The sequence below is a fragment of the Anaerorhabdus sp. genome (genome assembly GCF_036657415.1).
Lineage (GTDB): Bacteria > Bacillota_I > Bacilli_A > Erysipelotrichales > Erysipelotrichaceae > Anaerorhabdus.
In genome coordinates, this window is record NZ_JAVXGL010000002.1 from 18519 (window position 1) to 73594 (window position 55076).

Annotated in this window: 46 protein-coding genes and 1 tRNA gene; 41 read left to right on the forward strand and 6 right to left on the reverse strand. The window is 32.4% G+C overall.

The genetic code is table 11. The features are described from left to right. The 5 genes from rsmA to RSB60_RS00520 all read left to right on the forward strand — a co-directional run. Nucleotides 1-846: 16S rRNA (adenine(1518)-N(6)/adenine(1519)-N(6))-dimethyltransferase RsmA (rsmA, locus tag RSB60_RS00500; protein ID WP_442879650.1), on the forward strand; the 846-nt coding region annotated here is incomplete at its 5' end. Further along, nucleotides 843-1691: a 4-(cytidine 5'-diphospho)-2-C-methyl-D-erythritol kinase gene (locus RSB60_RS00505; RefSeq protein WP_332613844.1), complete on the forward strand. Its 849-nt coding sequence runs from the start codon at nt 843-845 to the stop codon at nt 1689-1691. The genes rsmA and RSB60_RS00505, both read left to right, overlap by 4 nt. An 84-nt stretch (nt 1692-1775) precedes the next feature. Continuing rightward, on the forward strand, nt 1776-3131 hold the full coding sequence (glmU, locus tag RSB60_RS00510) for a bifunctional UDP-N-acetylglucosamine diphosphorylase/glucosamine-1-phosphate N-acetyltransferase GlmU (RefSeq protein WP_332613846.1): 1356 nt from the start codon (nt 1776-1778) through the stop codon (nt 3129-3131). Nucleotides 3132-3148: 17 nt separating this feature from the next. Further along, a complete protein-coding gene (locus tag RSB60_RS00515; RefSeq protein ID WP_323380951.1) occupies nt 3149-4111 on the forward strand; it encodes a ribose-phosphate diphosphokinase in 963 nt (320 codons plus the stop codon). 88 nt (nt 4112-4199) lie between these two features. Next, nucleotides 4200-4931, forward strand: coding sequence for a nitroreductase family protein (locus tag RSB60_RS00520; RefSeq protein WP_323380952.1), 732 nt, complete (start codon nt 4200-4202; stop codon nt 4929-4931). A 61-nt stretch (nt 4932-4992) separates the two neighbouring features. Here the strand turns inward: RSB60_RS00520 and RSB60_RS00525 are convergent, their stop codons facing one another. Further along, nucleotides 4993-5751, reverse strand: coding sequence for a sulfite exporter TauE/SafE family protein (locus RSB60_RS00525; protein WP_332613849.1), 759 nt, complete (start codon nt 5749-5751; stop codon nt 4993-4995). Between the two features lie 164 nt (nt 5752-5915). Between RSB60_RS00525 and RSB60_RS00530 the strand changes: the two genes are divergently transcribed. From RSB60_RS00530 to RSB60_RS00585, 12 genes are all read left to right on the forward strand, one after another. Next, nucleotides 5916-6614 (forward strand): TVP38/TMEM64 family protein, encoded by a 699-nt coding sequence (locus RSB60_RS00530; protein ID WP_323380954.1) that lies wholly within the window; start codon nt 5916-5918, stop codon nt 6612-6614. 1 nt (nt 6615) lies between these two features. Then, nucleotides 6616-7476: a glycosyltransferase family 2 protein gene (locus tag RSB60_RS00535; protein WP_332613852.1), complete on the forward strand. Its 861-nt coding sequence runs from the start codon at nt 6616-6618 to the stop codon at nt 7474-7476. 13 nt (nt 7477-7489) lie between these two features. Then, complete coding sequence (locus tag RSB60_RS00540) at nt 7490-8188, forward strand: response regulator transcription factor (RefSeq protein ID WP_323380956.1); 699 nt, start codon at nt 7490-7492, stop codon at nt 8186-8188. Between the two features lie 3 nt (nt 8189-8191). Further along, on the forward strand, nt 8192-10375 hold the full coding sequence (locus RSB60_RS00545; protein ID WP_332613854.1) for a sensor histidine kinase: 2184 nt from the start codon (nt 8192-8194) through the stop codon (nt 10373-10375). 215 nt (nt 10376-10590) lie between these two features. Further along, nucleotides 10591-11289, forward strand: coding sequence for a pirin family protein (locus RSB60_RS00550; RefSeq protein ID WP_332613856.1), 699 nt, complete (start codon nt 10591-10593; stop codon nt 11287-11289). Nucleotides 11290-11373: 84 nt separating this feature from the next. Next, nucleotides 11374-12981, forward strand: a complete 1608-nt coding sequence (locus RSB60_RS00555) for a potassium/proton antiporter (protein WP_323380959.1) — start codon at nt 11374-11376, stop codon at nt 12979-12981. A 72-nt stretch (nt 12982-13053) separates the two neighbouring features. Further along, the gene (locus RSB60_RS00560) at nt 13054-13884 is read left to right on the forward strand and encodes a PHP domain-containing protein (RefSeq protein ID WP_332613859.1); all 831 of its coding nucleotides are present in this window, start codon (nt 13054-13056) and stop codon (nt 13882-13884) included. A 30-nt stretch (nt 13885-13914) separates the two neighbouring features. Continuing rightward, nucleotides 13915-13988, forward strand: a tRNA-Glu gene (locus RSB60_RS00565). 142 nt (nt 13989-14130) lie between these two features. Next, a complete protein-coding gene (locus tag RSB60_RS00570) occupies nt 14131-14430 on the forward strand; it encodes a YciI family protein (protein WP_323380961.1) in 300 nt (99 codons plus the stop codon). 162 nt (nt 14431-14592) lie between these two features. After that, nucleotides 14593-15087, forward strand: a complete 495-nt coding sequence (locus RSB60_RS00575; protein ID WP_332613862.1) for a pyridoxamine 5'-phosphate oxidase family protein — start codon at nt 14593-14595, stop codon at nt 15085-15087. Between the two features lie 26 nt (nt 15088-15113). Then, nucleotides 15114-16496: a sensor domain-containing diguanylate cyclase gene (locus RSB60_RS00580; RefSeq protein ID WP_332613864.1), complete on the forward strand. Its 1383-nt coding sequence runs from the start codon at nt 15114-15116 to the stop codon at nt 16494-16496. Nucleotides 16497-16552: 56 nt separating this feature from the next. After that, the gene (locus tag RSB60_RS00585; protein WP_323380964.1) at nt 16553-16747 is read left to right on the forward strand and encodes a hypothetical protein; all 195 of its coding nucleotides are present in this window, start codon (nt 16553-16555) and stop codon (nt 16745-16747) included. A gap of 12 nt (nt 16748-16759) precedes the next feature. On the opposite strand, the gene RSB60_RS00590 is transcribed toward RSB60_RS00585, so the two are convergent. Together RSB60_RS00590 and RSB60_RS00595 are read right to left on the reverse strand one after the other, a co-directional pair. Continuing rightward, on the reverse strand, nt 16760-19906 hold the full coding sequence (locus tag RSB60_RS00590; RefSeq protein WP_332613866.1) for a UvrD-helicase domain-containing protein: 3147 nt from the start codon (nt 19904-19906) through the stop codon (nt 16760-16762). Then, complete coding sequence (locus RSB60_RS00595) at nt 19890-22514, reverse strand: PD-(D/E)XK nuclease family protein (RefSeq protein WP_332613868.1); 2625 nt, start codon at nt 22512-22514, stop codon at nt 19890-19892. The genes RSB60_RS00590 and RSB60_RS00595 overlap by 17 nt, the downstream gene beginning before the upstream one ends. Nucleotides 22515-22622: 108 nt before the next feature. Here RSB60_RS00595 and RSB60_RS00600 point away from each other — a divergent pair, with 108 nt between their 5' ends. Together RSB60_RS00600 and glmS are read left to right on the forward strand one after the other, a co-directional pair. Beyond that, nucleotides 22623-23465 (forward strand): hypothetical protein, encoded by an 843-nt coding sequence (locus RSB60_RS00600; protein ID WP_323380967.1) that lies wholly within the window; start codon nt 22623-22625, stop codon nt 23463-23465. Nucleotides 23466-23781: 316 nt separating this feature from the next. Continuing rightward, on the forward strand, nt 23782-25593 hold the full coding sequence (gene glmS / locus RSB60_RS00605) for a glutamine--fructose-6-phosphate transaminase (isomerizing) (protein ID WP_332613870.1): 1812 nt from the start codon (nt 23782-23784) through the stop codon (nt 25591-25593). Here glmS and RSB60_RS00610 read toward each other — a convergent pair whose 3' ends face one another. Then, on the reverse strand, nt 25594-26202 hold the full coding sequence (locus tag RSB60_RS00610; protein WP_332613872.1) for a YigZ family protein: 609 nt from the start codon (nt 26200-26202) through the stop codon (nt 25594-25596). It abuts the gene before it with no gap. Between the two features lie 252 nt (nt 26203-26454). Here RSB60_RS00610 and uvrA point away from each other — a divergent pair, with 252 nt between their 5' ends. The 14 genes from uvrA (at nt 26455) to proC (ending at nt 42904) form a co-directional block, all read left to right on the forward strand. Beyond that, a complete protein-coding gene (gene uvrA, locus RSB60_RS00615) occupies nt 26455-29280 on the forward strand; it encodes an excinuclease ABC subunit UvrA (protein ID WP_332613874.1) in 2826 nt (941 codons plus the stop codon). Nucleotides 29281-29283: 3 nt separating this feature from the next. Beyond that, nucleotides 29284-30243: an HPr(Ser) kinase/phosphatase gene (gene hprK, locus RSB60_RS00620; RefSeq protein WP_332613876.1), complete on the forward strand. Its 960-nt coding sequence runs from the start codon at nt 29284-29286 to the stop codon at nt 30241-30243. Nucleotides 30244-30245: 2 nt separating this feature from the next. Then, entirely contained in the window at nt 30246-31712 is a 1467-nt protein-coding gene (gene lgt, locus RSB60_RS00625) for a prolipoprotein diacylglyceryl transferase (RefSeq protein WP_332613878.1), read from the forward strand. Continuing rightward, nucleotides 31691-32608, forward strand: coding sequence for a thioredoxin-disulfide reductase (gene trxB, locus RSB60_RS00630; RefSeq protein ID WP_332613880.1), 918 nt, complete (start codon nt 31691-31693; stop codon nt 32606-32608). Before lgt ends, trxB begins: the two co-directional genes overlap by 22 nt. A gap of 72 nt (nt 32609-32680) precedes the next feature. Further along, nucleotides 32681-33133, forward strand: a complete 453-nt coding sequence (locus RSB60_RS00635; protein ID WP_332613882.1) for a GNAT family N-acetyltransferase — start codon at nt 32681-32683, stop codon at nt 33131-33133. Between the two features lie 166 nt (nt 33134-33299). Beyond that, a complete protein-coding gene (locus tag RSB60_RS00640; protein ID WP_332613884.1) occupies nt 33300-35525 on the forward strand; it encodes an InlB B-repeat-containing protein in 2226 nt (741 codons plus the stop codon). A 155-nt stretch (nt 35526-35680) separates the two neighbouring features. After that, nucleotides 35681-36085, forward strand: coding sequence for a cupin domain-containing protein (locus RSB60_RS00645; RefSeq protein ID WP_332613886.1), 405 nt, complete (start codon nt 35681-35683; stop codon nt 36083-36085). A gap of 55 nt (nt 36086-36140) precedes the next feature. Continuing rightward, a complete protein-coding gene (locus tag RSB60_RS00650) occupies nt 36141-37307 on the forward strand; it encodes an iron-containing alcohol dehydrogenase (protein ID WP_332613888.1) in 1167 nt (388 codons plus the stop codon). A 152-nt stretch (nt 37308-37459) separates the two neighbouring features. After that, nucleotides 37460-37891 carry a DUF1307 domain-containing protein gene (locus RSB60_RS00655; RefSeq protein ID WP_332613890.1) on the forward strand — a complete coding sequence of 144 codons (432 nt, stop codon included), beginning with the start codon at nt 37460-37462 and terminating at the stop codon, nt 37889-37891. A 141-nt stretch (nt 37892-38032) separates the two neighbouring features. After that, nucleotides 38033-38413: a DUF6483 family protein gene (locus RSB60_RS00660; RefSeq protein WP_332613892.1), complete on the forward strand. Its 381-nt coding sequence runs from the start codon at nt 38033-38035 to the stop codon at nt 38411-38413. 14 nt (nt 38414-38427) lie between these two features. After that, the gene (locus RSB60_RS00665) at nt 38428-38772 is read left to right on the forward strand and encodes a hypothetical protein (RefSeq protein WP_332613894.1); all 345 of its coding nucleotides are present in this window, start codon (nt 38428-38430) and stop codon (nt 38770-38772) included. A 91-nt stretch (nt 38773-38863) separates the two neighbouring features. Beyond that, nucleotides 38864-41380 (forward strand): DNA mismatch repair protein MutS, encoded by a 2517-nt coding sequence (gene mutS / locus RSB60_RS00670; RefSeq protein WP_332613896.1) that lies wholly within the window; start codon nt 38864-38866, stop codon nt 41378-41380. A 365-nt stretch (nt 41381-41745) separates the two neighbouring features. Beyond that, nucleotides 41746-41988 carry a hypothetical protein gene (locus RSB60_RS00675; RefSeq protein ID WP_332613898.1) on the forward strand — a complete coding sequence of 81 codons (243 nt, stop codon included), beginning with the start codon at nt 41746-41748 and terminating at the stop codon, nt 41986-41988. Between the two features lie 106 nt (nt 41989-42094). Next, nucleotides 42095-42904 (forward strand): pyrroline-5-carboxylate reductase, encoded by an 810-nt coding sequence (proC, locus tag RSB60_RS00680; RefSeq protein ID WP_332613900.1) that lies wholly within the window; start codon nt 42095-42097, stop codon nt 42902-42904. 46 nt (nt 42905-42950) lie between these two features. Here proC and RSB60_RS00685 read toward each other — a convergent pair whose 3' ends face one another. Further along, nucleotides 42951-45179 (reverse strand): EAL domain-containing protein, encoded by a 2229-nt coding sequence (locus tag RSB60_RS00685; RefSeq protein WP_332613903.1) that lies wholly within the window; start codon nt 45177-45179, stop codon nt 42951-42953. A 174-nt stretch (nt 45180-45353) separates the two neighbouring features. Then, nucleotides 45354-46550 carry an RNA polymerase factor sigma-54 gene (locus RSB60_RS00690; RefSeq protein ID WP_332613906.1) on the reverse strand — a complete coding sequence of 399 codons (1197 nt, stop codon included), beginning with the start codon at nt 46548-46550 and terminating at the stop codon, nt 45354-45356. Nucleotides 46551-46634: 84 nt separating this feature from the next. Between RSB60_RS00690 and RSB60_RS00695 the strand changes: the two genes are divergently transcribed. The 8 genes from RSB60_RS00695 to RSB60_RS00730 all read left to right on the forward strand — a co-directional run. Continuing rightward, nucleotides 46635-49466, forward strand: a complete 2832-nt coding sequence (locus RSB60_RS00695) for a sigma 54-interacting transcriptional regulator (RefSeq protein ID WP_332613909.1) — start codon at nt 46635-46637, stop codon at nt 49464-49466. 86 nt (nt 49467-49552) lie between these two features. Continuing rightward, nucleotides 49553-49984 (forward strand): PTS sugar transporter subunit IIA, encoded by a 432-nt coding sequence (locus tag RSB60_RS00700; RefSeq protein WP_323380986.1) that lies wholly within the window; start codon nt 49553-49555, stop codon nt 49982-49984. Next, nucleotides 49978-50454: a PTS sugar transporter subunit IIB gene (locus RSB60_RS00705; protein ID WP_323380987.1), complete on the forward strand. Its 477-nt coding sequence runs from the start codon at nt 49978-49980 to the stop codon at nt 50452-50454. Before RSB60_RS00700 ends, RSB60_RS00705 begins: the two co-directional genes overlap by 7 nt. A gap of 13 nt (nt 50455-50467) precedes the next feature. Then, on the forward strand, nt 50468-51247 hold the full coding sequence (locus tag RSB60_RS00710; protein WP_323380988.1) for a PTS mannose/fructose/sorbose/N-acetylgalactosamine transporter subunit IIC: 780 nt from the start codon (nt 50468-50470) through the stop codon (nt 51245-51247). Beyond that, a complete protein-coding gene (locus RSB60_RS00715) occupies nt 51240-52061 on the forward strand; it encodes a PTS system mannose/fructose/sorbose family transporter subunit IID (protein WP_323380989.1) in 822 nt (273 codons plus the stop codon). Before RSB60_RS00710 ends, RSB60_RS00715 begins: the two co-directional genes overlap by 8 nt. A gap of 9 nt (nt 52062-52070) precedes the next feature. Continuing rightward, entirely contained in the window at nt 52071-53144 is a 1074-nt protein-coding gene (locus tag RSB60_RS00720; RefSeq protein WP_332613913.1) for an SIS domain-containing protein, read from the forward strand. A 56-nt stretch (nt 53145-53200) separates the two neighbouring features. Next, nucleotides 53201-53848: an HAD family hydrolase gene (locus RSB60_RS00725; RefSeq protein WP_332613915.1), complete on the forward strand. Its 648-nt coding sequence runs from the start codon at nt 53201-53203 to the stop codon at nt 53846-53848. Next, nucleotides 53845-55076 (forward strand): MATE family efflux transporter (locus RSB60_RS00730; RefSeq protein WP_332613917.1); only part of this gene is annotated, 1232 nt, incomplete at its 3' end. The genes RSB60_RS00725 and RSB60_RS00730, both read left to right, overlap by 4 nt.

Genomic DNA, 55076 nt, shown 5'->3' on the forward strand with positions numbered 1-55076 from the left:
GCAATCGCAACAGTTGCAACACCAAATGAAATATTAAAAAAATTTGACCTATATGCAAAAAAAGGCTATGGTCAAAATTTTATCATTGAACCAGGTATTGTAGAAAAGATTGCAGATTTTGCGAAATGCGATAATGAATGTGTAATTGAAATTGGACCAGGTATTGGCGCATTGACAGAACAATTATGTAAACGTGCTAAAAAAGTAATTGCGTACGAAATCGATACACGACTATTAGAGGTATTACCCTATTCGCTTAGTGAATATAATAACTATGAAATAAGACATCAAGATTTTTTAGAGGTTGATTTTGAAGAAGTTGTTAAAGAATGCAGAAAAGAATTTAATAAAGTAGTAGTGTGTGCAAATTTGCCTTATTATATTACAACACCTATTTTATTTAAAATATTTGAAAGTAAATGTGAAGTAGATAGTATTACAGTTATGGTTCAAAGAGAAGTAGCGGATCGCTTTTGTGCAAATATATCAACAAAGGATTATAATGCCCTAAGTGTAATTACCCAATATTTATATAATGTAAAAATGGTGATGAAGATCCCTAAGACAATATTTAACCCGCGTCCTAATGTGGATTCTGCCGTTATTCAATTCACAAAAAAAGAACATAAGATTACAGTGGACAATGAGCAAGTATATTTTGATTTTGTGAAAGCTTGTTTTAAACAAAGAAGAAAAACATTATTTAACAACTTAAAAGAAATCATTCAAGATAATAACAAAATAAGAGAAATACTAACGCAATGTAATTTATCAGAAACTGTTCGGGCAGAAGCAATCGATGGCGCGAAGTTTATCGAACTATATACAATGTGGAGTAACTTATGAAAGAAAGAGCTTATGCAAAGATTAATTTGAGTCTAGATGTTGTAAAGCGTCGTGATGATGGCTATCATGAACTCAATATGATTATGGTGCCACTTGAATTCTATGATGTTTTAAGTATGGAAATCAGCGATGAAATGTCAATGGAGAGTAATGCCGGCTATTTGCCAAAGACAGAGAAAAATACAATTATTAAGGCGATAGAAGTATTGAGAAAAGAATATGGATTTAAAGAAAATTTCAAAATAGTTCTACAAAAACATATTCCTACGCAGGCAGGACTTGCTGGAGGTAGTGCTGATGCTGCAGCTGCAATACGTCTCATCAAACGATTGTTGAAAATCAGTATGAGCAAGGAAAAAATGATTGAACTCGCTAAGAAAGTTGGCGCAGATGTTCCGTTTTGTTGTATTAATAAACCAGCATTAGTTTCAGGAATTGGTGAGAAAATTATTCCTTTTGAAGCAATCACAGATTTCTATGTATTATTAGTAAAACCATATAAAGGGGTTTCAACAAAAACTGCATTTGAAATGCTCGATTTTGAGACTGCTTATCATCCCGATTGTCTACAGATGAAACAAGCATTAGAAATGGGTGATTATGAAGAAATAATACACGCTTTGGGAAATACGCTTGAGCAACCATCATTTAAGCTTGTTCCTGAAATTGCCAAGATTAAAGAGCGATTAATCGAGTTAGGGATGGATGGAGTACTTATGTCGGGAAGTGGTTCAACGGTGTTTGGACTAACACAAAGCGAAGAATGTTTAGATAATGCTGCAAAAGAGATTAAAAAAATAGCAAGTTTTATCCGAAAAACAAAAATTCGAGATAAAAATAGATAAAAAGTGAAAAAAGAAAATAAAAAGCCCATTTGGGCTTTTTTTATGATCAAAATTTGAGTAGAATAGTAGGGTGGAGGGACAATTATGAAATCTGCAATACTGATGGCTGCAGGCAAGGGAACAAGAATGCAGTCAGATTTACCAAAAGTTATGCATAAAGTATGTCAAAAAACGATGGTTGAACACTTAATCGACACTGTTAAGCAAGCAGGTGCTGAAAAAGTAGTTACTGTTGTAGGATATGGTCATGAAGTGATTGAAAAGGCAATGGAAGGAAAAACTGAATTTGCTTTACAAGAACCTCAATTAGGAACAGGACATGCAGTAATGCAAGCGAAACAATGTGAACATGCTCAAGGAGAAACGCTTGTAGTGAATGGAGATTGTCCGTGTCTAACCGCAGACACATTTGAAGAACTTTACCAAGAAGTAAAAGATGCAAAAATGGTAGTCTTAACTGCAATCTTAGATGATCCAAGTGCGTATGGAAGAATCATTCGTGATGAAAATGGATTCATTCAACGTATTATTGAATTTAAAGATTGTACTGAAGATGAAAAAAAGATAAATGAAATTAATACTGGAATCTATGCGTTTGATAATGAAACTCTATTTTCAAACTTAAAAGATATTCAAAATAATAATGCTCAAAGTGAATACTATATTACAGATTTAGTTGAGATATTAAATAAAAAAGGATTAAAAGTGAAAGCAGTTGTCGCAAAAGACAATGAAGAAGTTGCAGGTGTTAATGATAAATATGAACTAGCTCGTGCAAATCAAGAAATGCAAAAACGCATCAATAAAGAATGGATGAAAAAAGGTGTTACAATGATTAATCCAGACGCAACTTATATTGGTGCAGATGTAAAACTAGAAGCAGAAGTGATACTATATCCAAATGTATATTTGGAAGGAAATACAACAGTTCAAAGAGGAACAACGATTCTTCCACAAAGTTTTCTAGATAATGCAATAATTGGAAAAGATTGTGTTATTGATAGTTCTAGAATTACAGATAGTGAAGTTAAAGATAACTGTACAGTTGGACCATTTGCACATTTGCGTATGCACTCAGTTGTAGAAAGTAAAAATAGAATCGGTAATTTTGTCGAGTTTAAGAATACAAACTTTGGGTTTGATAGCCGTTGTGCGCACTTGACGTATATTGGCGATAGTGACATCGGAAGTAAAGTTAATATTGGTTGTGGGGTCGTAACAGTAAATTACGATGGTAAAAATAAATTCCGTACAGTTGTAAAAGATGGAGCGTTTATTGGCAGTAACGTTAATTTAATTGCACCATTAACTGTAGGAGAAAATGCTGTAGTAGCTGCTGGATCAACCGCAACAGAAGACGTTCCAGATGGGGATATGGCCATTGGGCGTTGTCGTCAAGAGAACAAACCAGGTTATGGAACTAAATACAAAAACAAATAAGGAGAGTAAAACTGAAAATGAATGAGACGATTGTATTTGCATTAACATCAAGTGTTGATCTCGCTAATGAAATAGTGGACCACTTGAACTTGCCGTTGGGTAAAATTAGTGTTAAACATTTTGCGGATGGAGAAATTTTAGTAGAGCCAGAAGAAACTGTACGTGGACGTTCAGTTTATATTGTTCAATCAACATGTGCACCAGTAACTGAGCGATTAATGGAAGTGTTAATTTGTATTGATGCTTGTAAACGTGCAAGTGCAGGCGAAATCAATGTTGTAATGCCTTATTATGGGTATGCACGTCAAGACAGAAAAGCAAGAGCTCGTCAACCAATCACTGCAAAACTTGTAGCAGATTTATTACAAGTTGCAGGAGCTAATCGACTAATCACAATTGATTTACATGCATCTCAAATCCAAGGATTCTTCAATGTACCTATTGATGATTTAACAGCTGTTCCTATGATTGGACAATACTTTAAATCAAAGGCATTAGAAGATATAGTTGTAGTATCACCAGATCATGGTGGAACAACACGTGCACGTAAACTTGCCGATGCCATTGGTGCACCATTGGCTATCGTTGATAAACGTCGTCCTAAACCTAATGTAGCGGAAGCTATGAATGTAATTGGGGAAGTTGAAGGCAAAACAGTTATCGTAATCGATGACATTGTTGATACAGCTGGAAGCTTAGTAGCAAGTATAAACATTTTAAAAGATAAAGGTGCTAAAGAGATTTATTGTGCTTGTACTCATGGTGTCCTTTCTGGACCAGCAATTGAAAGAATTGAAAATTCTCCAATTAAAGAAATGGTTATCACAAATACAATCCCTCTCCCTCAAGAAAGCAAAGAAAGAACTACAAAGATTACTTCATTATCAGTTGCATATATGATTTCAAAAACAATTGAAGCAATTCAAACACATTGTCCAGTATCGGATGTATATGATTTGTTTGCTCCAAAAAACGATTAATTTAAAGAGACTTTGTCTCTTTTTCTTTTCTCACTAGCAAACCAGTATAACAATTGTTAAACTATAGTAAATATATTGGAGGATTAGTATGAACAAAACAATCGATTTATTATTGAAAAGGACTTCACTTCGTAAGTTTTCATCAAAATCTATTTCAAAAGAAGAAATGGATTGCATTATTACATGTGCTAAACAAGCACCAAGCGCAGGTAATATGCAAATGTATACAATTATAAATATTACAGATCAAAATCTTAAAGATCGTTTAAGTGTTACATGTGATAATCAACAGTTCATAAAAGAAGCAAGTCATATATTAATTTTCTGCAATGATATGAGCAAATGGAACCGGGCCTTTAAATTATTTAATGCAAAGAAGGAAGAAGACAAGTGTATTGATGAAGCTGACTTTATCTTAAGTATGCAAGACGCAGTAATTGCGGCACAAAATGCCGTAGTTGCAGCGGAAAGTCTAGGAATCGGAACTTGTTATATTGGTGACATTATGGAAAATTTAGAAATACATCAAGAACTTTTGCATTTGCCAGAATATGTGTTTCCATGTTGTATGCTAGTACTTGGATATCCTCAAAATGAAACAGAAGTACAACCAAGAAGACGATATGAAAATAAATATGTAGTATGTGAAAACACGTACCAAGAGTTGAGTGATAATGAAATCAAAGAAATGTTCTCAATTGGAACAATGGAAGAAACGGAAGATTGGATTAAACGATTTTATAATCGAAAGATTAATTCTGATTTCTTTAAAGAAATGGGAAGATCCTTACATAAAGCGATTCAAGAGTGGAAAAAATAAAAATGTGTTCTCTATTCAAGTGCTAAAGATGAATAGGGGACACATTTTATTTCTATATCAATTAAAATAAATTAATTGCAGTAGTTATAATGACAAAACATAATACAATATTGAACAAATTATGAATTTGTTTTTCAGTGAATTGGTGGTTTAACTTTGACCCAATGAGTCCACCAACAATTCCGGCAGGTATCATATAAAGTAGTGCTACTAAATCAAGACCCACATAACTTTGGGTTAATAAAACTTGTGATAATTTAGATGCTTGAGAGAAGAAAATCATAAATACAGAAATAACAGAAGCTGATTTTGTATTCATTGAGAAAAATAAAGTAAGAGCAACTAAGTTAATTGGGCCGCCACCTATTCCTAGGAATGCGGAAAGAAAACCAAAGAAGATCCCTACTAGAATCGGAGCAAGGGGATTTTTTAAATGCCAATGATATTTTTCTTTGAATTTGTTCATGTAAATCAAAACAATAATTAGTAGAATCATTAATACAAAATTTTGAATCTGTTTAATTGGAATATTATCAAACTTCAATAGGCTGGATAATAAGGATTGCCCTAATAATCCACCAATCATAGAACTTATGGCAATATAGGTCGCAAATTTCATATCAAACTTAGTATGTAAGCGATAATGTTTAAATAATGCTGCGGCAGACATTGAGAATACAGTAGCAGAAGACAATATACTAATAACAGCAGTAGAATAATTGCCAGATAAATCAAGTAATGGCTTAATAATAACGCCTCCACCTATTCCAGAAATTGCACCGACAATGGATGCACATAATGCGACAAGTAATGCAATCATAAATTCACCTCATACAAACAGTATAAAGATGAATGAAGTAGGATACAACAATTTAAATACTCAAATCTACATCAATAAACATAAATCTTAAGAAAGTCTTTAGAAATACCTAACAAGTTTCTTTATATCTATCCCATATGATTAATAACATAAAGAGGTTAGTTATGAATAAACAAGAGAAGATATATCAAATATTAAAAATAGTATCTATTATTGGAGGATTATTCTTTGTAATAGCCCTTGGAGCAGCCATATTTGTATTCTTTACAAGCATCGCATCAAATCCAGAAAACTTTAAAATATGGCTAGATAAGTTTGGGGTATTTGGAAGATTAGCACTGGTACTCATGATGTTTCTACAAGTCTTAGTGGCATTTCTACCAGGAGAAATCATTGAGGTAGGTGCAGGAGTTGCGTTTGGCACATGGGAAGGAATGTTTCTTTGTTTATTAGGGTCAGGACTTGCAACATATTGTATTTTGACGCTAGTAAAAAAATATGGCAATAACATGGTTGAACATTTTATGCCTAAAGAAAAAATAGAAGGGCTTTCTTTCTTAAAGAACGAACAAAAGTTTTATCCTCTTGTATTTATGATTTTCTTCATTCCAGGAACACCTAAAGACTTTATTACATATTTTGCTGGCTTAATTACAAAAATAAATACAATGAAATTTGTGGTAATCACAACATTCGCAAGAATTCCATCTGTGATTACATCTACAATAGCCGGTGAAAAATTAATGGGACAAGACTTTACATCAGCGTTTATTATCTATGGCATTACATTTCTAATTAGTATAGTGGGAATTCTAGTTTATAGAAAAATTACTACAATGAATAAATTAAAGGGAGAAATTTAATATGAAAGTTAGTGTATTAGTACCAGTTTATAATTCAGAAGATACAATTTATAATTGTATTCGTTCAATCATGAAACAAACATACCAAGATTTTGAGATTATTGTGGCTAATGATGGCTCAACAGATTTAACAAAAAGTCGGCTAGAAAAATATAAAAAACACTTTGCGAATAAACTCCACGTTTATCATTGTGATCATCAAGGGGTTGCCGCTACACGCAATACTTTACTAAAACATGCAACAGGTGACTATATTATGTTTGTGGATGCTGATGACATGATAAGTGAGAATATACTAGAAGTTATGGTGAATAAACTTGAACATTATCAAAGTGATGTTGTAATTTGTGGTAATGATTTTAACGGAGTGTTCGGGTTAAAAAATACAGTCGAAAAGGAAATGATTCCCAGTCGAAGAGAAGTGATGAAATACTTATTAAAAGATACTAAAATACGTAATTTCTCATGGGGAAAACTATATCGCAGATCAATATGGGAAGGAATTTCTTTTCCTTTAGGAGAGCTTTTTGAAGATGTTTCAACAGTGCATAAAGTATTAATCAAAAGCAAAAAGACAGTGATTATACCGGATGTTTTATATCACTATAATATACAATCAAAAGGCAGTATCACACACTCATTGCGTACAGAAATTCTTCCATATATGATACAATCATTTGAGAGTCAAGCAAGAAATATTCTAGAGTTTGACCCAACATTAGAAAAAGAAGTTAAGCGAATGTTGACTAGAAATAAACTTATAGCATTATTGAGCTTAGTAAGACATATGGATTTTGATGGCAAAGTTCTACATACGATTATGAGAAAAGAAAATATACAGTTAACAGTAAATAAGAATTAGTGGGGGAGCAATTATGGGAGATAGAATACTTGTAGTAGAGGATGACATAGAAATTGGTAATGCGATAGAAATATATCTCAAAAATCAAAACTATGAAGTTTTACGTGCATACAATGGAAAAGAAGGATTAGAGGTTATTTCTAACAACGAAATTCATCTAGCGATTGTTGATATGATGATGCCGGAAATGGATGGATTAACGATGATTATGAAGCTAAGAGAGGAACATGATTTTCCAGTGCTGATATTATCCGCGAAATCAGAAGAATTAGATAAAATTACAGGTTTAAACATGGGTGCTGATGATTATGTAACAAAACCATTCACGCCAATGGAACTTTTAGCGAGAGTTAATTCACAATTAAGAAGATACAATCGTTTTCGCAATAAAGTTATCGAACAAGAATCTGCATGCAATCATGTAGTGGGTGGATTAGAAGTAAATGAGGATACAAAAGATGTAAAAGTAGATGGTGAACTAGTAAAGTGTACACCCATCGAATTTAAGATCTTGTTATTACTGATAAAAAATCCAGGACGTGTTTATAGTTTAGAGTCGATTTATGAACAGGTATGGAATGAAGATGCAATCGCAACAGATACTGTTATGGTACATATAAGAAACATTCGAGAAAAGATAGAAATAGACCCAAGAAACCCTAGATATTTAAAAGTAGTATGGGGTGTTGGTTATAAAATAGATAAGGGGTAGAAGATGAAAAAAATAGATAAAACATTTAAACAGCTCTTTATTTTCTTGTCTATTATTGCGGTTATTTCGTTAGGTATATTATCGATATCTGCAGATGAGGCGAATAGTCAAAACAACAATGTGTATAAGACGGCATTTAGAAATAATCAACAATTAGAAAGCCTATTAAATGATGCAACATTTGAACTTTATTGTTCAGACCAAATGAAACTAAATAGTTTCCTATACTACACTGATGTCTTTAAGATTGAATTTAAAGAAGAAAATGGAAATATGATTCAAGGAATAGATCGCTCTAATTATAAGAACCGAATGAATGAATATATCCTGAATAATGTAGTAGAACAGCTTGGGGACATTCGTGGATTACAAGCGTTATATATTAATAACGATACAAACCAAAAAACGTATTTAGAACGTTCATCAAATTTACCGATGACTACGCTAGAAGCAAACGAAAAAAACTATCAATTTTGGTATCGAGTAAACTTTGACGAGAATGGTAATCAAACAGTTCAAAAACTAGATGATGGTGTCAACATCTATATTGATCCGTTTATAACAGTTTTTAATGAAGCATCAAAATGGTTTCTACAAGAAGAAGATGTAACAGGTGAGTACGCAACATATAATGGTATAGAAATTGATTATCAAATTCCAAAGCTTACAAATTGCACAGTGATATTTGGAATACCAGATTCACTGGATATGAATGATAACATCATGAATTATATTGATTATACGATTGCATCGCAACAAAGTATTTATTATCTAGGAGAAGTTAATATTTTATATACAATTATTGCCATGGCATTATTGGGGTTAATTTATCCACTTAAAAAAATTCGTGAGTCTTTTGCGGGTCGTTGGTTAGATAATGCTTGCTGGGAATTAAGAGCATTAATTGTATTTACAGGAATAATGATTATTAATATACCACTAAGTTTATATAATAACTTATCATATAGCGTAACAGAAAGCATGATGAATGAGGCAAGTATGCTTAATTATATCCTAGCACTTATTCTAGCTTTCGTTGCTGCAATAGTCATGGGATATGGAGTGATAATATCTATCTATTGGATAAAGACAATTTTTACGGATGGTCTTAAAGAAAACTTGAAAAAGATAAAAACAAAAGAAATCGTTAAAGGTGTTTATAGAACGCTTAAACAATGGTTCTATGATTGTTTAACAATACAACTATCGAAAGAATCTTATATAAAATTAATTGGTATTCTTGCAGCGAATGTATTTATTCTATGTAGTATTTTCTGGATTTTTAATGATGAATTTTTAGGCGCACTCATTTATTCAATTGCATTATTTGTACTCATTCTTAAAATCTTTAAGGAGATACAAAAAAACTATACACAATTACTCACATGTACTAGACGTTTATCGCAAGGTGATTTAGAAACTGACATCACTGAAGAGTTAGGTGTATTTGACCCTATTAAAAATGAGTTAGAAGATATTCGAATTGGTTTCAAAATTGCGATTGATGAAGAAACTAAGAGTCAAAAAATGAAAACTGAACTAATCTCGAATGTATCACATGACTTAAAAACACCACTTACATCTTTAATCTCTTATGTCGATTTATTGAAGAAGGAAACGGATGAAGAAAAGAAAAAAGATTACTTAGAAACAGTTGAGAGAAGTTCATTACGACTAAAACATTTAATTGAAGATTTGTTTGAGGTAAGTAAAGCGAATAGTGGGGATATACGATTAGATATTGTCGATGTAGATATTGTGTCTTTAATCAATCAGACATTATTTGAGTTAGCTCCACAAATAGAAAAGTCTGGATTAACATTTAAAACAGATTTTGAAAAAGAAAAGATGATTATGCGGTTAGATGCACATAAAACATACCGTATTATTGAAAATCTATTTAATAACGCAATTAAATATTCTATTCCTAATACAAGAGTATATGTGAAAGTCACAGAGGATGAAAGAACAATGGAGTTTTCAGTTCGCAATATATCTAGCGAAGAAATTACATTTGATCCTAATGATTTAGTAGAACGATTTGTACGTGGCGATAAATCTAGAAATTCAGAAGGTTCAGGGCTAGGACTAGCAATTTCAAAAGGATTCACTGAGGCGCAAGATGGTAAATTATCAATTGAAACCGATGGTGATTACTTCAAAGTAACAGTTAAATTTAAGAAATAAAGACTAAGTGAAAACTTAGTTTTTATTTTAGTAGAGCATATTTATAGAAGTATTGTAAATTAGTGATATATTGTAGATAAAGACAACTAACAACGAGAAATCATGATTACCTTAAATAGTATCTTATAATTAATATTCAATTTTTCATTTACTAAAAAGGTGGAATATACTCGTTGATATTCAAGATTTAAAAAAATTGGAAAAGAGGGAGTATTATGATAAAAATAATAAATCATGAAAAAATGGGAAAGAGTGAAATGGGTTGGTTACACAGCATCTTTCATTTTTCATTCGCCGAATACTATAATCCTAATAATATTCATTTTGGAGCATTAAGAGTAATCAATGATGATATTTTTGATGCAGGGAAAGGATTCGGCACACATCCCCATGAAAATATGGAGATTATAAGTTATGTTGTTGAGGGTACCCTAACACATAAAGACAGCATGGGTAATAAACGTGATTTAGTTCGTGGTCAGGTTCAATATATGAGTGCTGGTACAGGTGTAACACATAGTGAATTTAATCTTACAGAAAATCCTTTGAGATTTCTTCAAATTTGGATAATTCCAGATAAAAAAGAATATCCACCAAACTATGGTGACTATCAATTTGAATGGAAGGATAGAGAAGGAAAATGGTTACAAATAGTTTCAGGACCTGAAGGTAATGGACCTATTCATATTCATCAAGATATGAATATATCAGTCATAAGTTTAAAAGCAGATGAAGATATAAATTATGATATTCAAGCTGATCGCCAAGTTTATCTTGTTCAAATTGAAGGCAATGGCATGATTAATGGTGAATTGATAAATGAGAAAGATGGAGCGGAGATTTTTGATGAATCAAAAATTAAACTGAGCGCTAAAACAGATTCACATTATATTTTATTTGATATGAGTAAATAAAGGTTATCGAAAGATAACCTTTATTGTATAAAAAGAAGAATAGAATTTTTATGGTAAAATAAAAACAAGTGGGGGAGTGATAATTTGACTATAGGTATATTGTTAGCAGGAATTATTGTTGTGGCGTGTGTATTCTTAAATCGTGCAACACAAAAGGCGGGACTTCCTGTTTTGGTGGCATTTATTGGACTGGGATTACTTTTTGGAACAGATGGAATTCTAGGAATATATTATGAAGATTATGAAACAGTAGAAAAAATATGTACAGTAGCTTTAATATTTATAATTTTTTATGGTGGATTTGGAACCAACTGGAAACATGCAAAACCAGTAGTATCAAAAGCTATCTTATTATCAACTTTGGGTGTTCTATTCACAGCATTATTAACAGGACTATTCTGTCATTATGTTTTGCATTTTGGACTACTAGAAAGTTTTTTGATTGGCTCAGTAATCAGTTCAACAGATGCAGCATCAGTATTTTCTATCCTACGTTCTAAACGCTTGGGATTAAAATATAATACAGACTCCTTGTTAGAAATTGAGAGTGGTAGTAATGATCCAACATCATATACGCTAACTATTTTAGTATTAACAATGATGACAAGTGGAATACAACTCCAAAGCACATTGCAATTTATAATATTACAATTTGCGATGGGTATATTCTTTGGTTTTATCGTTGCATATGGAGCAACATATATCTTAAAAAAAATAAAACTCACAGCAGATGGATTTGACTTAGTGTTTCTTGTGGGGATAGCATTAGTGTCATATGCTGTAGCAACATACTTTAATGGGAATGGTTACTTAAGTGTTTATATAACAGGAATAATATTAGGAAATCAAAAAATGACGAATCAAAAAGCATTTGTACATTTCTTTGATGGAATTACAGGATTAATGCAAATGGTAATTTTCTTCCTTTTAGGGTTTCTTGCGACACCTTCGCGAATTCCAGATATTTTTATACCAGCGATTTTAATTATGATTTTTTTAACGGTAGTAGCAAGACCTTTTGCGACATTCTTATTATTAAAACCCTATGGATGTAAATTCAAACAATTATTGCTTGTTTCGTTTGCTGGATTAAGAGGAGCAGCTTCAATTGTATTCGCAATACTTGCGACAGTTCGTTTAAATGATTTATCTATTGATTTATATCACATTGTATTTTTCATAGTTTTATTATCAATTTTAATTCAAGGTACATTCTTACCCAAGGTTTCCAAATGGCTTGACATGACAGATAAGAATATTGATGTATTGAAATCATTTAGTGATTATTCAGATGAAGTAGATTTACGATTTATAAAAGTTAACTTAAATTCATCGCATAATTGGATTAATCAAGAAATCAAAAATATAACGTTACCACCAGATACATTAATAATATTAATTTTGCGGAATAAAGAAAAAATAATTCCAAGTGGAAAGACTATACTTCAAGAAGGTGATCAGCTTATTTTGAGCGCATATAAATATCGAGGAGAAAATCAAATTTGTCTACAAGAATATATTATTGAAAAAGGTAGTGAGTGGATACAAAAAACAATTAAGGATTTCTCTCCAAAAGCAAATGAACTTGTCATTATGATTATTAGAGATAGCAAAACAATTCTTCCTAGTGGTGATACAAAAATTGAGGAAGAGGATATATTAGTTTTATATACGAATGAACTTGTTCGATAGAAGATCATATGATTTTTATTTACAGTTTATAAAGAACAACGTATAATTTATAAAATTAGTTAGGAGTATTCTATGAGTTATATAGATTTACACAACCATTCCTTCTATTCAGATGGAACATACAGTCCAAAAGAAATCCTTCAAATGGCACAAGAGGAACAAGTGAGTGTGCTTGCAATCACCGACCATAATGAATTAAAAGGAACTGAAATATTAATGGAACTTGCAAAGAATACAGATATTCAATGTGTAACAGGGGTTGAAATAGATTGTACTGAATTTGGTAGAAATATTCATATGCTTGGCTATAACTTTGATTTGGAAAATGAACAGTTTAGAGAATTTGTGACCGCGAATAGAGTGTTACTCGATGTCGCAAATCGTGATTTTGTAGAAATGATTGCCAAACAAGACACTAGAGTATCACTAGAAGATTATGATAATTATGAGTATGATCGACGATTAGGTGGATGGAGAGCAATCCATTATTTTGTAGAACGTGGTGTTGCAGGTGATTTAGATGAGTCATTTGATTTGTTTTTTAAAGGGGACTTTTCCTATGAAGATATTTCATTTTTTGGAGTGAAGCGCGTCATTGATGAAATTCATCAAGCACATGGTAAAGCAATAATTGCCCATCCAGGTCGAGTTTTTAAAGATTTAAATGATGCAGAATTTGAAGAAATATTAAGAAAATTAGTGATGTTAGGAATAGACGGAATTGAATGTTATTATCCAAAGCATACAGAAAAACAAGCGGAAATTTGTTTGAAAATTTGCGAAATATTCAATTTATTTGTTACATCAGGTTCAGATTGTCATGGAACATTTGAGACTACTAAAATTGGGCAGATGAAAACCGTACCATCACAAGTAAAAATAAATTTTGATATTGAAAGATAGTGAGAAAGGAATATACTAAAAGTATATTCTGCTCCCATCTTCTAATCGGTTAGGAAACACGGTTCTCATCCGTGCAACGAGGGGTTCGAATCCCCCTGGGAGTAGAAATAAAATAAAACTAGAAATGCGAAAGCATTTTTTATTTTGATTTCAAGTAGTTTTAAAAAAATACTCATGATATACTAGCGATACATGAAATAAAAAATTGATAGATTATATTTTAAATGATAATAATGAGGATAAAACATGGATAAATCACTTTATGTAATGATAATTGAAAAAGGAAAAACATATAATAAATTAACAAAAGCAGTAATAGAAAGACATGTTGCAAATATCAAGAGATTAGATGATAGCGAGATACTAGAAATATGTGGCGTTTTTAAAAGCTATCCAGGAGTTGCTGGGATGTATATAATTAGAGCAAATAGTTATGAAGATGCTGAAGAAATATGCAAAAAAGAACCACTTGTTTTAGAAGGATATGCAACTTATAAGCTAAAGGAGTTTATAGTAGCGAATCGAGATAATAATTATTTACTATAAGGTTATATGATAGTCATAATTGAAAAGTGGAATAATTCTCATTCAAATGGATATTTTACACTTATAAATGAAGTGTTTATTTGCTATAGTGTTTGTAAGAGAATAGAACAAAATCTTTGAAACAAAAGATTTTGTTAAAGATTAAATATAGGGGGCTGAAATATGTTTAGAGAAATGCGTAGATTTAAACAAGTTTTATCTAAGGAAGAATGCATTCAGGTATTAAATCGAGGTACAAATGGTGTATTGGCTGTGATAGGCGATGATGGATATCCTTATACTATTCCACTAAGTTATTGTTATTGTGATTCAAAGATTTATTTTCACAGTGCAAAAGCAGGGCACAAAATCGATGCATTAGAAAAAAATGATAAGGTATCCTTTTGTGTTGTTGATGCGGATAATATCGTACCTGAAAAATTCACTACCTATTTTAGAAGTGTTATCGTATTTGGGAAAGCCCGTGTATTAAGAGATGAAGAAAAACGATTTGCGTTAGAACTTTTGATAGATAAATATTCAAAAGAATTCAGTAATAATAAAGAAGCAGAAATCAGTGGAAGTTTTAATGCGGTTAGCTGTATTGAATTAACAATAGAACATATGTCAGGTAAAGAAGCAATAGAATATATTCGAGAAAAAGAAAGTAATAACTAGGAAAGTTGTAAACTTGAGGTGAAAGTATGAATCTACAAGATGAATTAATACTAAGACTAGCAACTTTGTTTGCTGACCAACAAGTACAACTAGATAATGTAAGACAAGGACAACAGCTGATTACAAATTATTTTGGTTTTGATATATCTCTTGTATATGAACCAGGATTAAATAATCAATTGAATGAAATGTCACGATATTCAAATACCAAAAAAGAATATCCCAAAATATTGGATTTAAATAATCTTGAAGAAGAATTCAACAATCGTTTAATATACGAAAGTTTTTTAATGTTGAATAAAAATGATGAATTATCAGAATATGAATTGAAATTATTAAATATGTTTGATGCTAAAACGTTATATGTCGAATCAGTGCTTGATGATAATGATCGAATATTTGGTATTGTGATAAATGCTGGTAAAAGGCTGGAATATAGTAATGAAGAATTCAATTTGTTACATATTACAAATGCAATGTTGATTAAATATACATCGTTTAATTTATATAAGAAACGTTTGCGATTCGCTCAAAAATCATTAGAGAAGATTTTAGATAATACAGGTATAGACATTTATGTAAATGATTTCAATACACATGATATTTTATATGTAAACGAATCAATGGCATCCCCTTATGGTGGTAAAGATAAATTTATGGGAAACAAATGCTGGCAAGTGCTTTTTCCTGGGCAAACAGGTCCTTGTGAGTTTTGTCCACAAAAGAAGATTATTGATGAAAAAGGAAATCCAACAAAAGTATATATTTGGGACTATCAACGGGCATTTGATGGTTCGTGGTTTAGAGTCTTTAGCTCAGCGTTTACGTGGGTTGATGGAAGACTTGCGCATATTGTAAGTAGTGCAGATATCACTGACAACAAGAAAAATGAAGAACTCATAAAATATATGGCCCATTATGATTCGTTGACTAAACTACCAAATCGAAGAATGTTACTTGAAAAATGCAAAGCGAAAATTGATAATGCGAGTGAGAATGAGCAGGGATATTTATTGTTCTTTGATATTGATGGATTCAAATTGATTAATGATAATTTTGGTCATGATGCAGGAGATGAATTTTTGATTAATTTAGGAGAATTCTTTAGCAATATTCCTATGCTGAAAGATTCGATATATCGCAATGGTGGCGATGAATTTGTCGCTCTCATTGGCAAAGTCGAAAAAGAAAGCATTCGTAGTTTGTGTCACTTTATTCTAGAAAGATTTAAAAAACCTTGGGAACTTAAAAAAGGCACAGTTTTTTGTGGTGTAAGTATTGGTGTTGCGTGTTATCCAGAAGATGGTAATAGTGCTAGCCAACTTCTTCAAGTAGCTGACCGTGCTATGTATAATGTCAAGAAAACAGGTGGTGGAAACATGCTGTTTGGATATGAAATTGAAGATTAAAAGGTTTGATTTAAAGATTAAGTTGGTTTATAGTAATATCCACAGAGGTGTTGCGAATGAATTATATAGATGGACTTATTTTAGGAATACTTGCAATTGTAATTGGCGTGACAATGATGCTGATGAGTAAAACAAAAAAGACAAATTGTTCTGGCACCTGTTTAGGTTGCTCAAAAGAAACAACATGTCGGATTAAAAACTTAAAAGAAGATTATGATAAAGATAAAAAATCAAGTTGTGGTTGCCACTAACTTGATTTTTCTTTATTTAATATGAATAAATGTTTCTAAGTCGAAACTGCAGATATATGCTTCAATAACTCTTTGTGGGAATAAAATAGATAAAGCTATTTTATAAGTGTTGATTTGTTGACTATATCGTTGCAATAAAATTTCTTGTGTTACATTTCTATCGGTCTTAAAGTCAATTAAGATGATAGCTTGATCATCTACTGCAATGAAATCGACAGATCCTTGTATCAATTTATTATCATTACGTACGGCAAATGGAAACTCTTTATGAATATCCATAGACAAACATTGTTTGTAAATTTTTGATTCACTAAAACGTATTAATTTTTCTCTATCCTCTAAACTCAATTCACTATCATTGAAATCAGCGTTGGTCCATACACGATTAGGTAGAATTTCAATCCATTTATGAACAAGATTACCACGACTTGATGAAGAAATAGCATCGAAAGTAAGTTGTGGGACAAAATAATTTTCAGTTGAACTTGGAGACAGTGATTCAATAGAAGCATCAGTTAATTGATACTTAGGTAATTCAATTTGAGTAGTCTCGTGGCGATAATTCTTTGGTTGAACTTTTAATTCATTAACCGTATAAATAGTGAAATTATCATTATTGCCAAGAGAATTTAAAATTGTGTATGTCATACCTTTGCGTTTATTCAAGTGCTGAAGTGTTAACTTTGTTGGGTTAATCTCTTTGTCAATATTATCGACAATGATTAATTTGCTTTCGGCACGCGTTAAGGCAACATAAAGAACACGAATACCTTCTTCTAAGTCATCAAGATTAATTTTATATTCTAAAGCAATTCGTTGAAAAGTTGGTCGGCGGAAACGATAAGGTAATTTTAATGAATGAAAAGCAACTCCAAGTTCGCTGTCCACAAGAAGTGCATTCGCCTTGTCTTTAAGTTTATTTTCAGATGTACTCCAATAAAATACAACTTTATATTGAAGTCCTTTAGAATGATGGATAGTAACAGAACGAACAACATCTTCTTCTGGTCCTAAAGCAACAGCTTCATTTGATTTTTCTTGAATGTTTAAATCAATTTGTTGAATGAATTGACGTAAACTGATAGAAGTTTTTTCGAATTGCGTTGCTTTCTCGAAAAGTAAATCAAAGTTTGTACGTTGTTGTTGATCCAATCCTTGGTCAACAAAGTTATTAATTGTAGCGATTTTATTTAATAGCGAACATAAGCCGTGAGATTTTAGAATCTCTCTACACGCATAAATATCATTTACAAGAGGGTGATTAAATTTCAAACATCCTTCCCAAAGAGAAGATGAACTTAGCTTTAGGTTTGCACATTCATCATCGCTTGTAAAGTAAAGTGGTGATGTTAAAACGGATAACAAAGATATCTCATCAATATCTTCTACAAGTCTAAGCATACTTAACACAATGGCACAACAGTAGGATTGATAGAATCCTTCTTTTGCATCAATACTATAAGGAATATTATATTCGTCAAAAACCTGCTTAATTAAATTTTTATCACCATGGGTGCGAGTTATGATTACGAAATCACTCCATTTATTATAGGAAGTAGAATTTTTCATTTCAACAATTTTTTGTGCGATGAAATGAGCTTTAATTTGTTTGTTTTCCAATGAGTCATGATCTTCTTTTATGGATGCAGTATTAATTTTATAAAACTCTACAGGATTACTTGTTTCCATTTGTGATGGAGTACCAGGCTGTACAAAATCACGTTCAAGATAAACATCACGACATCCTTCAACGTTCATACAATTACGGAACAAATCATTTGTGAATTGTACGATGGATTGATTAGAACGATAGTTATAGGCAAGTGTAATATTTTCAACGCTTTCATCATTCATAAGGGTACGCATGATTTCGGGTTTTGCTTTTCTAAATTTATAGATAGATTGTTTAACATCACCAACACGGAAAACATTGTTCCCATTAGAAACCATAGTTAACAATTCATTTTGAATTTCATTTGTATCTTGGAATTCATCGATTAGTATCTCTTTGAATAGTAATTGATATATTTTTGCTATTCTTTGATTATCAGCTTTCAATACTTGATAAGCTAATTGTTCCATATCATCAAAATCGATTCCGCGTAATTCCAATTTGTTTTGTTTGAAAGCTATGCTTACTTTTCTTGCGAAAGTGAGACATGTCTCAACGAGTGAACTCATTTCATTGGAATCATTTTTCATTGTTTCAAAATCAACATATTTACTAATGCAATTTTCACGATGGGTTTTAAGGTTCTTGCATAGAGTATCTTTGAAATATTCATCTTTTGTTATTGTTTTGATATCCTTTGACAAGGCACTTCTAAATGAACGGATGAAGCCATCAATATCTTTGTTATCAATGTATTGATAAACATCACGAGTAAAGTCTAATTTTAAATTGATAGACTGAATAACTTTTTCATTTTCTGGTGCATGCAATAAACAATACTTTAAACACTCTTCAATTCCTTGAAGTTGAATATCTACATCAAGACGACATGCTGCAAAGAATAGTTGTGCAAGTGCAGGAGTAATATCTGCGGGTGTTTTAATATGTTGATAATTCATTTGAGCATTTTTGTACCAAGCATCTTCATCCAAAGAAGCAGCGGCAGTTTTCATAATAGTTAGAATTGCGTCTTTGAAATCTTCAAAGTCTTCTGAACGAGGAGAAAAATAGTGAGCACATTGTAATGTTTCATCAAATTGTGTTGTAAGCATTTCTTGAAGTACAGATTCAAATGCATTTTGTTTTGCAAGTTCTACTTGCCCATCTTCAAGAATAGTATTAGCGATGGCAGGGTCAAGACCTAAAGCATCGGCATGTTTTTTTATTAAGTCTAAACAAAAAGAATGGATTGTTGATATGCGCGCATTTTGAAGGAGAACAAGTTGTTTTTGAATATATTCTTTATCAGCGTTAGGTGAAGTATATTCTTCATTTAATCGCTTTGATAAACGCTTCTTCATTTCATTTGCGGCAGCATCAGTAAAAGTAACCGCAAGAATCTCGTCCATACCAATACGGTCAACGAGGCAGCGTTTTGTTAGTCGTTCAACAAGGACAGCCGTTTTACCAGCGCCTGCAGAAGCAGATACAAGAATATTTCGTCCTGTTGTATTAATCGCTAAGCTTTGTTCAGGATTCCATTTCATCAGTATCACTTCCTTTCTTCAAAGAACAATCAGCATAAACAAGTGCTTTCTCTTTTCTTTGTTCTCCTTTGAATCGACATATTGTTTGATATTTACAATAGGTACAAGCTCCTTCAACAGGATCAACAGGAATAAGACCTTGTTGAAGTTTATCTACAAGAAGTTGGTAGAGTTCTTTAAGTACTTGATCAATTAAGTTGAAATCATAAATTGTAAAGGATAATCCTTTCGATGAAGTACGAATACCAACACAATGGCGACCATCATAGTCAAGTAATTCACTTTCATTAAAAGTCCATCCAGATAAACGATGATTTTTCATAAAGTTTTGATGATAATCTTCCTCTGTAAATTCCACAAGATTACCACGTGTTACTTTTGCAGCAGCAATATCAATATTGTCATTTTTTAATGAATAATAATAAGCACCACAAGGTTCTCTATCAAATTCTTTTGTCGCAAGAATTAAATAGGTGAGTAATTGAAGTTTAAGCCCAGCCTTGAAGGAAGTTTCAGTAATTGATTTTGAACTGCTCTTGTAGTCAATAATACGTAATAAATTGGATGCGAAATCTATTCTATCGATGTATCCATTAATTTTGATATGTTCAAAATAAGTAGAAGTAAATTTGTATTCAAAATGAGATGGAACAAAGGATGTATTTAATTCCATATCTGCAAGAAATTCAAAAGATATTTGTAGATTATCAATCATTTTAGTGATGATACAGTTAATTTTTAATACTTCTTTAGGAAGCAATGTTTTAAGTAATGAAATTTGACCTTGAGCGATTGCCAACATTTCTTCTCTTGTGATTTTGGCGTAATCTTTACCATAAGTTCGACAAGCATGTTCAAGAATTGCATGTTGAATACTTCCAATGGTATTTGCGGCTAACTCTGTACGTGATTGTTCATTAACACGTAATCCATAGTTAACGAAATAGGCATATGGGCATTCAAAATATTTTTCAAAGGAAGAAATACTACCATGCAATAAATCATCTTTGAAGAAAAGAGACTGTGCAATTTCAGGACTTAACGTATGCTTTTCAATAAATCGATAATTATTGGAGTTACAGTTTAGTTCACCTATTGAAGAGAATTTTGATTCAATTTCAAAAGCACTTTCTGATTTTTTCCCTTGGTAATCAAGTACAGAATAAGTGTAATATAATTCATCAGTAGCACTGTGCTCAATCCATTTAAGTTGATTCATATAAGCGTCAAAGCGATCTTGCATAGAAGGGAAAGGCGTTTTAGCACGATAAGATTCATCAAAAATTCCACTATAAGAAGAAAAAGCAGGGAAGTTTCTTTGGCTTGCACCAACAACATAGCTACGTTTTCTTGAAGGTAAAGGATGAGTGCAATCGGTAATACCAACACGACCTAATACACTTGATTCTTCATTAACCATTGTTTGATTCAAACAATCAACAAGATAAAGTAAGTCGTCCATTGTTTCAAGATAAGTAGATAATTCTTCAATGGTATTTTTAACTGTGTAAACTTCTTTGAAATATTCGGTATTCTTGAAATGTTCTACACATTGATTGAAAACAATATGTAAGATTTCTTTTGGATTATTTTGAGTAAGGATTAAGTTGATAATATCAGCATTTTTTTGAATAAATAGATTGAATTCCTTTTCCTCCTCAAGTAATAGAGATAACTCATTTCTATTTAATAACTCCTGATTTAATTCATTTGAGATTGTATGATGTTCATAAGTACAATCCTCAAGTTTAAAAATGAATTGATTTATATAATTTAAACATGGATTATTAATCGATGTAGAGAAACAATTTTGTTCAAATGCATGGATAAGTGAAGCAACATCTTTTTTAATAAAACAATTTAAGTAAGCTGTTGCGGCAACAGCTACGCGAGATAGATGACTTTTATGGGCAAATCCATGAGGTATTTTATAGCGGTCAAAAATTTGTTTTATTACATCATAATAAGAAGAGTCAGCACAAATAATTAAAATATCTTGTGCACTTATCTGATCACGAATGATTTCCTGTGCAATACTTTCTATTTCTATGCGAGGGTTTAAAGCATGACGATAACTTTCACTTTTAGGAGTTACATCAAATAAATTGATAGATTCTATACCCTGTTCAACGAATTTTTTATGTAAAGAATAATCAAAATAATCTGTTAAAAATGGATGTGTTGTGACAATATTTGTTAAATCAAAGTCTTTTTCAATTAAATCTGCTAAATTTTTTTCGGATAGGTTTTCTTTAAGACATAGTTGTAATAACGACTTTAACTCTTTATCACTACTGGTTTCACTAGGTAGATCAGCGATAGAAATTTTATATAAAGCCATCTCTTTCGCAAAAGAAATAAGCTGTCTAGAAAAGTTATAAAAGCTAAACATTTTTCCATAAATAGGATAGTTTTCGCCTTTATTTATAAGCTTTTTGTAATAACTGTAGATTAATACATGTGTGGGTATTTCGGTTGGAAGTGACGCAGTTAACCAACTTCGAAAAGGAGTCCATTTGAACTCGGTTAATACAGATTCTTCATAATTATCAAGTAGTTTAAGAATGATTGCATCTTTACTTGATGAATTTACCCAGGTTGTTTTCAAATTTATCACCGCCTTAATTTTATCACAACCAAAACTTTTATTGTCACATTTGTGATAAATAGGCTATAATAAATGCGTATAAACATATAGTTGACAGGAGGATAAGCTGTGATTTATGAAATACTAACAGCCTTCGTCGACACTCGAAAAAATGGAAATGATTGCGTCTTCAATGGGTACCTAGAAGACTATTTACATTATCTAGAAAGTCACGAAGAAAATCTCCCAGCTTTTTTCCAACAAATCTTAGAGCTTCACCCGAATGCACGAATTTGTGCAGGACTAAACTTAGGTATAAATAAAGATGTAGTATCAAATCAAATTATTGGATATAAGGATGCATTTAAACTGGAGGGGAAACCACTCATTTGTCCATATTTGCTTTATCTTCAACAAAATGATGATGAAAGATTGTTTATACTTACAGGGCAAGGTAAATCAAGTTACCTATATGCTAAGTCACTGTATTTTTGTTTTACTGAACCAACTGGATTGTTTGAAGCATTTAAAAACAACATCGTGACTATGGATACTAGAAATGGCGATCGTGTTGTACTAGCAGCACGTGAAGCTTTTGAAAAACGTGCGGGAATTATTCAAAAAGAAATTGACCACGAAGTATATCCAAATTATGAAGAGTTGAAAGATGCGGCAATGGAAGAAGCTAATGCGATTAAAGAAACAGCTTTTGATAGAATTCGTCCATTGGAAGATAAAACAGAAGAAATTAAGCGAACAGTAGCACGCTGGTTCTTATTAAAGAAACTAGTATATGTGCAATACATGGTTAATAAAGCAATTCTGCAAACACGCTACGAAGGTGATGTAAAGAAACAAAGAGCTCAAGCAAGAGAATATAGTAAAGCAATACCATTTGTCGCATTTAGCGAATTATGGCGTTGTAGTGGAGAGAACCTTCCTTCAGAAAAAAAGGAAGAAGAATTAGATTAGTTAATACAGCATAAGACATCATTGGTTTATTCGCGATGAATAAATAAAATGGTGTTTTTGTTTGGGTTGCATTAAAAAAGATGAGTTGTTATAATGTGCAAAGGTAGAATTTTATCGAGGAGGATCGATAGATAAGTTCTATTGAGCGCCAGGACACATTGTGTTGACGAGGATAACAGATTATCGAAAGATTCGGCGGGTACTGTTACGGTGAATGTGCACCGAGATAATGACGAACAAAAAGTAGAATTAATACTACAACAAAACGTCGTTAACCACATTAGTGTTTTTTTGCTAATGGAGGAGCGACGTTTTTATGTGTGGAATAATAGGATTTGTAAGCAGTGAAAATACTAAAGCTGCTGTTTTAATTGAGGGTTTAAAAAAACTAGAATATCGTGGATATGATAGTTGTGGTATTGCCTTAGTACATAATCAGGAGATGGCACTTTATAAGACAAAAGGAAAAGTCAAAGTACTAGAAGATAAATTAGATAAATCACTTGAAGGAACGAGTGGATTAGCGCATACAAGATGGGCAACGCATGGTGAACCCAATGATGTAAATGCTCATCCTCATCAAATTGAAAGAGTTACATTAGTACATAATGGTATTATTGAAAATAGTCATGAACTAAGAAAATTTTATGAAATGCAAGGGGTGACTTTTAAAACAGAAACGGACACAGAAGTTGCGTGTGCGGTACTTAATGACTGCATGAATAAAACAAACAATAAAATAGAAGCTATTCAAAAAGCATGTACGATTTTAAAAGGAAGTTATGCTTTTGGCATATTTTTTGATGATGAGTTAGATAAGATTTATGCAATAAGAAAAGACAGTCCATTATTACTTGGTGAAGGAAAAAATATTGTTTTTCTTGCGAGTGATTGTAGTGCATTCCTCGAAACTACAAACCGTGTTTTAGAATTGAATGAGAATGAAATAGCAATTCTTGATGTCACTGGAATTACGATTATTGATGAAGAAGGAAACGAAGTTAAAAGGAAATCAAAAGAGGCAACACTATCGCTTGAAGAGATTCAGAAGGATGGATATGATACATTCTTGATGAAAGAAATACATGAAGAACCAATGGTAATCAAAAAGACATTTCATCATTATATGAAAAAGTCATTAAACGATTTGAATGAGACTATGCCAAGTCTTAAAAAGTATAAACGCTTCGTATTTGTAGGATGTGGTTCAGCATATCATGCAGGAATGATTGCGAAAACATTAATGGAACAGAAAGCAAGAGTCATCTCTTCGACAGAACTGGCAAGTGAATTCCGCTATAGTAATCCAATTTTAGATGATGATACTGCAGTAGTATTTATTTCGCAATCAGGTGAAACAGCTGATACACTTGCGGCACTTCGAATGTGTAATGAGAAAGGTATTGATACCTTTGCGATTGTGAATGTTTTAGGATCAAGTCTTGCGAAAGAGGCAAAAGTATTTTTACCAACACTTGCAGGAAAAGAAATATCTGTAGCAACAACGAAAGCATATTGTAGTCAAGTTGCGGTATTGAGTTTATTGTGTCTTAAAAAAGCGATGGAAGAAAATAAATTGTCTAGTGAAGAAAAATTGGCAATTGAGAATGAGATAGAACGATTACCACTTTTAATGAAAAAATATATTGATCAAACAAGTGTCGAAAAAATTGCTGATACAATTCAACACCATAATCATGTATTTTTCTTAGGGCGAGGGTTGGATTATGCATTATCATTAGAAGGTTCATTAAAGCTAAAAGAAATATCATATATTCATTCAGAAGCATATGCAGCAGGGGAATTAAAACATGGAACAATTTCTTTAATAGAAAAAGATACACCAGTGATTACATGTATTACAAATCCTGATCTAGTACTAAAAAGCATTTCTAACACAAAAGAAGTAGAAACACGTGGTGCAAAAGTGTTCCTACTAATTCGTGAAGATTTATATTCAAATTTAATGGATGCTAGTGCCGTAATTTTTCTGCCTAAAGTGCATGATGTACTACAGGGAATTGTATCAATTCTCCCTTATCAACTTCTAGCTTACACTGTTGCAAAGAAACTTGGCTGTGATATTGATCAACCAAAAAATCTTGCGAAATCAGTTACGGTGGAATAATTAATCACAATTTCTTTCAATGAGGCTTTGTTCAATACACAAGGGATGAAGTTGCCCATTGGAGTATTCAATTAATTTATCATGATAGTTTAAATCTTTTGTTAAGAATGTATAAGTAACATCTACATCATATGTCTTATCAAGGATGTCACAATTATCTTTCATGAAGAAGTCTAGTTTATTGACCCAATCATAACTAAACGTACAAGTGTATCGATTCATAAGGACTGTTTCTACTTTAGGAGCAAGATGTATGGCCTCGGATACACTTTTTGAATAGGCACGAATCAAACCACCTGCACCAAGTTTAATGCCACCAAAATAACGAACAACACAAGCACAACAATTTGTAAGACCACTCTTACAAAGAGCATCTAACATAGGAGAACCAGCAGTGCCGGTGGGTTCACCATCATCATTTGAACGCATGATTTCATTTCTTTCGCCAAGGACAAAAGCAGTACAACAATGAGTTGCATCTCGGTGTTCTTTGCGAATCTTTTGGATAAATTCACGTGCTTCTATTTCTGTGAAAGCACGTCCTAAATAACAGATAAATTCAGATTTTTCAATGATGATTGTATGTGAGAATTCTTCTTTTAAACGCATACGAGCTCCTTTCATTTTCAAATATTATAACATTCTTCACCAAAAGAGGTAAAATTGGTGTAAAATAACTTGAAATTAATTCAAGCGCATGTAAAAATATGATAGTGTACAGAGACATAAAAATGAAGGAAAGAGCCTATTTAAAGGCTAAAGTAGACATTTATGTATGTCAACTTATGGAAAAGTAGCTGGTCCTTTCAATTGTGAAATGATGTCTGAAATAGTATAATAGAACAGGAATTGGGTGAAATTATGGAACAAAATAAAATTGTAATAAAAGGTGCAAAAGAAAATAACTTAAAAAATATAGACTTAGAGATACCGCGTAATCAGCTTGTCATTATGACAGGATTATCAGGATCAGGAAAAACGTCATTAGCATTTGACACGATTTATGCCGAAGGACAACGCCGCTATGTTGAATCTTTAAGTGCGTATGCGCGTCAATTTTTAGGTGGTGTGGAAAAACCAGATGTAGAGTTAATTGAAGGATTATCACCTTCGATTTCAATTGACCAAAAGACCACAAGTAATAATCCGCGTTCAACAGTTGGAACAGTAACAGAGATTTATGATTACTTACGTTTATTGTATGCACGTGTAGGGATACCCTATTGTCCAACACACAATGAACCAATTACATCTCAAACAATTCAACAAATGGTTGAAAGAGTGATGCAACTACCAGATAAAACACGTTTAGAAATTTTAGCTCCAGTTGTCAAAGAACAAAAGGGAACACAAAAAGATCTTTTTGCGAAACTGCAAAAAGACGGTTATGTGCGTGTACGCGTAGATGGCGAAGTAAAATTATTAGAAGACGAGATAGTTCTAGAAAAGAATAAAAAACATACAGTTGAAATTGTTGTGGATCGTATTGTAAAAAGTAGTGATTCAAAATCAAGATTACATGATTCGCTTGAAAATGCTTTACGACAATCTGATGGCACGGTAATTGTGAAAACACCAGAAGAAGAACTTTTATTTTCTAGCAATTATGCATGTAAAATATGTGGATTTTCAGTACCACATCTTGAGCCGCGTTTATTCTCATTTAATGCACCATTAGGTGCTTGTCCAACATGTAATGGGCTAGGTGTGACACAAGAAGTAGATGTGGATTACTTAATACCAGATCGTAGTAAATCTATTCGTAAAGGTGGAATTGTATATTATAAAAATATTGTAGATTCGACAAATATTGAATGGCAAACATTTGCGATTTTATGTAAAACATATGGTATTGATTTAGATAAGCCTATTGAAAAATTAACAAAGAAACAAATAGAAATGATTCTTTATGGTTCTGATCAACCAATCGAGTATTCAATTACATCAAGCAGTGGAAATAAATTTTCACGTAATGATTATATTGAAGGCGTGAAGACATTAATTGAAAGAAGATATGTTGAAACAACTTCTTCAATGTCAAAAGAATGGTATCAAACATTCATGATGGAAAGTACTTGTCCAACATGTAAAGGTCGTCGTTTAAATGAGATGGCACTATGCGTTCGTGTCGGTGATAAAAACATTGTGGAATTTACAGAAATGAGTGTTCGAGTAGCTCTTGAATGGGTTAATCAATTAAAACTAAATACAATGCAAGCTAAGATTGCAGATCTTGTCTTAAAAGAAATTCGCAATCGTCTAACTTTTTTATTGGATGTTGGTTTAGAGTATTTAACACTAGATCGTTTGGCAGGAACTCTTTCTGGAGGAGAAGCTCAGCGTATACGTCTTGCGACACAAATTGGTTCAAGACTAACGGGAGTACTCTATGTTTTAGATGAACCATCAATTGGATTACATCAAAGAGATAATGCAAAATTAATTCAAACGCTTAAAAATATGCGTGACTTAGGAAACTCGTTAATTGTTGTTGAACATGATGAAGAGACAATGATGGAAAGTGACTGGATTGTCGACATTGGTCCAGGTGCGGGAGTTCATGGTGGAGAAGTAATTGCTTCTGGAACACCAGCACAAGTTATGAAAAATAAGAAATCAATTACTGGACAATATTTATCAGGAGCCCTCAAAATAGAAGTTCCTGAAAAACGTCGAAAAGGAAATGGAAAATTTATTGAAATTATTAAGGCATCAGAAAATAATTTGAAAAACATTTCTGTCAAGATTCCGCTTGGAACAATGACAGTAGTGACAGGAGTAAGTGGAAGTGGTAAGAGTACCCTTGTTAATGAAATCTTATGCAAAGCTGTACAACATTCACTTGGTCGCGTACGTATAAAACCAGGTAAACATAAAGAGATTAAAGGACTTGATGAAATTGATAAGATTATTGAGATTGGTCAAGATCCAATTGGAAGAACACCACGTTCTAATCCAGTAACATATACAGGTGTATTTGATGATGTACGTGACTTATTCGCTATGACACCAGAGGCTAAACTACGTGGATATGACAAAGGTCGTTTTTCTTTCAATGTTAAAGGTGGACGTTGTGAAGCATGCCAAGGAGATGGTGTAAGAAGGATTTCAATGAACTTTTTACCAGATGTTTATGTACCTTGTGAAGAATGTCATGGTAAACGATATAATGATGAAACACTACAAGTAACATATAAAGATAAAAATATCTTTGATATATTAGATATGACGGTTGAAGACTCAATTCTTTTCTTTAATAATATTCACAAGATTAGAGATAAGATGCAAACACTCCATGATGTTGGGCTAGACTATATTAAATTAGGTCAATCAAGTACAACATTATCAGGAGGAGAAGCTCAACGTGTAAAACTTGCGAGTGAACTTCAAAAGAAAGCAACAGGTAAAACGGTCTTCATTCTTGATGAGCCAACAACCGGATTACATAGTCATGATGTGAGAAAGTTACTGACAGTACTACAAAGAATAGTAGATAATGGAGATACAGTACTTATTATCGAACATAATTTGGATGTGATTAAATGTGCTGACTACTTAATAGATTTAGGTCCTGAAGGAGGCGATGGTGGTGGAACTATTGTCGCAACTGGAACGCCAGAACAAGTCGCAAAAGTAGAAAAGAGTTATACAGGTCAGTATTTAAAACGAGTACTGAAGAAAGGATAAGATATGGAAGAATTAGAAGGAAAAGTAATGATACGAGAACTTGTCGATTATTTTAAATTCGAACAAGTAACTGGAAATGAAGAGTCATTAAATCGTTGGGTTATTGTACCAGACCTTAATCGACCAGGACTAGAACTTGCGGGATTCTTTAAGGAAACGGAAACCAAACGTATTGTTATTATGGGTGATAAAGAGTTAGCATTTATTGAAACACTAGATGAAGAAACCCAAAGACAACGTTTTAGAGGAATCACAGATGCATACACACCAATGATTGTTTTCTCAAGAAATCGTGAAGTTCCAGAAATCCTTATTGAAGTAGCTTCAGAAATGAACTTTCCAATTTTCAAATCTGATTTACCAAGTTATCGATTGATGGTTGACTTAGTTTCATTTTTGGATGAAAGACTAGCACCTTGTGATAACATTCATGGTGTATTGTTGAGTGTATATGGTAAAGGTGTTCTTATTACTGGTGAAAGCGGAATGGGTAAAAGTGAAATTGCACTTGAACTTATACGCCGTGGGCATGTACTAATTGCGGATGACCGTGTAGATATTGCAAAAATTCATAATACACTTGTCGGTAAGAGTCCAGAATTGTTAGAAGGAATGCTTGAAATTCGCGGTATTGGAATTATTGATGTTGCGAAAATGTTTGGAGCAAGTTCACTTCTTACCAAGGATAATGTTGATGTCGTAATCAAGTTAGAAAAATATAATGACTCAAAAGATTATGCACGCGTTGGAATTGAAGAGGATGAGTTTACATCAATTCTTGAAATTGAGGTACCAACGATTGTATTACCAGTCAAAGAAGGACGTTCTATGGCTGTACTTGTAGAGTCGGCAGTTACAAACTTCGCTCTTAAACAAGCGGGATTTAATAGTGCGAAAGAATTTGAAGCAAGAGTTCTTCGCTTTATACAAGCAGAAAATGAAAAGAATAAAGGGGCGAAATAAAAATGAGTTTTTTTCCAGATCCACAGACTTTTCTTCAAATAGGTAATATTGGAGTTAAGTGGTATGCCATCTTAATGATTTCAGGAGTAGCTATTACAGCACTTGTAAGTTATCGAGATATTAAGAAAAACGGCTATAACTTTGAATTAGTTGAAGATTTAACAATTGGATGCTTTCTATGGGGAATCGTAGGAGCACGTATATGGTATTGTTTATTCTTTGATTTAGGATACTTTTTGGAAGATCCAATTCGTATTTTACAAATATACAATGGTGGACTTGCAATCCAAGGAGGATTAATTACAGGAGCTCTTTATGGTTTGTATTACACACGTAAGCGCAAAATTGACTTTATGCGTCTAGCAGATTGTATCGTACCTAATATGTTAATTGCTCAAGCAATTGGACGTTGGGGTAATTTCTTAAATCAAGAAGCACATGGAGTTGCGGTAACAGAAGCTTATTTTAAAAACTTCCCTGATTTTATCAAAAACATGATGTTTATCAATGGAGAATATTATGTACCTACTTTCTTATATGAAAGTGTACTCAACTTATTAGGTTTTGTGGTTTTCTACTTCTTAATCCGTAAGTTAAATCAAAAATATCATTTCTTAAAAAGAGGAGATGGAGTTTACTTCTACTTAGTATGGTATGGATGGTCTCGATTTATTGTCGAAGGTATGCGTACTGATAGCTTAATGCTTGGGCCTATCCGAATGGCACAATTGACATCAGTTGTATTTATTGTCATTGGTATACTGGGATTCGTTGGGATCTTCAGGAAATTTATGAAAGAACCAAAACCAGCTATGTTATTTGACTTAGATGGAACATTACTTGATACTGAACCAGCAATTTTAGAAACTTATCGTTATCTATTTGCGAAATATAGAACAGAAGAAGAATTTGATAAAGAGAAACAATTAGAAGTTTTAGGACCGCCACTTGCGAAAATGTTTCCAATTTACTTTCCTGAACAAAATACAGAAGCATTAATCCAAGAATACCGTGAGTATAATTTCAAAATTCATCCAGAATTTGTGAAACCAATGGAGAATGCAGAAGCACTTTTAAAGAATTTAAAAGAAGAAGGATATAAAATTGGTATAGTATCTACAAAATTCGCAGATGGAGTAAAATTAGGCTTGGATTTATTTAACTTATCACAATATGTCGATGTAATTGTTGGTCATGATGATGTGAAAGAAGGAAAACCAAGTCCAGAAGGAATATTTATAGCTTGTCAAAAGCTAAATGTTGGACATGATTCATGTATTTATGTCGGAGATAGTGCGACCGATATTCAAGCTGCACATAATGCTGGGGTATACTCAATCGGATATATCTTTAATGAAGACAGAATCGCAATGTTAGAAACACAAAAGCCAAATAAAATCATTCGTGATCTTGCGGAAATAGAAACGATACTTAAGGAGGATCATCCATGGACGTACAATATGATGTAATTATTATTGGAGGTGGACCAGCTGGAATGACAGCTGCAATCTATGCCTCTCGCGCTGGGTTAAAAGTTGCGATGCTTGAAAAAGAAGCACCTGGTGGGAAATTGATTAAGACTTTCGAAATTCAAAACTATCCAAGTATTAAAGAAATGAATGGGGCAGACTTGGCCTATCAAATGTTTGAACATTCAACGCACTTTGGTGCAGAATACTTGTATGGTGATGTAAATAAAATTGAAGATGGAGAAATAAAAAAAGTAATTTCTTCTGATGGTAATACATATACAGCACACACAATTATTATTGCGACAGGAACAAAAGAACGTTTATTAAATATACCAAATGAGAAAGAGTTAACAGGTAAAGGCGTATCTTATTGTGCGGTTTGTGATGGAGCATTTTTTAGAAATCAAGTTGTGACAGTCATTGGGGGAGGAAACTCCGCATTAGAAGAATCACTGTACTTATCACAATTTGCATCACAAGTGAATATTGTTATTCGTCGTGATGTGTTTAGAGCGGAGCCAATCATTCAAGCAAAGATTGAAAATGAACCAAAAATCAACGTGATTAAAAAACATCTTCCAGTAGAAATACTTGCGGAAGATGGCAAAGTTGGTGCAATCGTTCTTGAAGATGTAGAAACTAAAGAAATCACAACGATTGAAACAAAAGCAGTATTCCCATATATTGGTGCAGACCCAAATACGGACTTCGCTAAAGATTTGGGAATTACGAATGAACAAGGATATATCTTAGTAGATGATCATATGGAAACAAAAGCAAAAGGTATTTATGCAGCAGGTGATTGTATCGATAAAGTCTTACGTCAAGTTGTAACAGCTTGTGGAGATGGTGCAGTTGCAGCACAAAGTGCATTCCATTATATTAAAGGTTAAACTACTGCAAAGTAGTTTTTCTTTTTATTCAAGTGTTAATCAACATGATAGAATAAAATAGAGGTAAAAAAGATGACTAAAATTGAATTTATCAATGCAAAGGAATTTAGAGAAGAAGCATTGAAGTTACATATTTCTGAAAATCAAAAAGGCACAATTGAAACAGTTGAAGAATGTTTAAATGAAGCAGATGAATTAGAACTATGGAGACCAATACTAATAAGTATCGATAATGTATATGTTGGATTTGCAATGTTTGGACTATGGATTTATGAGGGTGACCATGGAAGGTTATGGCTTGACCGCTTTTTTATTGATGAACATCATCAAAGCAAAGGATTAGCAAAACTGGTTTTACCAATTCTGCTTGAAAAGTTATACAAAGATTATGCGGTAGATGAGATATTTCTAAGTGTATATGAAACAAATGAGTTAGCAATCCATCTTTATGAAAAATTAGGATTCAAATTTAATGGAGAATTAGATATAAATAATGAACGAGTAATGGTTAAAAGTCGAAGTTAACAGATTTAATAACCTTCTCACTGAGAGTTAAATTGATAAAGCAAACTGATATTTATGGACTTTTAAATAAATATTCAGTTTGTTTTCTTTATAACTGTAATATAACTTGAAGATTGTAAACTGAAATTGTAATTCAACTATATCAGTTTTTGGGAGGGGATATATAATGAAAAAATTAACAATAATTTTAAGTGCATTATTAATAGCACTTACAACAGTCAATCCAACTATAATTTTTGCAGAAGATGAACTTAATAATGATGAACAAGAAATCAATCAAGAAGTAATTCTCGAAGAAGAACCTGTTGAAACAGCAACACCTGAACCCATTGAAACAAGTTTGCCAGAAGCTACTAAAGAAACAGAAGTAATTGATAATGAAGTAGTTGCAATGCAAATGATGGGTGTAGAATTTCAAAATATAAATACACCGAATATAACAATTCAAGTAAACATTGATAAAGCAGTTATTACATTGACTGAAAACAATCAATCAGCAGATATTCCTGTTGTTAACGGCGTTGCAACAGCGACATGTATTTCAACATGTGTTGTAGATATTAATGGAAAAGATGCAACATTGAAAACAGCAGAACAAAACAATCAAACTGTTTATACTTTATCTGAACCATATCAAAATAAGATTACGATGAATTTTGACGGAACTGCTAACCAAACTGCATCAGCAATTTTTGGTTATAAATTAACAGTGACAACACATTATTTAACAACAACTGGACCAAACGTTAATATCAATGGTGGTATTATTTGGAATTCAGCAGTAACTGTTCAAAAGATGCAACAATTTGCAGCAGATGCACCAACAACATATACCAAGATTTTATTACCAGGGGAAGCAATAGAAATGTATCCACAACCAGCAGCAAGCGGTAATTTTCCACTTAGACTATTACATTATCAAGGTGTTGTGACAAGTGGAAATGCAGCGAAATATCTGGTTCCACGTAGAGTGAAATCAGGGGCAATGGCATCAGATGATACAAATACTTGGTTTGAGCAAAGTCAAGCTTCAGGAATAACAACGACAAATGTCCGATATTTTGGACTTAGTGCAATGCCGACAGAAAATGTAACTGTTGACTACGCATATAACTATACAAAAAAAGCATTCTTTGTTGGTTTAACTTTTGAGCAAATAGATGGTTCATTCAAAAATGAAGAATTTAAAGGAAGCAATCAAGCATATCCAACATACCATCTTGTTGATTTCGTAGTAGATGGAAAAGAGGAAATTAGTTTTAATCCAAAAGAATCTATATTTGGTGATCAAGTTAAGTTTCCAGCAAATACCGACCAATCGGATTATACACTACAACAAGTCTATGCTATGGCAGATGCTAATTACACTGGATTTATTTATTACAATCAATGGAGTGATGAATATAACACAATGGGAAGTAATAACATGAATACAATTAGTGGATTGAACTTTGCTAAAGACGGTTCGGGAACAATTACAGGAATTTTCACACAACGTTTAGAGACAAGAAATTATTTTTTAACTTACCAATTTATTCTTAATCGTCCATTAAACTATTATGCAAACAATAGTACTACTAATGTGCAATCTGAAATTATGTTTGCGAATCAACAAGTTGCTATTAAAAATAATATGTTTACTTATGATGGACATACGTTTGTAGGATGGAATACTGAAAAAGATGGCAGTGGGACAGCATATGCACCAAATGATAACTTCACTATGAAAAAGGAAAAAGAAGTTAATTTATATGCGCAATGGGAAGTAAATGCGCCTAAACCTACACCTATTACTCCAACGCCAACACCAGTCCCACCAATGAATACAGGTTGTCCAGACGGAACAACATGGGATGAAGGGCGTCAACAATGTTTAGCACCAGCAATTATACCTGTACAACCAAACAATACTCAACCACAACAACCAGAGGACGAAGTTATTATAGATGAACAAACACCTGAACAAGGAAATCAACAAATAGCAACACCAACACCTGCACCAGAAGAAAAAATTGTAGAGAATGTTACTCCAGAAGTAGGCGGACGTAAATCTTGGGCTTTGGTAAATTTAATTGCAACCTTGTTAGGTTTAGTATTCGCAATTTTATTAATGAACTCTAAGCATGAAAAAGAAGAGATAGAAGAACAAGAAAACGAAGAAAAAGAAATGTTTTTTGAAAGAAAAGGAATCTATAAATGGATTTCAGGCATCATCGCAATAGCTTCTATTCTTGTGTTCGTATTCACAGAAAACATGCGTTTACCAATGAAAATGGTAGATCGTTATACAATTCTCATGTTAGTCTTCTTATTAATTAATGCAGTTACATTCTATTTTGGTAGAAAATGGCATGAAAATGAGGAAGAGGAAGAAGTCCAACACGAGCAATAAAAACTAGATTCAACAAATTATAAATTAATATAAAACACACAATTCTAGCAATAATGCGAATGTCTTGTGTGTTTTCTTTATGTGAAAAATAAATAGTTCTTGACTTGGAGTTAACTCCAAGGAGTATTGTAATCATAATAAGAAGGAGGTATAAGATGAATAAAGAGAATTTAAGCGTATTTCCAACAAATGATCCATTACCAGATGAATTTGCCAAGAATTTCATAGGACAAGCATATTTAACAATGCTTACTCAAAAAGGTGTTATTATAGGAAATGTAACATTTGAACCAGGTTGTAGAAACAATTGGCATATCCATCATAAAGGTGGACAAATCCTTCTTGTAACTGGTGGAAAAGGCTATTATCAAGCTTGGGGAAGTGAAGTAATTACACTAGATCCAGGAGATATAGTTGAAATACCAGCTGAAACAAAACATTGGCATGGTGCAACACAAGACAGTTGGTTTTGCCACTTAGCGATAGAAATACCTGCTGAAGATTCGTCGAATGAATGGCTAGAGCCAGTCGACACCAGTGAGTATATGAGGATTGATTAATGAGAGACGTATTATTATGGAACACAAAAAGAAAAACAATAGAGGAGAAAAAGAAATGAATAATTTTGTATACGACATTCCAACAAAGGTTTATTTTGGAGAAAATCAATTAAAGAACTTGGGACCAGAACTTAAAAAGTTTGGAACTAGAGTACTAATGACCTATGGTGGAGGCTCAATTAAAAAAATAGGTCTGTACGATAAAGTAGTTAAAGAAATAAAAGATGCAGGATTAGAATTATTTGAATTATCAGGAATTGAACCAAATCCACGCATTGATTCTGTAAGAGAAGGTGCGCGTATCTGTAAAGAAAAAAATATTGATGTATTACTTGCAGTAGGTGGAGGATCTACAATCGATGCGACAAAGTTCATGGCAGCAGGAGCTTTTGTAGAACATGATCCATGGGAGTTTTTCGTAAGCGATGCACCAATTGAGAAAGCATTGCCAATTGTATCTATCTTAACTTTATCTGCAACAGGTTCTGAAATGGATGCAGGAGGTGTTATTAGTAATCCTGAAACACAAGATAAATATGGACGTCTTGCTCGTCCGTTAATACCTGCAGTATCTTTTCTAGATCCAACGAATACTTATTCAGTAAGTCCATATCAAACGGCATGTGGTGCTGCAGATATCATGTCACATATCTTAGAAGTATATTTTAATATGGATCAAGATTTATATATGCTTGATTGTTTCATGGAAGGGTTAATGAAGACAGTTATAAAATATACACCCATTGCAATTAAAGACCCTACAAACTATGAAGCACGTGCGAACTTAATGTGGACATCGTCATGGGCAATTAATGGATTTGTGAATGGTGGGAAAAACCAAGCTTGGAGTTGCCATCCAATTGAACATGAAGTATCAGCAATTTATGACATAACACACGGTTTAGGACTTGCGATACTTACACCACGTTGGATGGAATATTGTTTAGATAAAACTAATGTAAGCAAATATGTACAATTCGGTGTTAATGTATTTGGTATAGATGCAACACTTTCACCAATGGACATTGCGAAAGAAGCAATTAAACGCTTGAGTGATTTCTTCTTCAATACATTACAATTAACAAGCAACTTCACTGATTTAAATATTGACGAAACTAACTTTGAGATTATGGCTAAAAAATCATGTGAAGATTCTATCCTTGAAGGGTTTAAACCATTGAGTCAAAAAGACATAAAAAAAATATACGAAATGTGTTTGTAGAAAAAAGGAGTAGAGATACTCCTTTCATTATAAATAAGACGATGATAAGTCATAAGAGTGCCAATTATTATTTTTAGGGAATATCTGTTGTAAATGAGAAGTAAATCTGTTGTTTTTGAGGTGCAAAACTACTGCAACGGAAAGAGGAAGAAATGAAAAAAATACTAATTGTAGCTTTATTAGCATTCTCACTTGTGGGATGCACAGGAGGAAGTAAAGAAGTAACTAAGGTTTGTACATTTGAAGTGTCAGGAACTAAAACATCAATGGAATTGATAGCGAAAGATGGTAAGACTGTTAGTGAGATTATACAAACAGCTTCTGCTAATTTAGAAGAACTTGGCGTATCAGAAGAAGCATTCCAAGAAATTGTTAGTCAACTTAAAGGAAAATTCAATGTAGATGGTGTTGTCTATACAGTAGATGTAAAAGATGGAATCGCTACAGAAAAATGGATTATTGATGTTAAGAAAGCAGGAACTCAACAATTAGCTGATATGGGTATGATGCAATCAGGTGCAGACATAATTGATCTTAATGAATCTGTAAAACAATTAACAGCATCTGGATTTACTTGCGAATAAAAAATAGAAATGGATTGTGAAAGACCTATGATTTTTATATCAAGGTCTTTTTATGTACAAATATAACAGAAAAACTACCGATTATACCAATTCACTTGAGTTTGTAGAACATTTATGGTTTTGTAGAAGAAGAGGTGAAGTATGATCCAAGAAGACTACTTTATTAAATTAATCAAAGACTGTATTAAATTTTTTGCGAAACTTATTTTTAATAATTCAATTGAAGAGATTGAAGAGCAATTAAGTGAAAGTGAGATGGATGATTTAAGTAGATATTTGAATTTATTCGATGCTGGGAAAGTTGATGAAGTTAAAATATTAGTAAAAAATTTAGCGAAGAATAATCAATTTGATACTGCAAAAGTAGGGATCTTGTTTTTTCTAAAAATAAATGAGTATAGTAATCAAGAATTATTAGATAAAAATTACTCAAGAAATATGTTGGAAAAAGATATAAGTGATTTTATGAATTCATATGGATATGGTGATATAGTGAATATTTATTTTGGCAATTTGAAATAAAGGGGAGACACTTTATGAGATATATTAAAATATTATTAATTAGTTTTTTACTGGCGGGATGCCAAGTGAAGAGTACACGGGAAATACAATATCCCATTTTTTATGATAATAGTGCAGAACTTTTAGCCTTTGAATTAAGTCAAATAACCGCAACTGTAAGAATTTCATCAAACGAAAAACTACCAGAAATTGGTAAGAATGATATTTTAGTTTATTTTGATACTTCGTCTTGTGCAAAAATGCAGGAATGTGATGTTCAATTACATGTAAGAGTAAAGAATGCAGAATTATTAAAAATGAAAGCACAAATAAAAGTAGAACCATCACAAATAAAGTTAATTAATATAAAACATAAATAGAAGAGGGAGTTCGATATGAACTCTCTTTTAAAATGGCGATGGAAAAATCTGTGAAAAAAGGTATAATATACAGGGAAAGTAGTTGATGTGAATGATAAAATATACGCCAATGATGGAACAATATCTAGAAGTAAAAAAAGGGTATCTTGATGCACTTGTTTTTTATCGTCTAGGGGATTTTTATGAGATGTTTTTTGATGATGCAAAAATAGCATCAAGTGAACTAGATTTAGTTTTAACAGGCAGAAATGCGGGTGTTGAAGAAAAGGTGCCAATGTGTGGGGTTCCCCATCATGCTGCAACTACTTATATTCAACGACTTGTACAAAAGGGATATAAAGTTGCGATTGTTGAACAGTTAGAAGATCCATCAACAGCGCAAGGAATTGTGAAAAGAGATGTAATCAAAGTTGTGACACCAGGAACAGTTATGGATGACTTGACTGATGAGAAGAATAGTATCTATCTTGCAAGCATCATAGATTATCAATATGGCTTTGCGCTTTCTGTTGTAGAAATGTCAACAGGAGAAACATTTATTAAGAATGTAGATCGCAATTGGGTTGTGCTAACACAAACAATTTTGAAAAATAATATTAAGGAAGTTGTAGTTAAATCAAGTTTTGATGAAAAGGGAGTTAAAATATTACGAGAACTTGGCAATGTCGTTATTTCGTATTGTGATGAAACATCAATTGAAGCACAATACATAGAACTTTGCGAAGAAGTCAAAGAAGAAAGAAATCGTGAAGCCTATGGATTGATGCTGCATTATCTTGAAGCTACACAAAAGAAAATGTTAGGTCATCTTCAGTTAGTTGAAATTGAAAGAGAAGATGATGTTTTATATATGGATTTTTCTACCCAACAAAATCTGGAGTTGGTAATACCATTGCGAGCACAAAGTAAAAGTGAAACACTTTGGAGTTTTATGGACCGCTGTCAAAGTGCAATGGGTTCAAGACTACTTAAGAAATGGGTTGAAAAGCCATTAGTTGATAAAAAGAAAATTGAATTGAGATTAGATCGAGTTGAAATCTTGATGAAAGATTTCATTGCTAGAGAAGAGTTAAAAGAAAATTTATCTAAGGTTTATGATGTGCAACGACTTATCGCAAGGGTAGCGATGGGTAGTGCAAATGCAATGGATTGTATACGGCTACAAAAAACATTGAATGCAGTGCCTGCAATTTTTGATGGTTTAAAAGGTGAAGTATTTGATGAACTGAAGAAAGGTGATCGTCTACAAGATTTACACGCTCAGTTAGAACATGCATTTGTGGAGAATCCTCCGCTTTCTACAAAAGAAGGTGGAATGTTCCAAGATGGTTATGATGCAGAACTCGATGAGATTCGTATAATTCAACGACAAGGCAAAGATTGGATTTTACAACTTGAAAATGCAGAAAAAGAAAAGACAGGAATTAGAACACTTAAAATTGGATATAATCGTGTCTTTGGTTATTATATTGAAGTTAGTAAAGGAGCCAATTCACAGATTAAAGATGAGTTTGGGTATATTCGCAAACAAACATTAACAAATTGTGAAAGATATGTAACGCAAGATTTAAAAGAAAAAGAAGATGCGATTCTTCATGCAGAAGAAAGATTGGTGCGAAGAGAACTTCAACTGTTTCAAGAACTATTAGAAAAGATAAAAAGGTATTTACCAAAGCTTCAAAAACTGGCTGCGATTTTATCAGAAATAGATTGTTACTACGCAATGAGTAGCTTATGTAGTGAACAAGGATATATTCGCCCAGTATTTACAGATAAGGATGTAAATATTGTACAAGGTCGTCATCCAATTCTTGATAAAATGATGAAGGAAAAACGTTATGTTGCGAACGACTTAATGATGAATGATGAGAATGAAATTCTTATTATTACAGGACCAAATATGGGTGGTAAAAGTACATATATGCGTCAAGTTGCGTTAAACGTAGTACTTGCGCAAATGGGTTGTTTTGTACCTTGTAAAAAATGTGAAATTCCTTTATTTGATAAAATATTTACACGTATTGGAGCGAGTGATGATATTTTGTCTGGGCAATCAACATTTATGGTGGAAATGTCAGAGGCTAATCATGCACTAACATTTGCAACAGAGAAATCACTGATATTATTTGATGAAATTGGGCGTGGGACATCAACCTATGATGGTATGGCACTTGCCCAAGCAATGATTGAATATATTTCTACATGTATTCATGCAAAGACATTATTTTCAACACACTATCATGAATTAACGGCATTGGAAGATTCGATTTCTTGTGTAAAGAATGTTCATGTAGAAGTACATGAAGAAGATGATCATGTGACATTTATGTATCGTGTTAAAAAAGGTAAAGCAGATCGTTCATACGGTATTAATGTTGCCAAGCTTGCGAAATTACCAGAGTCAGTATTATCACGGGCGAAAGATTTATTAAAAGAATTAGAAAGTCATAAACGCGTAGTACAACAATCGTATCAAATTGTAGAACTAAAAAAAGAAGCAACAAAAGAAACGAAAATTGTTGAAATGTTGGATCAAGTTAACCCTAATGAATTAACTCCAATACAAGCGTTGCAAATGATTATTGATTTGAAAGATAATCTAAAATAACATAATTTCACATAATACTTACAAAATGTAGCGTTACTAAGTTGGTATAGTATAGTCAAGCAAGAGATAATAGTCTTGCTAATGTATTAGCACAACCCCCTATTGTGTTAGTATTTATTCTATCCCCTTATAGAAATATTAAAAAAAGAGAAGTCCGAAAGGACTTTTTCTTATTTATAGAATGGCCTCTTAAATAACCTTAAGAATCATGAATTTTAAAAAATGATGTAAAAATATAACAAAAATTTCATATCTTATACCATGTAAGGGTTTTCTTTTTCAACCTTAAAAATTCTTAATGCTCCATTGTATTTTATTGTCATATAATGTGTGAAGTTGATTTATATCAACGGGAGGAAATTAAAATGAAAAACTTAAAAGCATTATTAGCTGCATTGTTAGTATTAACATTAGCAGGATGTAGTTCTACACCAAAAACACCAGAAGCAACAGCTACACCATCAGCATCAGCTGAAGCAACAGTAACACCTGAAGCTAGTGCAGATGCAGAAGTAACACCAGAAGCTAGTGCAGACGCTGAAGTTACACCATCAGCTAGCGCTGATGCAGAAGTAACACCAGAAGCTTCACCAGCAGCTAAGAACTAAGAAATGCAAAAGTCCTTCGGGACTTTTTCTTTTTTCTTAAATGTCGAAACAAGTAATCTAAACTTGAAGTTATTCATGATATACTTAAAATAGTTGAGGTGTATTTATGAATAAAAAAATAAGTTTTATTGGTTGTGGAAACATGGCAGAAGCTATAGTTAGTGGTATTGTTAAAAGTGGTATGAATCCATTAGATATCATTGCATCAAGAAGAGATGCAATGAAACTTAATGAGCTACATAATAAATATGGTATTACTGTTACACCATCAAATAAGTCAGCGTGTGAAAGTGCTGATATTGTGTTTCTTTGTGTAAAACCAATAATGATGAAAAAAGTTTGTGAAGAGATAAAAGATAATTTTCTTCCGCATGCAACGATTGTTTCGATTGCGGCAGGAGTTACAATCAAACAGCTTCAAGAATGGTTGGGCAAAGATAAAAAAATAATTCGTGCCATGCCAAATACACCAGCAATGGTACAAGAAGGTATGACTTCTTTGAGTTTGAGCAGTGTGATGAAGGAAGAGCCACAAAAAGAAGATGTAAATAATATCAAAGCATTATTTGAATATTGTGGAAAATGTGAAATCGTAGAAGAATATTTAATTGATGCGGTCATTGGAGTAAGTGGTTCTGCCCCTGCATATATTTATATGATGATTGAAGCAATGGCTGATGGTGCAGTAAAAGAGGGCATGCCACGTCAAATGGCATACACCTTCGCAGCTCAAGCAGTGCTGGGGTCAGCTAAAATGGTATTAGAGTCAGGGAAGCATCCTGGTGAATTAAAAGACATGGTTGCATCACCAGCTGGAACAACGATTGATGCTATAGCGGCATTAGAGGAAAATGGTTTTAGAAATGCAGTTATTCAAGCTGTTGTAACAGCAGCAGAGAAAAACAAAAAGATGTAATTATACAAACATAGTGAAAAACAAAAGGAATAACTTAATTTTAAAGTCATTCCTTTTTTATAATATAGAGACTTGTATTTAATAAAGTAATAAAAGAAGATTCATCCAAAGGCATTGATAAATAATAACCCTGAATATAATCACAACCAATATTTTTTAAGAACATGAATTGTTCAACACTTTCAACACCTTCTGCAACCATTTTTAAATGTAAATCATGAACAAGTGTTACGATATTTCTAATAATTGTTTTTGCTCTTTCTTTTTCTTCATCCATAGTGACGAGTAAGAATCCACGATCAAGTTTAACAATATTTAAAGGCATTGAACGCAAGGTGTTTAATGAAGAATAAGCTTGACCAAAGTCGTCCATTGCAATTAAATATCCCTCTTTTTGAAGCTGTCCAAGAATCGTAATAGAAATTTCAGAATCATAAGTCATGGCAGTTTCTGTACATTCTACTTCAATACAACTTTTTGGAAGATTATATTTTTCAATGATTGCATTGAGGTGAGGAATAAAATCATTACTAAATAAATGTACTCTTGAGAAGTTAGATGAAATTGGGAATAATTCAATATTTTGATCAAGTCTATTTCGTTGGAATTTACATACTTGTTCAACTACATAAAAATCTAGTTTTTGAATTTGCCCATTTCTTTCAAACAACTCAATAAACTCTGATGGCGGAAGAATTTCACCATTGTTATAACGCCAACGTACGAGGGCTTCAGCACCAGCAATTTTATTTGTTTTTGCATCTATTTTAGGTTGATAGTAAACAACAAATTCATTATCTAATAAAGCTTGATCAAAGCGCGTAAGCATACGTGTTGCACTTTGTTGTATGTCATGTAAATTTTTATCGAAAATTTGAATATAAGAATTAGAATCATGCTTTGCTAATTTCTTAGCCATTGCAGCATAGTCAAACATTTTAGATATTGGTATATCACGATCATCAATTGGATAGATACCAAAATTAAAACGCATACTTGAATCAATAAATTGACTTAAAATCTTGTTTGCCCGTTCTATGTCAGAGAGTAGTTCGGTAATATTATCTTTATAAGATATTACTCGGAAATTATCAGCGTATGAGCGACATATTGCATCCTGGTCACATAGAAAGGATGTTACAATCTCAACCACTTTTTTTAGAAGCATATCACCTTGTTCTTTTCCGTATAAATCATTGTAACTGCTAAAGTGAGAGATATCAAAATCTGTCATAAAGAATTGCTTGTTTGATCGTGCGAGAATTTTTGATACTTGAAGTTCAAATCCAGCATCTGTATAAGCACCAGTGAGTGTATCGTTAGATAAAAGTACTTTTTCTTTTTGAAAGTTGAGTAGTCTTGCGATAAGTAATGATAGAACTAGGATTGCAACAGCACCCACAAGAATGAAATAACGGTATTTAAATACTATCTCTAAGAAAGAATAGTTATAAGGATTGTTAATAATATAAGTCATTTGAATATTATTGTATTCATCCTCTCCGATAGCAGCAAGCGTTTTATTGATAATAGAAATTGCGAGTTCATTTTGAGGATTTTTTACACCCATAACGACGCTATCAACAACCTTTTGATAAGGTGCTAGAACAGTGAGATCTTCATAAAAAGGACTTTGTAATTCATAAATACCAACATAACGACTTATCATCGCTAAATCTGCTTCTCCTTGATTCACTGCTTGGATAACATCTTTGTTGTTTTGATATAAAACAATTTCATGATTTGGGAATTGCATTTTAGAAAATTCATACCCAGCTTGGTATCCTTGCATAACGGCAATTTTACCAGTTTTCAGAACAGCAGGATTTGTGTCTTTCTTAGCAATACAAGTCGCAGAACCATCACAAAATCGATCAGATAGAAGTAAATTTGAATTCGCTTCAAATACATCCAAGCGAATAGTTCCGGCTACTAATTGAAATTCATCATTCATTAATGCTTCATAAGGTGTCTTTTGTTCGATTGGAACACAAGTGAATTCAAAGCTAAGTCCCGATAATTCAGAAATAAGATTAATCATTTCTACGTTTGTTCCTTTAAAATCCCCTACTTCAATAGGACATGCTGAAAGGGGATAAACATGAGGGATAATGCCTATAAGAATTGGGTTTTCTTTTGTACTTTCGATATAACTTGATTCCTCAGGTGTAAATTCAATTTGTTCTTCTGCAAAAACTCGAATAGGTGATAACCATCCGAGCGTTAATAAAAGTATGTTGATTAAGACAATGTTGAATTTCATTGATCTACACATTTGGTATCTCCTGCTTTTTAAAGGAATTAATAGGTAGTCGTGAAAAAAGGTCTATTATAAAGTGATAATGATTAATTCTATTTTAGCACAAAGAAATAAATGCAACAATGTATCATAAATTATAAAATTAACGAAATCATATACCAATCAGTTTGAAAAAGGATAGATAATTCGCTATTTAGCTCTTACTTTATAAGACGGAATATTCAACGTTTTTCGGTATTTTGAAACAGTTCGTCTAGCAATATCGTAGCCACGTTCTTTAAGTGCTAAAACCAGTAAGTCATCATTTAGGGGGCAAGAAGGATTTTCTTCCATTACAATAGACTGAATCGCTTCCTCTATCTCGCGAGTGCTTTTATTACTTATTCCTTTACACAACAAAACAGATAGAGGATAACTTTTATTTTTATAGTCAAAATATTTATCATTTACAATACGTGATACTGTAGAAAAATGTAAGGAAGTACGATTTGCAACATCGATGAGAGTGCATTTTTTTAGAGGTGATGAATATAAGAAATAATCTTTCTGATAAGTAAACAAATCATTGGCTATGAGCATAAGATTGAAATTTCTAAAACTTAAATTATTAACAAGTGTTTTTGCATCTCTTAGATAGGCTTTAGCTTCTTCACTTATTTGCTTAGTATCAATTTCTACAAGGCTTATGTTTATCAATTCATTTAATTGCACATCTAATTCATCATTTTCTATATGAATAAATAAATCAGGTACGATTGTTTGAACAGCGGTATTAGTACTTGTGTAAGGATAGATAGTACAACTACGAAGTATATCCATTTGATGAATGAATTCGTCGTGTGTAATATTTAGCTCAGTTATAATTTTATGTATATTTGAATTTTCGATTTCTTCTTTATAGGTATTTAATAATGTGTAAGCTAAATCTTCATTTCTAGATTTTAGTTGATAGAGCATAAAATCAAAACTATTTTTAGTAGCAATACCACAAGGTTCTAAATCATGTAGAATAGTCAAATTAGTATCTAGTTCATTGGATGTGATTGAAAATAAATTTAATAGATCATCTATGTTTTCTTGAAAGAAACCATGCTCATCAAGAGATTGAATAATATAGTAACATAATTCTTTATTTATCTTTTTTCTTGTCGTATTTACTTGCGAAATGAGATCATCTTTAATAGATGGTTCAGCCATCATTAAAGAATCAATATAACTATCATTAAGCGAAGTATATTGCAAGAAAGGGTTTGTTGATAAAGCATTTTTTATTTCTTTAAGTAAAGTTAGATTTGATAATTTCAACAGTGCTAAAGAGTCCTGTTGATTCTTTGAATACTTAATTTTCTGTTTGATTTTAGGTGATACTAAAAATGTTTGCGCCATAGAATATCATCTCCTGAAATTTACAATACACTCTTGTTGAGTTTAGTTTTTATGCTAGAATAGATGAAAACAGGGGAGAAGAATATGGAAAGCAAAGAAGGGTCTGTAAAGCAAAAAATAATACATCATTTAAAGAATTTTAGTGAAAACTGCCAAACAATTGATTTTTTAGTAGAAGAAAATCTAGGAAAATGTACTGCAAATATTATTGCGAATGAATTAGATTGTAGTAGAAATCTTGTTTCCCACTATTTTAACGAATTATTGCAAGAAGGGCAACTTATTAAAGTAAATTCAAGACCAACTTATTTTTTTGATAAATTATCATTGTGTAATGCATTAAATACAAAATCAATTCAATCGGAGTTTGATAGTTTAGAAGAACTTCGTACGTATTTACAAGTAAATCATCGCGCAAGAAGTAATGCGTTTAAGAAGTTAGTGGGTGCAACAGAAAGCTTAGCTTATGCAATTGAACAATGCAAAGCGGCAATAACTTATCCTGATGGAGGGTTACCGATTTTGTTACAAGGACAAACAGGAACAGGAAAGAGTTTTATTGCTCAACTCATGTTTGATTATGCGCAAGAAAAAAAGATAATTGATAAAGAAAGTAAATTTGTTATCGTAAATTGTGCAGAGTATTCAAATAATCCAGAATTATTAATGACTAATTTATTTGGTTATGTAAAAGGGGCTTTTACAGGAGCAGATAGTGATACAGATGGAATTCTAGCACAAGCAGATGGTGGAATTATTTTTTTAGATGAAGTACACTCACTAAAACCTGATTGCCAAGAAAAAATATTCTTATATATGGACAAAGGAACATATCATAAAGTTGGAGATAATAAGAAGTGGTATAAAGGACAATGTAGAATGATCTTTGCGACAACTGAAGATCCTAATGCGGTATTGTTGAAAACTTTCATGCGAAGAATTCCAATCACAGTTAAAATACCTTCACTTGCAGAACGTTCAATGCACGAAAAGAATGAACTCATTCATACTTTATTCAAATATGAAGAACAAAGAATTAAAAAGACAATTCGATTATCGAAGCTAACATATCAAGCGCTGATTTCATTTGAATACAAAGGGAACGTTGGACAAATGAAAAATATGATTAAAGCAGCGGTTGCGAATGTTTATATTCAATCACTTCAACGAGATTCAATTGAAATAAGAATTGATGATTTGCCAGAAGATATGTTCAATGGAAATCTTACTGATGTCACAAATCAATATGATGATAATTCGATGATTGAGTTAGACTCAATTCTTCGTGTTAATTATACAGATAGTAAAATCTATTTAATGAATCAATCAATTATCAAACATTACACTTCATTAGATATGCCAAAACAATTTTCAGAATTTATTGATTTTGTACAACTAAGACTAGATCAATATTATGATTATTTATTTTTTGAAAGCACAAAAAATTCACCAAAGTTAAAACTCATGGAAAATTTAATGACGAATATCATTAACATTTTAATTAACGAAAAAAGTGTACAAAAAATTTCAAATAACCAAATTAGGATGTTATCAATCTTCATTTATGATTTTTCAAAAGAGTATGGTTTTGAATGGTCTTTGATTAAATCACATGCTGAAGATATTAATAGCTTAATGAATTATGTTAAGAATGAATTCACATCGGAATGGGAAATTGTATCAAAGATTGTGAATCTTGTAGATAATAGTATGCATATCAATTTAGGTGCTGTAGGTAGTTTAGATTTATTCTTTATTATGCATCGCTTTAATCGCATTCTTTCAAATGCTAAAATACCAGGAGTTATCCTTGCACATGGTTATTCAATTGCCAGTGGTATTGTAGAAGTAACCAATCAATTCTTAAATCATAATATCTTTGAAGCCATTGATATGCCTTTAGAAACCGATTTTCAAGATGTAATAGAAAAGCTTGTAGAATACTTAAAACGATTTGAGAATCTTAAAGAAATTATTGTTATGGTAGATATGGGTTCATTAGAATCTGTTCATCAGTTTCTTGAAACTTTTGCGAATATTGATATTGGAATTATCAACAATGTTTCTACAAAGCTTGCGCTTGATATTGGAAGCATGATAATGGAAGGATATTCTATTGAAAAGATATTAGAAGAAGCAAGTGAAAGAAATAAACACAAATACAAGATAATCAAAAATAGAAAGAAACAACCAGCGATTGTTACGGTTTGTGAGACAGGTATCGGAACTGCTGAAAAAATTGCAGACCTTTTAAAAAACTCGTTTCCTAGCAATGCAGGGGTGACATTTATTCCTTATGACTATGCATCAATTGAAGAAAAGAAAAAATCACTACCTGTATTCGATAAATATAATGTTTTATGTATGATTGGCACATCCAATCCACATATTGAAAATGTTAAGTTTATACCTATAGAGGGAATTATTAATGGTAGTAGTTATCAAGAACTTGAAGAACTATCGCGAAATCATCTTAATGAAAAAGATTTAGAAAACTTTAAAAAAGCAATATTGCGTAATTTCTCTATGGATAATCTATTAAATTATTTAACAATTTTAAATTCAGAAAGAATTGTGGTAAGCGTAGAAACAATTATTGATAAGATTCAAACGGGTTTAAAGTTAGAATTAAATTCAAATGTTGTTTTTGGTTTATATATTCATATTGGCTGCTTAATAGAGCGATTAATTATTGATAAATACATGGTTAACTTTGAAGGCTTGGCAGAATTTGTAGATGCCCATCAAGATTTTATTATCATTGTGAAGAATGCTTTTGAGGAAATTGAACAAATGTATAATGTTACAGTTCCTTTAAGTGAAATAGGTTATATCTACAACTATATCTTCAAAAGATACAAAGCTAGTGTCAAAGAAGACGAAAATAGTGTCAACGATTTATGGACAGAATCATAAAATACAATGAAATCGAAGAAAAAATGTGCTAGAAATCTACTGGCACATTTTTTGCTGTAGTAAAAGCAAAGGAAGGAGGATAGAGGGTGCGAAAAATAATAATTACGTCTCACGGGTCTCTAGCAGAGGGTATGCTGAGTGCAGCGAAAATGATTTTAGGTAATTGCGATGATATTGATGCATATGGCTTGGATACTTATAAAGAACCAAAAGTAATCTTTGATTTAATCAAATCGAAGATTGAAGAAAACCCAACAGATGAATATGTTTTATTCAGTGATATATTGGGTGGAAGTGTACACAGCAAGCTTATTGAATTATGTAATCATACAAATGTATATGTTGTAAGTAACATGACATTAGCAATGATTCTAGAGATGAAACTAGCAACAGAAGAAAATACTGCAAAGATATTGCAACATACAATTGAATCTTCTAAAAAGGGGACATTAATTATGAATCATACAAAAGCACTTAATACTATCAATCAAGGATTGGAGGATGATGAATTATGGTAGAACTTTGTCGAGTAGATGACCGTTTGCTTCATGGACAAGTTGCCGTTGCTTGGTCAAATGCAATAAGTCCAGATGCAATACTAGTTGCGAATGATGAAGCAGCAACAAATGAAATGACAAAAATGGCTTTAAAAATGGCGAAACCTAGTGGGGTAAAGTTAGCGATTAAAACGATTAACGATGCCGCTACTTTACTAAAAGACGAACGTACAACCCAAACAAAAATATTTGTAATCACTAGAACAATCCAAGATGCTTTAGGGCTAGTGCAACAATTAGAGGGGCAAATTAAGAAAGTAAATATCGGGGGAGTTAAAAAGAATGAAGGAGCAAAAATGTTAGCTCCAGGTGTATTCTTGAATGAAAACGATCTAGCTACACTTAAAGACCTTAAAAATTATGTTGATGTTGTAGAATTCCAAATGGTACCAAGTGAATCAAAAACAGACTTAGAAAAAATACTAAAATAAAGGAGGAGAGAAAATGTTACAGGCAGTTTTAGTAGGCTTAACAGTCATAATTTTAGAATTTGTAGAAACATGGTTTTCATACCCAATGACAACACGTCCATTTATCGTTGGAACTGCTATAGGGATTGTTTTAGGAGATATTACTACAGGGGTTATAGTAGGAGCAGCGTTAGAATTAGTTTTCATGGGTGTTATGGCAATTGGAGGAACAGTTCCACCAGATGCAGTAGCAGGCACAGCAGTAGGAACAGCGTTCGCAATTATTTTGGGACAAGGAACAGAAACAGCATTTGCATTAGCGGTTCCTGTATCAATTTTATGTCAAATGATGTTCGTTCCATTAGTAGCATTACGTTCATTATGGAGTCCAATGATTGACCGCATGGTTGAATCAGGAAACTATAAAGCATTGGAAAGAATGGTACCTTTTGTATCATTAACATTCTACATTCCAAAGGGAATTATTTGTGGGGCTGCAGTTGCACTTGGATCAACAGTTATGCAAGGTGTAATTGATAGTCTTCCAACAGTATTACTAGATGGTATGGGTGTTGCAGCAGGGATGTTAGCTGCTGTCGGGTTTGCATTGTTATTGAAGATGATGTTAACAAAGAAACTTGCAGTATATTATATTTTAGGATTCGTTCTAGCAACTTATTGTGGATTACCATTAATGGCAATCGCAACTTTAGGAATTATCTTAGTCATTATTCTTTATTTCGAAGGAAGCTTTTCCAAAAATAATAAAAAAGAAGTTGTAGCAAGTGGTGAGGAGGAACTATTCAATGATTAAAGAAAAATTCAATTTAACCGATGAAGAAAGTAAATTATGTTTTAAAGTAGCATTACGTTCTCACACAATGAGTGCTCCATACTGCTGGGAAAAAATGCAAGCTTTATCTTTCCTTTATACAATGATTCCAGTAATCAATAAATACTATGATAAGAAAGAAGATCGTATTGAAGGATATAAAAGACATTGGGAATTATTCAATACAACACCAAGTGTAAGTGGATTTATTACAGGTCTAGCAGCTTCAATGGAAAAACAAGGTGCAGAAGATCCGAATTTTGATAAATCATCAATTAGTGCAGTAAAGACATCTTTGATGGGTCCGTTCGCTGGAATTGGAGATTCAATTTTCCAAAGTACATGGCGTGTTATTTCCATGGGAGTAGGATTGAGTCTAGCTGGTAATGGAAGTTTACTAGGGCCAATTGTATTCTTATTACTTTATAACATTCCAGCAGCATTTGTTCGTTTCATTGGACCATATATGGGATTTGGACTTGGAGCTAAATTCATGGAAAATGCTGCAGAAAATGGAATCATGAGTTTTATTACAAAGGCAGCAAGTATTGTTGGATTAATGACTGTTGGGGCAATGACAGCAACAATGGTAAGTGTAAATATCGGATGGGTATTCAATATGAGTGGTGCTGAACAATCAATTCAAGCAATGTTAGATACGATATTCCCTAAATTGCTTCCACTATTATTAACACTCTTCTGCTTTAAATTATTAAGTAAGAAAGTAAAACCAACACTATTAATTTTTGGTTTAATGATTTTTGCAATATTAGGAACTTGGATTGGAATTTTCTAGGAGGAAGAAATGGTAAGTTATTTAGATTGTATATATAGAATACCTTCAATTATTGAAGATATTGTAGCTAAAAGAAAAGATAGAACAAATGAATTAGTTTCAAAAATCACAGATAAGCATAATGAAATTATCTTTGTCGGTTCAGGAACAAGTAATACATGTTCAGTAACTTCATATTTATATGTAGAAAAATATAGTGGATTACCAACATCGACTATACTACCGAATCAATTTATGAAGAAAACAGCATTTAATAAAGATGCAATCTATATTTTTACTTCACAATCAGGAACTTCAACATTCACACAAACATGTCTTAAAAAAGCAAAAGAAATTGGTGCTTTAACAGTAGCGATTACTGAAAAAGAAGATACACCATTAGCAAAAATTGCAGATGTACATGTGAATATGGGTTGTGGATATGAAGAATATGGAATGCGAACAATTGGATATTGTTCTGCAATTTTAACTCAAATGTTAATTGGTTTGGAAATTGGTTTGATTAGAAAAGCAATTAGTGAGACAGATTATAATGCTATGATAGCAGATGCATTGAAAATACCAGCAAGCCATAAAGCAATTTGTGATAAAACACTTGAATGGTTTGACAAAAACAAAGAAGAACTTATGGATGCAGATGGATTTGCTTACTATGGTTCAGGTAGTTTATGGGGTGTTGCAATGGAAGGTGCACTTAAAGCATTAGAAGTTGTTAAAAAATATTTATGTGTTGGCTTTGAAATGGATGATGGTTTACATGGACCAACGATGGGCTATACAAAACGTCATAATATTATTATTTTAAATGATGGAGTTTACGATAATAAATATTCAAAAGGACTAAAGAATTATATTGTTAATGAAGTAGGTTCAGCGTTTATTGTTGGAGCAAACACAATTGATGACAAAGACTTAGCATTTGAGCCAGTGGGTAATGATTTTAGAGCGTTAGAATTTGCACCAGTTGTGGAAATCTTAGCTTATCGTTTAGCCAAGGATCAAGGGGTGGCAATTCCAACAATGGAAGAAATGATGAAAGTAGGATTACCAGAATCAAAATATTTCAACACACACGATGAATAAGTAGTAATGCAGAAACGTTATGTTTCTGCATTCTTTACATGAATAGGGGGAGAAAAATGATTAAGTCAATTGTTTTTGATTGTGACGGAACACTTGTAAATACGAGTTTTATGATTAAGGTTTATCATGATACATTCACAAGCATGTTTGCAAATGAGAAATTTAGCAAGGTAGAAGATTTTATACCTGCCTATTTTTTAACAAATAAAGGTGCAATTAAGTATTTTGAAATACCAGAAGATCAACAAGAAAAATTCGAGAATCAATTGCGAATAAATTTTGATAAGGCAGCAATTAACTTAACTCTCTATGATGGTATCGAACAGCTCTTGAAAGAATTAATTTTCAAAAAGATTAAATTAGGAGTAAATACTTCAAGAACTGAAGAGGGATGGGATTTAATGCGAGATATTATTCAACCACAATATCATCAGCAATTCGAAATCGTAATAACAAATGAAAAAGTAAAACATCACAAACCTCATCCTGAAAGTATATTACTTTATCAAAAAGAAGCTCAGTTAGAAAAAGATGAAATCTTATTCATAGGTGATTCACCCTTTGATTATGAGTGTGCATATCAAGCAGGTGTAAAATTTGGTGTTGCTGGTTGGGGTATACAACAACAATTTGATTGGGGAACAAGTATCTATTTTGAAACACCTCAAGATGTACTTAAGTATTTAGAAGAGGAAACAGTATGAATAAAGTCAATGATCTGATTCATGGAAACATCACTCAGTGTCTAATAAAATTTGCTATCCCTTTCCTATTGGCGAATTTCGTACAATTTCTTTATGGCACAATGGATATGGCTATACTCAGCTGGTTTACATCTAATGCGAGTATTTCAGCAGTGAATGTTGGAACTCAAGTGATGCAATTTATATCGTCATTAGTTACGGGATTAACGATGGGGGCAACAATTTTGGTTGCAATGTTAATTGGTTCTAATCGTAGGGAAGAATTAAAAGAAACAGTTTCTGCAACGATAAGTTTATTTATTTTTTTAGGGACTGTGGTTATGCTGACGGTGATTGCGTTGATACCAAATTTAGTGAACTTATTGAGAACACCAACAGAAGCAGTACAACTTGCAAGAAACTATATTATGATCTGTGGGTTTGGAATTATATTTACATTTGGATATAATGCAATTGCGGCAATTTTAAGAGGAATGGGAGATTCAAAAAATCCATTAATTTTTATAAGTGTAGCTTGTGTTACAAACATTGTCTTAGATTTTATATTTATTGGAACATTCAAGATGGATACAAGTGGTGCTGCTCTTGCGACAACAATATCACAAGGAATTAGTTTCTTGTTGGCAATAATTCACTTACAGAAATCACGTAATTATTTTGATTTAAGAAAGATGAAAATGAATTGGAATATATCAAAAATAATAATGAAAATTGGTATTCCAGTATCATTTCAAGAAGCAATCATATCTATTTCATTTATTTTTATAACCGCAGTTGTTAATACATTTGGTGTAAATGCTTCTGCAGCAATTGGAATTTGTAGTAAGTTTGAAGCATTAGCAATGTTACCTGCTTCTGCATTTGGGGCAGCGTTATCAACATTTGTTGCCCAAAATATGAGTGCTAATAAAGAAGATCGAGCGATTAAATCATTAAAAGTAAGTATTGGGTTATCTTTTGCTTTCTCTGTTATATTCTTTGTGATTGGTCATTATTTCCCTAATGTGGTGATGTCTATCTTCAATTCATCACCAGAGGTTGCTTTAGCGGGTTCACAATACTTGTTATGGTTTAGTGTAGACTTCATTCTCGTTGCTTTTGGATTTACCTTTAACGGGTTCTATAATGGTTGTGGGAAAACAGTCTTCGCAATGTTGGTAGGTGTAATTGCATCAATCTTTGTAAGAATACCATTAACTTATTTATTGGTTGAATTAACACCAGGTAA

Coding starts and splice junctions, on each gene's coding strand:
- RSB60_RS00505 (WP_332613844.1), top strand. CDS start 843: ATGAAAGAAAGAGCTTATGCAAAGATTAATTTGAGTCTAGATGTTGTA.
- glmU (WP_332613846.1), top strand. CDS start 1,776: ATGAAATCTGCAATACTGATGGCTGCAGGCAAGGGAACAAGAATGCAG.
- RSB60_RS00515 (WP_323380951.1), top strand. CDS start 3,149: ATGAATGAGACGATTGTATTTGCATTAACATCAAGTGTTGATCTCGCT.
- RSB60_RS00520 (WP_323380952.1), top strand. CDS start 4,200: ATGAACAAAACAATCGATTTATTATTGAAAAGGACTTCACTTCGTAAG.
- RSB60_RS00525 (WP_332613849.1), bottom strand. CDS start 5,751: ATGATTGCATTACTTGTCGCATTATGTGCATCCATTGTCGGTGCAATT.
- RSB60_RS00530 (WP_323380954.1), top strand. CDS start 5,916: ATGAATAAACAAGAGAAGATATATCAAATATTAAAAATAGTATCTATT.
- RSB60_RS00535 (WP_332613852.1), top strand. CDS start 6,616: ATGAAAGTTAGTGTATTAGTACCAGTTTATAATTCAGAAGATACAATT.
- RSB60_RS00540 (WP_323380956.1), top strand. CDS start 7,490: ATGGGAGATAGAATACTTGTAGTAGAGGATGACATAGAAATTGGTAAT.
- RSB60_RS00545 (WP_332613854.1), top strand. CDS start 8,192: ATGAAAAAAATAGATAAAACATTTAAACAGCTCTTTATTTTCTTGTCT.
- RSB60_RS00550 (WP_332613856.1), top strand. CDS start 10,591: ATGATAAAAATAATAAATCATGAAAAAATGGGAAAGAGTGAAATGGGT.
- RSB60_RS00560 (WP_332613859.1), top strand. CDS start 13,054: ATGAGTTATATAGATTTACACAACCATTCCTTCTATTCAGATGGAACA.
- RSB60_RS00570 (WP_323380961.1), top strand. CDS start 14,131: ATGGATAAATCACTTTATGTAATGATAATTGAAAAAGGAAAAACATAT.
- RSB60_RS00575 (WP_332613862.1), top strand. CDS start 14,593: ATGTTTAGAGAAATGCGTAGATTTAAACAAGTTTTATCTAAGGAAGAA.
- RSB60_RS00580 (WP_332613864.1), top strand. CDS start 15,114: ATGAATCTACAAGATGAATTAATACTAAGACTAGCAACTTTGTTTGCT.
- RSB60_RS00585 (WP_323380964.1), top strand. CDS start 16,553: ATGAATTATATAGATGGACTTATTTTAGGAATACTTGCAATTGTAATT.
- RSB60_RS00590 (WP_332613866.1), bottom strand. CDS start 19,906: ATGAAATGGAATCCTGAACAAAGCTTAGCGATTAATACAACAGGACGA.
- glmS (WP_332613870.1), top strand. CDS start 23,782: ATGTGTGGAATAATAGGATTTGTAAGCAGTGAAAATACTAAAGCTGCT.
- RSB60_RS00610 (WP_332613872.1), bottom strand. CDS start 26,202: ATGCGTTTAAAAGAAGAATTCTCACATACAATCATCATTGAAAAATCT.
- uvrA (WP_332613874.1), top strand. CDS start 26,455: ATGGAACAAAATAAAATTGTAATAAAAGGTGCAAAAGAAAATAACTTA.
- hprK (WP_332613876.1), top strand. CDS start 29,284: ATGGAAGAATTAGAAGGAAAAGTAATGATACGAGAACTTGTCGATTAT.
- lgt (WP_332613878.1), top strand. CDS start 30,246: ATGAGTTTTTTTCCAGATCCACAGACTTTTCTTCAAATAGGTAATATT.
- trxB (WP_332613880.1), top strand. CDS start 31,691: ATGGACGTACAATATGATGTAATTATTATTGGAGGTGGACCAGCTGGA.
- RSB60_RS00635 (WP_332613882.1), top strand. CDS start 32,681: ATGACTAAAATTGAATTTATCAATGCAAAGGAATTTAGAGAAGAAGCA.
- RSB60_RS00640 (WP_332613884.1), top strand. CDS start 33,300: ATGAAAAAATTAACAATAATTTTAAGTGCATTATTAATAGCACTTACA.
- RSB60_RS00645 (WP_332613886.1), top strand. CDS start 35,681: ATGAATAAAGAGAATTTAAGCGTATTTCCAACAAATGATCCATTACCA.
- RSB60_RS00650 (WP_332613888.1), top strand. CDS start 36,141: ATGAATAATTTTGTATACGACATTCCAACAAAGGTTTATTTTGGAGAA.
- RSB60_RS00655 (WP_332613890.1), top strand. CDS start 37,460: ATGAAAAAAATACTAATTGTAGCTTTATTAGCATTCTCACTTGTGGGA.
- RSB60_RS00660 (WP_332613892.1), top strand. CDS start 38,033: ATGATCCAAGAAGACTACTTTATTAAATTAATCAAAGACTGTATTAAA.
- RSB60_RS00665 (WP_332613894.1), top strand. CDS start 38,428: ATGAGATATATTAAAATATTATTAATTAGTTTTTTACTGGCGGGATGC.
- mutS (WP_332613896.1), top strand. CDS start 38,864: ATGATAAAATATACGCCAATGATGGAACAATATCTAGAAGTAAAAAAA.
- RSB60_RS00675 (WP_332613898.1), top strand. CDS start 41,746: ATGAAAAACTTAAAAGCATTATTAGCTGCATTGTTAGTATTAACATTA.
- proC (WP_332613900.1), top strand. CDS start 42,095: ATGAATAAAAAAATAAGTTTTATTGGTTGTGGAAACATGGCAGAAGCT.
- RSB60_RS00685 (WP_332613903.1), bottom strand. CDS start 45,179: ATGTGTAGATCAATGAAATTCAACATTGTCTTAATCAACATACTTTTA.
- RSB60_RS00690 (WP_332613906.1), bottom strand. CDS start 46,550: ATGGCGCAAACATTTTTAGTATCACCTAAAATCAAACAGAAAATTAAG.
- RSB60_RS00695 (WP_332613909.1), top strand. CDS start 46,635: ATGGAAAGCAAAGAAGGGTCTGTAAAGCAAAAAATAATACATCATTTA.
- RSB60_RS00705 (WP_323380987.1), top strand. CDS start 49,978: ATGGTAGAACTTTGTCGAGTAGATGACCGTTTGCTTCATGGACAAGTT.
- RSB60_RS00710 (WP_323380988.1), top strand. CDS start 50,468: ATGTTACAGGCAGTTTTAGTAGGCTTAACAGTCATAATTTTAGAATTT.
- RSB60_RS00715 (WP_323380989.1), top strand. CDS start 51,240: ATGATTAAAGAAAAATTCAATTTAACCGATGAAGAAAGTAAATTATGT.
- RSB60_RS00720 (WP_332613913.1), top strand. CDS start 52,071: ATGGTAAGTTATTTAGATTGTATATATAGAATACCTTCAATTATTGAA.
- RSB60_RS00725 (WP_332613915.1), top strand. CDS start 53,201: ATGATTAAGTCAATTGTTTTTGATTGTGACGGAACACTTGTAAATACG.